The organism is Acinetobacter sp. MB5 (assembly GCF_003261585.1).
Lineage (GTDB): Bacteria > Pseudomonadota > Gammaproteobacteria > Pseudomonadales > Moraxellaceae > Acinetobacter.
On record NZ_POVU01000002.1, the window covers coordinates 288,358 to 345,669 of the forward strand.

General features: G+C 40.1%; 60 protein-coding genes and 3 tRNA genes (2 of these 63 cut by a window edge). 33 read left to right on the forward strand and 30 right to left on the reverse strand.

Annotated features, from left to right (window positions below; all coding sequences use genetic code 11):
- The 4 genes from C1A47_RS04020 to C1A47_RS04035 form a co-directional block, all read right to left on the reverse strand.
- A protein-coding gene (locus tag C1A47_RS04020; RefSeq protein WP_111892661.1) for a ribonuclease D crosses the window boundary here: on the reverse strand, positions 1-536 show its start. Its footprint begins 607 nt before the window's first position; 536 of the gene's 1,143 nt are visible here — the first part of the coding sequence; it begins with the start codon at positions 534-536; its stop codon lies beyond the left edge, outside the window.
- 263 nt (positions 537-799) lie between these two features.
- A complete protein-coding gene (recR, locus tag C1A47_RS04025) occupies positions 800-1,396 on the reverse strand; it encodes a recombination mediator RecR (protein WP_111892663.1) in 597 nt (198 codons plus the stop codon).
- A gap of 12 nt (positions 1,397-1,408) precedes the next feature.
- Positions 1,409-1,738, reverse strand: a complete 330-nt coding sequence (locus tag C1A47_RS04030; protein WP_111892665.1) for a YbaB/EbfC family nucleoid-associated protein — start codon at positions 1,736-1,738, stop codon at positions 1,409-1,411.
- A 15-nt stretch (positions 1,739-1,753) separates the two neighbouring features.
- Positions 1,754-2,941, reverse strand: coding sequence for an O-succinylhomoserine sulfhydrylase (locus C1A47_RS04035; protein ID WP_111892667.1), 1,188 nt, complete (start codon positions 2,939-2,941; stop codon positions 1,754-1,756).
- Between the two features lie 333 nt (positions 2,942-3,274).
- Here C1A47_RS04035 and C1A47_RS04040 point away from each other — a divergent pair, with 333 nt between their 5' ends.
- From C1A47_RS04040 to dctA, 4 genes are all read left to right on the forward strand, one after another.
- Positions 3,275-4,150, forward strand: coding sequence for an NAD(P)-dependent oxidoreductase (locus tag C1A47_RS04040; protein WP_111892669.1), 876 nt, complete (start codon positions 3,275-3,277; stop codon positions 4,148-4,150).
- A gap of 85 nt (positions 4,151-4,235) precedes the next feature.
- The gene (locus tag C1A47_RS04045) at positions 4,236-4,502 is read left to right on the forward strand and encodes a YARHG domain-containing protein (protein ID WP_111892671.1); all 267 of its coding nucleotides are present in this window, start codon (positions 4,236-4,238) and stop codon (positions 4,500-4,502) included.
- A gap of 24 nt (positions 4,503-4,526) precedes the next feature.
- Positions 4,527-4,943 (forward strand): HIT family protein, encoded by a 417-nt coding sequence (locus tag C1A47_RS04050; protein WP_111892673.1) that lies wholly within the window; start codon positions 4,527-4,529, stop codon positions 4,941-4,943.
- A 155-nt stretch (positions 4,944-5,098) separates the two neighbouring features.
- Entirely contained in the window at positions 5,099-6,352 is a 1,254-nt protein-coding gene (gene dctA / locus C1A47_RS04055) for a C4-dicarboxylate transporter DctA (RefSeq protein WP_111892675.1), read from the forward strand.
- Between the two features lie 67 nt (positions 6,353-6,419).
- Here dctA and C1A47_RS04060 read toward each other — a convergent pair whose 3' ends face one another.
- The gene (locus C1A47_RS04060) at positions 6,420-7,031 is read right to left on the reverse strand and encodes a glutathione binding-like protein (protein ID WP_111892677.1); all 612 of its coding nucleotides are present in this window, start codon (positions 7,029-7,031) and stop codon (positions 6,420-6,422) included.
- Between the two features lie 240 nt (positions 7,032-7,271).
- Here C1A47_RS04060 and trmB point away from each other — a divergent pair, with 240 nt between their 5' ends.
- Positions 7,272-7,988: a tRNA (guanosine(46)-N7)-methyltransferase TrmB gene (gene trmB, locus C1A47_RS04065; RefSeq protein WP_111892679.1), complete on the forward strand. Its 717-nt coding sequence runs from the start codon at positions 7,272-7,274 to the stop codon at positions 7,986-7,988.
- Positions 7,989-8,025: 37 nt separating this feature from the next.
- On the opposite strand, the gene C1A47_RS04070 is transcribed toward trmB, so the two are convergent.
- The 3 genes from C1A47_RS04070 to grxD all read right to left on the reverse strand — a co-directional run bounded on the left by C1A47_RS04070 (position 8,026) and on the right by grxD (position 9,920).
- A complete protein-coding gene (locus tag C1A47_RS04070; protein WP_111892681.1) occupies positions 8,026-8,382 on the reverse strand; it encodes a hypothetical protein in 357 nt (118 codons plus the stop codon).
- Between the two features lie 267 nt (positions 8,383-8,649).
- A complete protein-coding gene (locus C1A47_RS04075; RefSeq protein WP_111892683.1) occupies positions 8,650-9,429 on the reverse strand; it encodes a Rossmann-like and DUF2520 domain-containing protein in 780 nt (259 codons plus the stop codon).
- 149 nt (positions 9,430-9,578) lie between these two features.
- A complete protein-coding gene (gene grxD / locus C1A47_RS04080) occupies positions 9,579-9,920 on the reverse strand; it encodes a Grx4 family monothiol glutaredoxin (protein ID WP_005176812.1) in 342 nt (113 codons plus the stop codon).
- Between the two features lie 163 nt (positions 9,921-10,083).
- On the opposite strand from grxD, the gene C1A47_RS04085 reads away from it, so the two are divergent.
- Positions 10,084-11,298, forward strand: coding sequence for an aspartate aminotransferase family protein (locus tag C1A47_RS04085; RefSeq protein WP_111892685.1), 1,215 nt, complete (start codon positions 10,084-10,086; stop codon positions 11,296-11,298).
- Between the two features lie 67 nt (positions 11,299-11,365).
- On the opposite strand, the gene C1A47_RS04090 is transcribed toward C1A47_RS04085, so the two are convergent.
- From C1A47_RS04090 to surE, 3 genes are all read right to left on the reverse strand, one after another.
- The gene (locus C1A47_RS04090) at positions 11,366-12,295 is read right to left on the reverse strand and encodes a LysR family transcriptional regulator (RefSeq protein WP_111892687.1); all 930 of its coding nucleotides are present in this window, start codon (positions 12,293-12,295) and stop codon (positions 11,366-11,368) included.
- An 81-nt stretch (positions 12,296-12,376) separates the two neighbouring features.
- On the reverse strand, positions 12,377-13,210 hold the full coding sequence (locus C1A47_RS04095; protein WP_111892689.1) for a peptidoglycan DD-metalloendopeptidase family protein: 834 nt from the start codon (positions 13,208-13,210) through the stop codon (positions 12,377-12,379).
- A 132-nt stretch (positions 13,211-13,342) separates the two neighbouring features.
- Positions 13,343-14,110 (reverse strand): 5'/3'-nucleotidase SurE, encoded by a 768-nt coding sequence (gene surE, locus C1A47_RS04100; RefSeq protein ID WP_111892691.1) that lies wholly within the window; start codon positions 14,108-14,110, stop codon positions 13,343-13,345.
- An 89-nt stretch (positions 14,111-14,199) separates the two neighbouring features.
- Between surE and C1A47_RS04105 the strand changes: the two genes are divergently transcribed.
- The 10 genes from C1A47_RS04105 (at position 14,200) to C1A47_RS04150 (ending at position 22,798) form a co-directional block, all read left to right on the forward strand.
- Positions 14,200-14,562, forward strand: coding sequence for an MCR_0457 family protein (locus C1A47_RS04105; protein WP_111892693.1), 363 nt, complete (start codon positions 14,200-14,202; stop codon positions 14,560-14,562).
- A gap of 154 nt (positions 14,563-14,716) precedes the next feature.
- Entirely contained in the window at positions 14,717-15,124 is a 408-nt protein-coding gene (locus tag C1A47_RS04110; RefSeq protein ID WP_111892695.1) for an MCR_0457 family protein, read from the forward strand.
- Between the two features lie 110 nt (positions 15,125-15,234).
- Positions 15,235-16,383, forward strand: a complete 1,149-nt coding sequence (dacC, locus tag C1A47_RS04115) for a D-alanyl-D-alanine carboxypeptidase PBP5/6 (protein WP_111892697.1) — start codon at positions 15,235-15,237, stop codon at positions 16,381-16,383.
- Positions 16,384-16,477: 94 nt separating this feature from the next.
- A complete protein-coding gene (locus C1A47_RS04120; protein WP_111892699.1) occupies positions 16,478-17,005 on the forward strand; it encodes a gamma carbonic anhydrase family protein in 528 nt (175 codons plus the stop codon).
- 302 nt (positions 17,006-17,307) lie between these two features.
- Complete coding sequence (locus C1A47_RS04125) at positions 17,308-17,997, forward strand: outer membrane protein (RefSeq protein WP_111892701.1); 690 nt, start codon at positions 17,308-17,310, stop codon at positions 17,995-17,997.
- 269 nt (positions 17,998-18,266) lie between these two features.
- The gene (locus C1A47_RS04130) at positions 18,267-18,755 is read left to right on the forward strand and encodes an NUDIX hydrolase (RefSeq protein WP_111892703.1); all 489 of its coding nucleotides are present in this window, start codon (positions 18,267-18,269) and stop codon (positions 18,753-18,755) included.
- A 4-nt stretch (positions 18,756-18,759) separates the two neighbouring features.
- The gene (gene mnmA, locus C1A47_RS04135; RefSeq protein ID WP_111892705.1) at positions 18,760-19,893 is read left to right on the forward strand and encodes a tRNA 2-thiouridine(34) synthase MnmA; all 1,134 of its coding nucleotides are present in this window, start codon (positions 18,760-18,762) and stop codon (positions 19,891-19,893) included.
- Between the two features lie 12 nt (positions 19,894-19,905).
- On the forward strand, positions 19,906-20,643 hold the full coding sequence (hflD, locus tag C1A47_RS04140; RefSeq protein WP_111892707.1) for a high frequency lysogenization protein HflD: 738 nt from the start codon (positions 19,906-19,908) through the stop codon (positions 20,641-20,643).
- A gap of 47 nt (positions 20,644-20,690) precedes the next feature.
- The gene (purB, locus tag C1A47_RS04145) at positions 20,691-22,079 is read left to right on the forward strand and encodes an adenylosuccinate lyase (protein ID WP_111892709.1); all 1,389 of its coding nucleotides are present in this window, start codon (positions 20,691-20,693) and stop codon (positions 22,077-22,079) included.
- Between the two features lie 77 nt (positions 22,080-22,156).
- Positions 22,157-22,798, forward strand: a complete 642-nt coding sequence (locus tag C1A47_RS04150; RefSeq protein ID WP_111892711.1) for a DUF2238 domain-containing protein — start codon at positions 22,157-22,159, stop codon at positions 22,796-22,798.
- On the opposite strand, the gene C1A47_RS04155 is transcribed toward C1A47_RS04150, so the two are convergent.
- Positions 22,778-23,392 (reverse strand): cytochrome b/b6 domain-containing protein, encoded by a 615-nt coding sequence (locus C1A47_RS04155; protein ID WP_111892713.1) that lies wholly within the window; start codon positions 23,390-23,392, stop codon positions 22,778-22,780. The two genes, C1A47_RS04150 and C1A47_RS04155, sit on opposite strands and share 21 nt — an antisense overlap.
- A gap of 193 nt (positions 23,393-23,585) precedes the next feature.
- Between C1A47_RS04155 and C1A47_RS04160 the strand changes: the two genes are divergently transcribed.
- Positions 23,586-24,278 (forward strand): pirin family protein, encoded by a 693-nt coding sequence (locus C1A47_RS04160; RefSeq protein ID WP_111892715.1) that lies wholly within the window; start codon positions 23,586-23,588, stop codon positions 24,276-24,278.
- A 33-nt stretch (positions 24,279-24,311) separates the two neighbouring features.
- Here the strand turns inward: C1A47_RS04160 and htpX are convergent, their stop codons facing one another.
- Both htpX and C1A47_RS04170 read right to left on the reverse strand, forming a co-directional pair.
- Positions 24,312-25,217 (reverse strand): protease HtpX, encoded by a 906-nt coding sequence (htpX, locus tag C1A47_RS04165; protein WP_111892717.1) that lies wholly within the window; start codon positions 25,215-25,217, stop codon positions 24,312-24,314.
- A 141-nt stretch (positions 25,218-25,358) separates the two neighbouring features.
- The gene (locus tag C1A47_RS04170) at positions 25,359-26,177 is read right to left on the reverse strand and encodes a lytic transglycosylase domain-containing protein (RefSeq protein ID WP_111892719.1); all 819 of its coding nucleotides are present in this window, start codon (positions 26,175-26,177) and stop codon (positions 25,359-25,361) included.
- A 486-nt stretch (positions 26,178-26,663) separates the two neighbouring features.
- Between C1A47_RS04170 and ttcA the strand changes: the two genes are divergently transcribed.
- Together ttcA and C1A47_RS04180 are read left to right on the forward strand one after the other, a co-directional pair.
- Entirely contained in the window at positions 26,664-27,569 is a 906-nt protein-coding gene (ttcA, locus tag C1A47_RS04175; protein WP_111892721.1) for a tRNA 2-thiocytidine(32) synthetase TtcA, read from the forward strand.
- Positions 27,570-27,768: 199 nt separating this feature from the next.
- Positions 27,769-28,152, forward strand: coding sequence for an SCP2 sterol-binding domain-containing protein (locus C1A47_RS04180; protein WP_111892723.1), 384 nt, complete (start codon positions 27,769-27,771; stop codon positions 28,150-28,152).
- A 66-nt stretch (positions 28,153-28,218) separates the two neighbouring features.
- Here C1A47_RS04180 and C1A47_RS04185 read toward each other — a convergent pair whose 3' ends face one another.
- Together C1A47_RS04185 and greB are read right to left on the reverse strand one after the other, a co-directional pair.
- On the reverse strand, positions 28,219-29,334 hold the full coding sequence (locus C1A47_RS04185; protein ID WP_111892725.1) for a transglycosylase SLT domain-containing protein: 1,116 nt from the start codon (positions 29,332-29,334) through the stop codon (positions 28,219-28,221).
- Positions 29,335-29,704: 370 nt separating this feature from the next.
- The gene (greB, locus tag C1A47_RS04190; RefSeq protein WP_111892727.1) at positions 29,705-30,181 is read right to left on the reverse strand and encodes a transcription elongation factor GreB; all 477 of its coding nucleotides are present in this window, start codon (positions 30,179-30,181) and stop codon (positions 29,705-29,707) included.
- Positions 30,182-30,452: 271 nt separating this feature from the next.
- Here greB and C1A47_RS04195 point away from each other — a divergent pair.
- Positions 30,453-30,542, forward strand: a tRNA-Ser gene (locus C1A47_RS04195).
- A 360-nt stretch (positions 30,543-30,902) separates the two neighbouring features.
- Here C1A47_RS04195 and groL read toward each other — a convergent pair.
- The 4 genes from groL to C1A47_RS04215 form a co-directional block, all read right to left on the reverse strand.
- Positions 30,903-32,537 carry a chaperonin GroEL gene (gene groL, locus C1A47_RS04200; RefSeq protein WP_111892729.1) on the reverse strand — a complete coding sequence of 545 codons (1,635 nt, stop codon included), beginning with the start codon at positions 32,535-32,537 and terminating at the stop codon, positions 30,903-30,905.
- Between the two features lie 57 nt (positions 32,538-32,594).
- The gene (gene groES / locus C1A47_RS04205) at positions 32,595-32,885 is read right to left on the reverse strand and encodes a co-chaperone GroES (protein WP_111892731.1); all 291 of its coding nucleotides are present in this window, start codon (positions 32,883-32,885) and stop codon (positions 32,595-32,597) included.
- Between the two features lie 188 nt (positions 32,886-33,073).
- On the reverse strand, positions 33,074-33,841 hold the full coding sequence (locus C1A47_RS04210) for a metallophosphoesterase family protein (RefSeq protein WP_111892733.1): 768 nt from the start codon (positions 33,839-33,841) through the stop codon (positions 33,074-33,076).
- The gene (locus tag C1A47_RS04215) at positions 33,822-34,757 is read right to left on the reverse strand and encodes a diacylglycerol/lipid kinase family protein (RefSeq protein ID WP_111892735.1); all 936 of its coding nucleotides are present in this window, start codon (positions 34,755-34,757) and stop codon (positions 33,822-33,824) included. Before C1A47_RS04215 ends, C1A47_RS04210 begins: the two co-directional genes overlap by 20 nt.
- A 405-nt stretch (positions 34,758-35,162) precedes the next feature.
- Here C1A47_RS04215 and C1A47_RS04220 point away from each other — a divergent pair, with 405 nt between their 5' ends.
- A complete protein-coding gene (locus C1A47_RS04220; protein ID WP_111892737.1) occupies positions 35,163-37,013 on the forward strand; it encodes a phosphoenolpyruvate carboxykinase (GTP) in 1,851 nt (616 codons plus the stop codon).
- 533 nt (positions 37,014-37,546) lie between these two features.
- On the opposite strand, the gene C1A47_RS04230 is transcribed toward C1A47_RS04220, so the two are convergent.
- Entirely contained in the window at positions 37,547-38,842 is a 1,296-nt protein-coding gene (locus C1A47_RS04230) for an MFS transporter (RefSeq protein WP_111892739.1), read from the reverse strand.
- Positions 38,843-39,141: 299 nt separating this feature from the next.
- Here C1A47_RS04230 and C1A47_RS04235 point away from each other — a divergent pair, with 299 nt between their 5' ends.
- Positions 39,142-39,570, forward strand: a complete 429-nt coding sequence (locus tag C1A47_RS04235; RefSeq protein ID WP_111892741.1) for a hypothetical protein — start codon at positions 39,142-39,144, stop codon at positions 39,568-39,570.
- 21 nt (positions 39,571-39,591) lie between these two features.
- Here the strand turns inward: C1A47_RS04235 and C1A47_RS04240 are convergent, their stop codons facing one another.
- Together C1A47_RS04240 and folD are read right to left on the reverse strand one after the other, a co-directional pair.
- On the reverse strand, positions 39,592-40,263 hold the full coding sequence (locus C1A47_RS04240) for a class I SAM-dependent methyltransferase (protein ID WP_111892743.1): 672 nt from the start codon (positions 40,261-40,263) through the stop codon (positions 39,592-39,594).
- A gap of 259 nt (positions 40,264-40,522) precedes the next feature.
- Entirely contained in the window at positions 40,523-41,371 is an 849-nt protein-coding gene (gene folD, locus C1A47_RS04245) for a bifunctional methylenetetrahydrofolate dehydrogenase/methenyltetrahydrofolate cyclohydrolase FolD (protein ID WP_111892745.1), read from the reverse strand.
- Between the two features lie 153 nt (positions 41,372-41,524).
- On the opposite strand from folD, the gene C1A47_RS04250 reads away from it, so the two are divergent.
- A tRNA-Cys gene (locus C1A47_RS04250) sits at positions 41,525-41,598 on the forward strand.
- Between the two features lie 11 nt (positions 41,599-41,609).
- Positions 41,610-41,695, forward strand: a tRNA-Leu gene (locus C1A47_RS04255).
- Positions 41,696-41,799: 104 nt separating this feature from the next.
- Here the strand turns inward: C1A47_RS04255 and def are convergent.
- Positions 41,800-42,279 carry a peptide deformylase gene (gene def, locus C1A47_RS04260; RefSeq protein ID WP_111892747.1) on the reverse strand — a complete coding sequence of 160 codons (480 nt, stop codon included), beginning with the start codon at positions 42,277-42,279 and terminating at the stop codon, positions 41,800-41,802.
- A gap of 78 nt (positions 42,280-42,357) precedes the next feature.
- On the opposite strand from def, the gene C1A47_RS04265 reads away from it, so the two are divergent.
- Complete coding sequence (locus tag C1A47_RS04265) at positions 42,358-42,561, forward strand: amino acid transport protein (RefSeq protein ID WP_111892749.1); 204 nt, start codon at positions 42,358-42,360, stop codon at positions 42,559-42,561.
- Here the strand turns inward: C1A47_RS04265 and C1A47_RS04270 are convergent.
- Positions 42,558-43,382, reverse strand: coding sequence for a PhzF family phenazine biosynthesis protein (locus C1A47_RS04270; protein WP_111892751.1), 825 nt, complete (start codon positions 43,380-43,382; stop codon positions 42,558-42,560). The genes C1A47_RS04265 and C1A47_RS04270 overlap by 4 nt on opposite strands.
- Before the next feature lie 106 nt (positions 43,383-43,488).
- On the opposite strand from C1A47_RS04270, the gene C1A47_RS04275 reads away from it, so the two are divergent.
- Both C1A47_RS04275 and C1A47_RS04280 read left to right on the forward strand, forming a co-directional pair.
- Entirely contained in the window at positions 43,489-44,091 is a 603-nt protein-coding gene (locus tag C1A47_RS04275) for a flavin reductase family protein (protein ID WP_111892753.1), read from the forward strand.
- A gap of 311 nt (positions 44,092-44,402) precedes the next feature.
- A complete protein-coding gene (locus C1A47_RS04280) occupies positions 44,403-45,191 on the forward strand; it encodes a pseudouridine synthase (protein ID WP_111892755.1) in 789 nt (262 codons plus the stop codon).
- Positions 45,192-45,229: 38 nt separating this feature from the next.
- Here C1A47_RS04280 and C1A47_RS17765 read toward each other — a convergent pair whose 3' ends face one another.
- On the reverse strand, positions 45,230-45,982 hold the full coding sequence (locus C1A47_RS17765) for a hypothetical protein (protein WP_205669576.1): 753 nt from the start codon (positions 45,980-45,982) through the stop codon (positions 45,230-45,232).
- Positions 45,983-46,080: 98 nt separating this feature from the next.
- A complete protein-coding gene (locus C1A47_RS04290; protein WP_111892757.1) occupies positions 46,081-48,312 on the reverse strand; it encodes an NADP-dependent isocitrate dehydrogenase in 2,232 nt (743 codons plus the stop codon).
- A gap of 594 nt (positions 48,313-48,906) precedes the next feature.
- On the opposite strand from C1A47_RS04290, the gene paaI reads away from it, so the two are divergent.
- Positions 48,907-49,308, forward strand: a complete 402-nt coding sequence (gene paaI, locus C1A47_RS04295) for a hydroxyphenylacetyl-CoA thioesterase PaaI (RefSeq protein WP_111892759.1) — start codon at positions 48,907-48,909, stop codon at positions 49,306-49,308.
- Between the two features lie 133 nt (positions 49,309-49,441).
- Complete coding sequence (uraH, locus tag C1A47_RS04300) at positions 49,442-49,843, forward strand: hydroxyisourate hydrolase (RefSeq protein WP_111892761.1); 402 nt, start codon at positions 49,442-49,444, stop codon at positions 49,841-49,843.
- A gap of 61 nt (positions 49,844-49,904) precedes the next feature.
- Here the strand turns inward: uraH and C1A47_RS04305 are convergent, their stop codons facing one another.
- Positions 49,905-51,608, reverse strand: coding sequence for a M61 family metallopeptidase (locus C1A47_RS04305; protein ID WP_111892763.1), 1,704 nt, complete (start codon positions 51,606-51,608; stop codon positions 49,905-49,907).
- 173 nt (positions 51,609-51,781) lie between these two features.
- Here C1A47_RS04305 and C1A47_RS04310 point away from each other — a divergent pair, with 173 nt between their 5' ends.
- The 3 genes from C1A47_RS04310 (at position 51,782) to phrB (ending at position 55,233) form a co-directional block, all read left to right on the forward strand.
- The gene (locus C1A47_RS04310; protein WP_111892765.1) at positions 51,782-53,071 is read left to right on the forward strand and encodes a D-alanyl-D-alanine carboxypeptidase family protein; all 1,290 of its coding nucleotides are present in this window, start codon (positions 51,782-51,784) and stop codon (positions 53,069-53,071) included.
- A gap of 151 nt (positions 53,072-53,222) precedes the next feature.
- A complete protein-coding gene (locus C1A47_RS04315) occupies positions 53,223-53,705 on the forward strand; it encodes an FKBP-type peptidyl-prolyl cis-trans isomerase (RefSeq protein ID WP_111892767.1) in 483 nt (160 codons plus the stop codon).
- Positions 53,706-53,802: 97 nt separating this feature from the next.
- Complete coding sequence (gene phrB / locus C1A47_RS04320; RefSeq protein WP_111892769.1) at positions 53,803-55,233, forward strand: deoxyribodipyrimidine photo-lyase; 1,431 nt, start codon at positions 53,803-53,805, stop codon at positions 55,231-55,233.
- A gap of 6 nt (positions 55,234-55,239) precedes the next feature.
- Here phrB and C1A47_RS04325 read toward each other — a convergent pair whose 3' ends face one another.
- Together C1A47_RS04325 and yaaA are read right to left on the reverse strand one after the other, a co-directional pair.
- The gene (locus C1A47_RS04325; RefSeq protein ID WP_111892771.1) at positions 55,240-55,872 is read right to left on the reverse strand and encodes a metal-dependent hydrolase; all 633 of its coding nucleotides are present in this window, start codon (positions 55,870-55,872) and stop codon (positions 55,240-55,242) included.
- Positions 55,872-56,651 carry a peroxide stress protein YaaA gene (yaaA, locus tag C1A47_RS04330; protein ID WP_111892773.1) on the reverse strand — a complete coding sequence of 260 codons (780 nt, stop codon included), beginning with the start codon at positions 56,649-56,651 and terminating at the stop codon, positions 55,872-55,874. The genes C1A47_RS04325 and yaaA overlap by 1 nt, the downstream gene beginning before the upstream one ends.
- A 129-nt stretch (positions 56,652-56,780) precedes the next feature.
- On the opposite strand from yaaA, the gene C1A47_RS04335 reads away from it, so the two are divergent.
- A protein-coding gene (locus C1A47_RS04335; protein ID WP_111892775.1) for an alpha/beta hydrolase crosses the window boundary here: on the forward strand, positions 56,781-57,312 show its 5' portion. 98 nt of this gene lie beyond the right edge of the window; the window shows 532 of its 630 coding nt (coding positions 1-532); it begins with the start codon at positions 56,781-56,783; its stop codon lies off the right edge, out of view.

Genomic DNA, 57,312 nt, shown 5'->3' on the forward strand with positions numbered 1-57,312 from the left:
TCAAGTACAAACTCCAACAACCCTTTTTCTTTAAGCTGTTGCTTTAGCTTGTCAGCCAACTGATTTAAATAAATGACATCATTTGCCGCATAGCACAGTTGTTTGTCAGATAAAGGTCGAGCCAGCCAATCCGAACGGGTTTGGTCTTTTTCAATCTCAATATCCATGATTTGCTTGAGGGTATTTTGATAGCTAACTTGCAAACCATGCCCAAGAAAGGACATTGCAACTTGGGTATCAAAGACATTATTCAACTGGCGGACTTGCGCATAATGGTAAATTAAATCAATGTCCTCACCACATGCATGGAAGATATTTTGCTGTGCTTCGGACAGTTTTTTCCAAAATCGGTCTAAATCTAAACTTACACCATCCAGTAAATAGGTTTGCTCAGAGACATTGATTTGAAAAACGCCTAATTTTGGCCACAACGTATCAACCTTGATAAATTCGCTATCAAGTGCATAAATTGCACTTTCTTCCATGGCGGCCAAGACCATGTCGAGTTCTGGTTGATCCTGAATAAAATGATACATGTTTTTGCAAAATGCTCTATGCGCAACCGAAGGACGAGAAAATTATTAACACCAACTTTGGGTTATCTTACTGGATGAACCTAAACGCTGTCGATTGCTAGAATTGTCAACAATTTAAAACTTCATGGGTATTGTTATATTTTTAACTGCACAAAGAAAGGGATTTTCTCGAGTTTTTATGCTTTTTATTTGTTTAAAATATCTAAATCTGAACTTACAGATTAAAAACCACTCAAAATGATTTTTTTGAATGGTCATTCAGATTATTTCAACTGCATCCGATGATGAAGTGCTTGGCTTAAAGTATGGCTATCGACATATTCCAATTCGCCACCTTGTGGCACGCCTTGTGCAATTCGGGTCATTTTTACAGCTAATTTTTTGCTTGCTTCTAAAATATAATGGGCTGTTGCCTGACCTTCAATGGTTGCATTGGTCGCCAGAATGACTTCTTGGACTTGCCCCTGTTTTAAGCGCTCAATCAAAGCTGGAATGCCAATTTCCTCAGGCCCAATGCCATCAAGTGGAGATAAATGCCCACCCAAGACATAGTATTTTCCTTGAAAGCTCGCGCTTTGTTCAATCGCCATTACATCTGCAGGAGATTCCACCACACAAAGTACGCTGTCATCACGGCGTGGCGAAGTACAAATTTCACAAACTTCATCTTCACTTAATGAGTGACATACCCGACAACTTTGAATGTGGGTTGCCGCTTCATGCAACGCATGAGCAAGTTGAAAAGCACCTTCACGGTTCTTCATGACAAGATGCAACGCCATGCGCTGAGCCGACTTCGGCCCAACACTTGGCAAGGTGCGTAATGCCTGAACAAGCTGTTCAAAACGTGGACTAAACACCGAATGATGACCTTAGAACAAACCAGATAAGCCTGGTGGCAAGCCTGTACCCGCATTTGCAGCTTTCATTTTTTCTTCTGAAATTGCTTCTGCTTGACGTGCTGCATCGTTCATTGCTGCTGCGATCAAATCTTCAATCATATCCGCATCGTCTTGTAACAACTCTGGATTGATTTCGATACGTTTGACTACATGACGGCAAGTCATGGTCACTTTCACAAGACCACCACCCGCTTCAGCATGCACTTCAGTTTGCGCTAGCTCTTCTTTGGCTTTTTTAATATTGCTTTCCATATCTTTTTGCATGCGCTGGGCTTGCTGCATCAGCATATTAATATTCATCAATTGACTCCCAAATTAAATCAAATCAAGACCACGAGAAAGGTCGGCAATAATATCATGAATATCTTCCAAACCAACCGATACACGAATCAGACCTTCACGAATGCCTGCTGCTGCTTTCGCTGCATCTGACAATTTACCGTGTGTTGTGGTTGCTGGATGTGTAATGGTTGATTTTACATCACCCAAGTTACCAGTAATTGAAATGAATTGCGTGCTATCAATCACTTTCCACGCAGCCTCACGACCACCTTTCACTTCAAATGACACAATACCACCAAAACCTGATTGCTGTTTGGCAGCCAATTCATGTCCGACATGTTCAGGTAAACCCGCGTAGTAAACTTTTTCAACTTTGTCATGCTGATTGAGCCATTCCGCCAATTTTTGTGCACCTTCACAGTGTGCATTCATACGCAAACGTAAAGTTTCCAGACCTTTTAAGAACACCCAAGCGTTGAATGGGCTCATTGATGGGCCAAGTGTACGCACCACACCAAAAACTTCTTCAAGCAGTTGATGCTTACCCACAACCGCTCCACCTAAGGCACGTCCCTGACCATCGATATATTTGGTTGCTGAGTAAATCACAAGGTCAGCACCAAATTTAATTGGCTGTTGCAATGCTGGTGTACAGAAACTGTTATCGATGGCTAATAAAGCACCATGTGCGTGTGCCAAATCAGACAATGCCTGAATATCTGCAATTTCAGCCAACGGGTTTGATGGAGATTCAACAAAGAATAATTTAGTTTCTGGGCGAATGGCATCTTGCCATGCTTGCAAATTGGTCAAATCAACAAAATCGACAGCAACGCCAAATTTACCAATATATTTTTCAAACAAGCTGACCGTCGAACCAAAGACAGCACGCGAGCAAATGACATGATCACCTGCTTTTAAGTACGCCATCGCAATCGCCAAAATTGCACCCATACCTGAGCCTGTTGCGACTGCACGTTCTGCGCCATCTAAAGCTGCCAAACGTTTTTCAAACATGGCAACTGTGGGGTTGGTAAAACGTGAGTAGATATTACCTGGCTCTTTTCCTGAAAATTTTGCGGCAGCTTCAGCAGCGTTGGCATACACAAAAGATGAAGTCAGGAAAATCGGTTCACCATGCTCTCCTTCAAAACTGCGAGTGTGTCCGGTACGAATGGCTAAAGTATCAAGTTGGTATTGGGTATCGTCGTGCTGGCTCATGAGCTCTACTCTTATATAACGCTATGCATTGAATCAAAACTGCCAACATTTTGAGCGCCTTATAGCCAATCGGTCAAGGTAAAATATTTCATGTTAGGACGATCTGTATGCATTTTTTGAGCTATTACAAAATCTGTATGTGTAACGATCCGATCATCCCGCTTATCATTTGAATAGAATTCCAACACTTGTTCAAAAGTATAGCGTTTGTTTACATTGCCGATCTGATCAAAATTCGTTATACCAATACAGACCAATCTCTATTTTAAAGTCAGCCAATGTTGGCATAGTGATTGCTTTTAAAGCTCCCATTCATATCTTCAAGGATTTATCATGACCATCTCCTCTGTTGCATTTCTTGGTTTAGGTGCTATGGGCTACCGTATGGCGGCACATTTACCTAAACACTTTGAGCAGGTTTTCGTTTGGAATCGTACAGAAGAAAAAGCCAAACAACATGCCCAAGAATATGCAACACAAGCGGTTTCTTTAGAACAGGCTGTACAAGCTGATATTATTTTCTCCTGCTTACCAACGAGCCAAGATGTTGAAAACCTGATTGCAACTGTAACAATCAAATCAGGGGCAATCTGGGTCGACTGCACAAGCGGTGTTCCCGCTAGCGCACAAAAGCTTGCTGAACTTTTAAAAGCACAAGGTGTAGATTATTTAGATGCACCTGTCAGTGGACAAACCATTGGTGCTGAAAATGCAACATTAACCGTAATGGTCGGTGGCGATTCAGCAGCTTTTGAACGTGCCTTACCTGCCATGCAAGCTGTAGGAAAATTGATTAAGCATGTTGGAGAATCAGGTGCTGGCTTTGCGGTTAAGGCCGTCAACAATATGTTAATGGCGGTACATCTATGCGCTGCTTGTGAAGGTGCAACAACACTCAAAGCCCACGGTGTCAATCTTGCAGAAGCTTTTGAATGTATTAATGCCTCAAGTGGTCAAAGTACAGTCACTAGTAGCATTTTACCAAATCGAATTTTCAACCGCAGTTTCCCACTGACTTTTGCTTTGCCTTTACTGGCAAAAGATACAGGAATCGCGGCGGATCTAGTCCGTGAAGCAAAACTTGCTGCACCTGTAATTGGTCTTTCTCAAAATCTAATCCAAGCAGCGAATGCACTGGTCGATGCCGACAGTGACTTCTCGACCGTAGCAAAAATGTATGAATCTTGGAGTCAGATTACAATTGAGTAATCTTTAGACATTGCAATTTAGCGCAACTGAATCCATATTGAATAACGTGTCTTCACACACATCGTTACAAATAAAGGAATAGCTCATGAAGAAGTTCTCAGTTGCGCTCATTGCAGGTCTGACAGGATTGATCAGTATCAATGCGCTTGCTGCCTCTGAGCAAGAGTGTCAAAAGCTAAAAGATGACTATAATTTAATTTATGCATCTAAAGGCTACTGCTTTAGCGATCCTGAAGCCAAAGCACAATATGGTAATGACAACTGTCATACCACCAAGCCAAAATTTTCTGAAAAAGAGCAACAAAAACTTGACCAAATCAAAGCTCGTCAGAAAGAATTAGACTGCAAATAATTCAGTATCTTAAGGAAATTCATCATGGCCTATAATGACCAAAATATTTTTGCAAAAATTTTACGCGGCGAAATCCCAGCAATTAAAGTCTATGAAGATGAACGCGTACTTGCATTTATGGACATTATGCCTCAAGCCGATGGTCATACTTTAGTCATTCCAAAAGCACAAGCAGTGACTTTACTGGACTTAGCTGCTGAAGATGCAGCTTACACCATTCAAATTGTGCAGAAAGTTGCCCATGCTATTGAAAAGGCACTTGATGCTCAAGGGATTATCCTGATGCAACTTTCAGGTGAAGCTGCGGGTCAAACCGTACCACATGTCCATTTTCATCTTATTCCAAGTTCGGTACATAAACTGGGTCGCCATGCAGCCGAAATGGGGGATCAAGAGAAAATCAAAGGCTTTGCTGAAAAAATTAAAGCCTCACTGGTATAAAGAAAAGGAGCAATTGCTCCTTTTTATTTTGACCAGTTTCTCTATAAAAACCATTAAACCAAATTAAAACAAACACTTATTTCTAAAAATTAAATAAATAAAGCAACTTGGAATAAAAATTGCTTAATCAGACAGCACTTTTATGGATAAATCTCATGCTTAAATATTTAAAAAAGAGCTTATTTGCTCAAGTCATTCTTGCACTAATTTTAGGCATTGTTGTTGGACTCACCTGTCATGATTTTGCCCTCTCACTCAAACCACTTGGTGATGGCTTCATTTCACTGATTAAAATGCTGATTGCACCCATTGTCTTTTGTGTGGTTGTTCTTGGAATTTTTGGTGCAGAAGATATAAAAAAAATGGGACGCGTCGGTGCAAAAACGATTATCTATTTTGAAATAGTAACGACCATAGCTTTGCTGCTCGGTATTGTCATCGCTTATGTCTTTAAACCTGGTGTCGGTATGAATATCGACCTGAAACAACTCGATGGTAAAGATATTGCCATTTATACTGAGCGTGCTCACCAGCTTAATTCTGTGTCAGATTTCTTTTTACACCTCATTCCTAAAACAGTATTCGATGCATTTACCCAAGGTGATATTTTACAAATACTTATTATTGCGATCTTATTCGGCATTAGTATGCTCATGGTGCCAAAACACATTTCTGGACATGTAAAAGGCACAATTGAGGCATTCTCTGAAATCCTGTTCAAAATGATGGGCTTAATTATTAAACTTGCGCCGATTGGTGTTCTAGGATCAATTGCCTATACCACTGCAAAATTTGGTGCCAGCTCATTAATGCAATTAGGTGCATTGGTCATGCTATTTTATGCAACCTGCTTCGTGTTTGTCGTTATTGTGCTTGGAGGAATTTTAAAGTTAACAGGTTTGAATATCTTTAAATTTATCGCTTACTTTAAAGAAGAACTCAGTATCGTTTTGGGTACCGCTTCTTCAGATGCCGTTCTTCCACAAATTATGCAAAAACTCACTGCATTAGGCATTAAAAACTCAACTGTGGGTTTAGTCATTCCTACAGGTTACTCGTTCAATCTAGATGGTTTTTCAATTTACCTGACTTTAGGTGTGATCTTTATTGCCCAAGCTTGCAATATTGACCTCAGTATGCAGCATCTGTTGGCAATTCTGTTTGTGTCTTTACTGACCTCAAAAGGTGCACATGGTATTCCAGGTTCTGCATTGGTTATTTTAGCAGCAACCTTGTCTGTCATTCCAAGCTTGCCTGCAATTGGTTTAGTTCTGCTCTTGTCCGTTGACTGGTTTATTGGGATTGCACGTGCATGTACCAATTTGTTAGGAAATTGTGTTGCAACCGTGGTGATTGCCGCATGGGAAAAAGATCTTGATCGCGAACAAGCGCAACGTATTTTAAAATAATTAAAATTGTAATATTGGCCCAATAAAAAAGGATTCCGAAGAATCCTTTTTTATTTTTAGCTTAGGCTTAAGCAATCAATCCTTCATCACGCATTGCAATTTGTACAGATTGGCGTTCAGCCACTTTATTACGTAGCGCAATAATGTGTTTATATGGACTGAGTTCATGACCGATCGGCGCAGACCAATTCGTCATTGCAAACAAATACGCATCGGCTGGGCCAAAGTTATCACCAACCAAATATTCAGTATCTGAATTCGCAATCGTCTGATCAATATAAGCCAACATCCGATCTATATCTTTATAGGCATGTACTTTATCTTCTTCATCGAGTTTCTTACAGAAGAAAACGGCATAAGCATCATGTAATTCAGCATTTAAATAACCAAGCCATTCCAAAACTTTGGCACGTCCTAGACCTGATGGTGGGATCAAATCCTGATGTGGATCATGCTGCGCCAAGAAAGGAAGAATCGCAACATTTTCAGTCAAAATTAACCCTGGGTTAATTTCGAGTGCAGGCACGTAGCCTTTAGGGTTAATTTGATAATAATCACTCCCTTTCTCTGTGGTATGGGTTTTTAAGTTGACTTTCTCTAAGTCAAAATCAACATTAATTTCATTTAATATAATATGGGCTGCAAGTGAGCTTGCACCTGGTGAATAGTACAGCTTCATAATTTGTCTATAGTCCTTTTTATCTGTTCTTACTGTTACTCATTTGTTTTAAAACGCCTAGAACGAACTTGCAAGTCTAGAGCCATGAAAATTGCAAAAAAGTACATTGCTTGCAAAAAATGCTACAACTTTTTGATAGTGACCCAAGCATACTGATTAACTGCTTTCTCGATTTTTTATTTGACTTGCTTAAATCGCGATTTAAAATATCGCTTTTTTAGCAAACCGAATTCCAAGCTTATGAGCAACGATCAACTTGAACCACAAATTGTTGAGTTAGACAATTTGCACGAGCACCGTGAAATTGTGACATTTATGCGCCGTTCATCTCCGCTAAATACTTCACAACGTACCGCGCTGGAACAACATCGTGACTTTATTTTGGAATATCCAGTCGGTGATTTACGCCAGCACTTTGCTCACCCTGAACGCCCGCTAACTGTTGAAATCGGTTTTGGTATGGGACGCTCTTTGGTGCTGATGGCGCAAGCTAACCCTGACCGTAACTATGTGGGTATTGAAGTTCATATTCCTGGTATTGCACAGTGTGTCTATGAAGCAGGCAACGCAGGTCTAGATAACTTAAAAGTCTTAGATGCCGATGCAATTCAAGTTTTACGTGAAATGCCAGATGCCAGCATTAACTGCGTACAACTGTATTTTCCAGATCCATGGCAGAAAAAACGTCACTTCAAACGCCGTTTTGTGGTTGATGAACGTATGGCTTTGGTTGAACAAAAACTTGAGCTTGGTGGTACATTCCATGCGGCAACTGACTGGGAACCGTATGCAGAATGGATGCTAGATGTTTTGGACAATCGTGAAAATTTAGAAAACCTTGCTGGTAAAGGAAATAGTTACCCTCGTCCAGAGTGGCGCCCACTGACAAAATTCGAACGTCGTGGTTTAGAGTGTGGCCACAAAATTAATGACTTTATTTTCAAGAAAATCAATTAATAAATGATTCCATGTTCAACATAGTGCCTTCTTGGCATTATGTTGATTGAACTAAATTACAAAAACGCTCCATCAAAATCTCAATTAAACACATTCGCCAATGTTCAGTGGAAATGATGCCACTTGACATTCCGCCATGGGCAAATGCTTCACAATATAAGATCGCATTATCACTAATCTGATGCAAAGTCAGTCGATAAAAAACTGCTTCCAAATGCTTTTTAAATTCAGCTTGTGTTTTTGCCAAAGGATGCTTTAGAAACTCTTGCTTCATTGCCTCCCACAAATAGGGACTTCCTCGACTTCCCCATGTCACTGTTTCAGGAAAATTTTCTGTTGAAAATAAACGTTCAATATATTTGCGGTGTTTACGGCGCTGTAAAAACTTAAACATATTCTTTGCTCGATCTAATTTTAGAAATATCCCTATTTCCTGATACTGCTGAATAGAATAAAAAATTTGCTGTAAATTCTATTACTGCCTTTTATTTATAAAAATTCTTGCATCAGCAGAGCTTCACTGAATCATGTCTGAAACATGATCTTTGCTAAACTTCTCCATTCCATGTTTAATTTACATTTATAAGTTCAAAGCAACGCTCCAAGTTGCCAGCTCAAATATTGACATGAAAAACTCAATTCGAATATCGGTACTTTATGATCAAGATGTATGCCGATGCTGTATCGCATGGCTCATTTGCTGATAAATTTCCGCCAAATCACTGCGTTGCTGTTTTTGTAATAATTCTTGATGCATTTGTAAAATTTTTTGATCTTGACGCACTGCTGGCCCAGTTTGTACATCTTTGGGATTAAATTGTGTCGCATTGTCTGCTGTTTCCAAAATCAGTGGATATAGCAAACCAAAATCAACCGATGCACCATCCACCACCTGTTTCGCCATGTCATAACAATAATTGGTGAAATTACAGGCAAATACCGCAGCCAAATGTAAACTCAAACGCTGAGCAGACGAATAAACATATACTCGCTGGCTTAATTGTTGAGCCAAATTTTGTAGGCTACATAAGTCCTGAGATTGATGCGTTTCGATTAGCAATGGAACTTGTGACCAATCCACTGATTTTTCAAAACTAAATGTTTGTAATGGATACAATACACCGCAACGCTCATGAAATTTCTGTAAGACATTGAGATCTGTACTGCCAGAAGTATGTACAAGCAAGACATCAGCAAGCTGCTCAGGTAGTTGCTCTGCCACTTGTGCAATCGCCTGATCTTTGACCGCAATAATCAGCAGATCAATTTCAGCATCAATCTGCAATAAATCATTGACAGCATGTGCTGCAACTTGAGTCGCAAGCTGCTGGGCATGGCTTAAATTCGGGCTATAAATGTGCTGGATCTGATGCCCTAACTTATGCAAAGCAGTTACCAATTGTGTTGCAACCCGACCAGAACCGATAAAACTTATTTTCATACGTATTCTCAAAATAATACGGTGTAGACTTCTTTCATCATTCATCTCTATTGCTTTTATTTTTAAAGAAAAAAATAAGATTATGAATGAAATCAATTTTTTCACAATAAAAAAGCGCCATTTACGGCGCTTCTTACATCGGCAACAGATTAAGCTTCTGGTGCTGGGCTATATTGTTCAACTAAAGGTTGCAATTCGCCTTTTTGGAACATATCTAGCATGATGTCGCTACCACCGATTAATTCACCATTAATCCAAAGTTGTGGGAACGTTGGCCAGTTGGCAATTTTTGGTAAAGTCGCGCGAATATCCTGATTTTCCAAGATATTAACATAAGCAAATGGACGACCAATTTGACTGAGAGCTTCTACTGCACGTGCAGAAAAACCACATTGTGGAAATTGTGGTGTGCCTTTCATGTATAGAAGTACAGCATGTTTAGCAATTTGATCACGAATTAACGCTTCTGTATCGCGTGCTTGTTCAGTCATAGATAAATCCTCAACTATTCTAGGCGGTATTATACCTAAAACTTCGGAATAAGGTGGTTATGTCGAGAATTTTTCTGTTTTTCTCTTATTATGACTTTTCAACCGTTGCAGATTTTGCTTATATAAACCCTCTTTTTATCCTAAGAACCAATACGAGATTATCATGAGTAATATTACCCTTGCTCCGGTACAAACTGATCAACCTTCTCATCTCATGGCAACTTATGGTCGCCAACCGATCAGTTTCGTCCGAGGACAAGGTTCGTATTTATATACTGAAGATGGTACAGCTTACCTCGATGCACTGACTGGCATTGCTGTTTGCGGTTTAGGTCATGCACACCCAGTGATTGCACAAGCCATTGCAGAACAAGCCCAAACACTGATTCACACCAGCAATCTGTTTGAAATTCCTTGGCAAACGGCTGCTGCTCAGAAGTTGGCAGAAGTTTCAGGTATGGAAGAAATTTTCTTCTCAAACAGTGGTGCTGAGTCTAACGAAGGCGCAATCAAAATTGCCCGTAAATATGGACATCAGCAAGGCGTTAAAATGCCTAAAATCATTGTTGCTGAACACTCTTTCCACGGTCGTACACTGGCGACACTGTCTGCAACAGGCAATGCTAAGGTTCAAGATGGTTTTGCACCACTCGTTGAAGGTTTCTTACGTGTGCCTTTTGGCGATATCGAAGCCATCGAAGAGCTCGCACTGATTCATCCAGACATTGTGGCGGTACTGGTTGAGCCAATCCAAGGTGAAGGTGGTGTAAATACTGCACCTCAAGGCTTTAGTTACCTCGAAGAAATCCGTCAGCTTTGTAACCAGCATCAATGGTTAATGATGCTAGATGAAGTTCAAACGGGTAACGGCCGTACTGGTAAATTCTTTGCTTATCAACACACCAATATTATTCCTGATGTATTAACGACTGCGAAAGGTTTGGGTAATGGCTTCCCAATTGGCGCAGTAATGACTCAAGGTCGTGCAGTTGGTGTATTGCAAGCAGGTAACCACGGTTCAACTTATGGCGGTACAGCACTTGGTTCACGTGTTGTTTATACTGTGATCGATTTACTTCAAAAAGAAAATATCGTTGAAAATGCTGGAAAAATTGGTCAGTACATCGTTGATCAAATTCGTAGTCAATTAAGTGAGTTTAACGTCACCGTTCGTGGTTTCGGCATGATGATCGGGATCGAACTGCCTAATGCATGTGGTGAATTGGTGAATATTGCCCGCGAGCAAAAACAACTGATCATCAATGTCACAGCGGGTAATGTGGTTCGTTTATTACCTGCGCTTAACATGACCCAAGAACAAGCAGATGATTTAATTCAACGCCTTGTTCCATTACTTCAAGATTTTCTGAAAAACTAAGTTTTTTCAGGCATAAAAAAGCGATCTTTTGAGATCGCTTTTTTATTTTAGAATTCCACAAGGCTGTTTAAGATGCTTCCTTAAATAAACGTCCACCTGGAATCTGACTAAAATAGGTTTTCAATGCATCAATACAACGTTGTGTTTTGACTGAACGTTGCTCAATTGGCGCAGCAACCGCATACAAAGTATAGCTTGGCAATTTCCAGTCAGGCAGAACTTCAATCAGTTCACCACTGATCAATTCTTTTTGTACGTCCAAATACAAAACACGCGCCAATCCCAAGCCATTTTGACATAAAGCTTTGACCACAAAAATATTGTTGGTACTAATGCGGGATTTCATTTCCAATTCAACACACTGATCTGACAAATGATGATAAAAGGAAAAATGCTGCCAGTTTTGCATGGTATGTACAGGCAAAATACTATGTTGCTTTAAGTCTTCAGGCACATGAATTGATGCTGTTTGATTTAAATACTCTGCTGAAGCCACCAACACCTGTTCAACACGAGCTAATGGAATGGTATCCAGCGTTGTATCTTCTATCTTTGGTGCCATACGCAATGCAACATCAATATCGTTTTTTTGCAAATCGATAAATTGCGTATCCGCTTCAAATTTTACACTTAGGCCGCTATGTGCAAACAACCACTGAGAGAGCGCAGGAATAATATGATTCGCAGCGAGCTCTGGCGTGGTTGCTATGCGTAATTCGCCAATAAGATCATCGCGCAACTCATTCATACGAATTTTGCCACGTTCGGCAGCTGCGAGCATTTCTTTACAACTCTGATAAAAAACTTGTCCTTCCTCGGTCAAGCTAATTCTTCGAGTTGATCGATATAGCAGGGTCGCATCCATCTCCTGCTCTAAAGAGCGAATTTGCTGACTGACAGCACTCGTAGTAATTCCCAACTCACGGGCAGCACCACTAAAAGAGTTCTGTTTGACAACACAAGCAAAGACTCCCATTGCTCGAAGTTGATCTAACATTACCATCCCTCGGTATAAAAAAGCGTGATCCAATCATAATACGCCTGAATACCTAAAGAGAATTCAACTTTTGATTAAGCCTTAAGAACTTTTTGCAATAAGTTGCATCGGATCGATCGGTTTTCCATCTGAACGAATTTGAAATTCTAACATTACGCGATCTGCTCCTGTTGATCCCATTTCAGCAATCTTCTGTCCTGCTGAAACTGCCTGACCACTTTTAACCAGCATTTTACTATTGTGCGCATAAGCACTGATATAGCCATTGCTATGACGAATCAGGATCAGATTACCGAACTCTTTTAAGCCATTATCTGCATAAACAACTTGTCCTGCGGCAGTTGCAACGATTGGGTCACCTTGTTGGCCGCCAAAACGTACACCTTTAACATTACTCGCTGGATTATAATTTTGAATAATTGGACCATTCGATGGGCGCATCCAATGCAATCCGTTACTCACCGGAACAGTCACGGTTTGAGCTCGAGCTGCTACAGGAGGCGTTACACTCGTTTTCACCGAAGGTGGAGGAAGTTCACGGCGTTGAATACTTGGCGCAGGTTGTTGTGGTCCTCGAGTGTTACTCGCAACTACAGGTGCTGCCGAGTTTGTACTCGCTGTGCCTTTGAGTTTAAGTGACTGATGGACATAAATGACATAAGGAGGTGCAATACCATTTAAACGCGCAACAGCCAAATAATCCAATCCGTAACGCGCTGAGATCCCACTTAAAGTATCTCCAGAACGTACCGTATAGTAATTTGGTGCATGTACATAACGTGTCGCCTGAACTTGTGGCCTAGAGGCACACCCTGTAAATGCGACCATTGTGAGTGCTGCGACAGATAAAAATAATGGCTTCAACCATGTTGTCTGTTCTTGTTTTTTAACAAGATGTTGTTGCACTGCCTGCATCAACTTTCCTCTCTATATCAAATAAAACATCCTACTGATCGGCTAAGATTAACAAAATTTTGTTACGACACACTGAATTCACCCGATTTGTCACAAAGTCGCAACACAGCCGCACAAAGAAAACTCTTCACTTTAGGTAAGTTGTTCGTGTAAGTGCTGCAAAATCTGATAATTCGTGGCATCCATTTGAATTGGAGTAATACTCACATAACCATGATTGACCGCATAAAAATCAGATTGTAAGTGGTGTGTTGTCTTGGCTGGTTCGACCACAGCCTCACCCGATAAACCAATCCAGTAAACTTGGCGTCCGCGCGGATCGACATGACTACTAATCGGTTTAGACTGCATACGTCTTCCCTGATAAGTCACTAACGCTCCTTTTAGTTCAGTTACATCGGGGATATTAATGTTTAAAATATGACGTTCTGGTAATTGTGGCAGTCCTTGTGCAATAAAGTCATGCACCCACTGGGCCGCTACCCGATAATCGTCTACCGACTGATAATTGCGAACTTGCGTACCTGACAATGAAACTGCAATTGCTGGATGCGTAGTTAAACGTCCTTCAAAAGCAGCACCGACTGTTCCTGAATACAAAACATCATCACCCAAATTCGCACCGCTATTAATTCCACTGACCACCAAATCAAATTCAAAATCGAATAAGCCATTGACTGACAAGTAAACACAGTCCGCAGGTGTTCCATTGACTGCCCATACATCTGGCATAATTTCTATTGGGCGTAATGGTCGATCTAAAGTTAAAGCACTTGAAAATCCACTCCGTTCAGATTCTGGTGCAACCACAACAACTCGACCTAAAGGTTTCAAAGCCTTTGCTAAGGCCTGTATTCCTGGTGCAAACACACCATCATCATTTGCAATTAAAATATTCACAAAAAACTCTTTAAAAAAAACTACTTGCCGATTTTGACCTAGAAGTATATATATTGGCGCAATCGAATCCACTAAAATTTGTGTGCAATATGATCTCTTTCACAAAACGCTTTGTCTGTGCAACTTTTGCATTAGGCATCTCTCTCGCTGCATCAGCAAATTCTGATTTAACTGCTGAAGAACAAGACAGCATCACGAAAGAAGATATAGCCTCATTAGAAGTGCTCTCCGAACTATGCAATCAGGTCGTGGGTAAAAACCCTCAATTACAACAAAATATACAACGCCTGATTAATCAAAACCAACACACACTCTCACAGCCAAAACTGGTTCAGGGATTGGCACAAGACCAAGAATACCAGTCCTTAGTCGCAGAAAATAAGAGTAATAGCAAAGAAATGAGTCAAACAGAATTAAAAGCGGCTTGTGAGGACGTTCTGAATTCCCCATAAACTCAACAAAAAAAATCAAATACAGGACATCTAAATCCATGTTTTTATTTTAAAAAAAATTAATAAAAATACAGCTTTAATACAGTTTATATGCTGCTATTTTTATTAAAAACAGGTAATCTTCGCTGATTATTTTAGTACTGATATTTTACTCATGATCAAGTCAATTGCACATAAATTAATGATTGGTTTACTCTGTGGCGCAAGCTTCGGAATCTCACTCGCTTATGCGGAAACGCCAACTGCTGATGCAGAAAATATTGAAGTGACTCCCGATCATAATGAAACCACACCTGAAGAATTAGCTGCTATTTACGTATTATCCCAATTATGTACAGGTTATGGTTACGATAAAGAACCAGGCTATAAAGAAGGTTATGCTTCTCTCGTAAAAGAAAACATGCCAGATGAAAAAGATCCTGTTCAAGCCCTAGAGCAACGTGCAAAACAAAAAGACTTCCAGAAATATATTATTGAAGCGCAAAGCGATGCCAAAAAGGCAGGCGACCAACAAAATAAAGATATTTGTGGTGAAATTTCGACATTAAATAAAGATTCTTAATTTCGTTACAATACTCATCGAAATAAGCCAAGTTGGTCTATAGAAGTCCCCTTGGCTTTATCCTACAATGCTAGACTTTGTTTGCCGCTACAATCACTGGAATATACAGAATGAGCCGAAAAAGTGCCTTTGCTGCCTTATTACTTTTACCATCTTTCTCATACGCAGCAACTGTCTTATCTTCGCCACCTGATTTGAATAATAAATCGTATGTCCTGATGGACTACGAAACAGGTCAAATTCTTGCTGCCAAAAATGAAAATGAGAAATTAGCACCAGCATCAATGACCAAAATGATGACCAGTTACATCATTGAGCAAAAGCTTCTCAAAGGACAGCTCACCGAAGGTGAAAAGGTTCGTATGAATGAGTCTGCATGGTGTCATGGTAGTAGCTCTGAATCATGTATGTATGTTCCACTAAATGGCACTGCGACTGTTCTTCAAATGTTGCGCGGTATTATCATCCAGTCGGGTAATGATGCATCTAAAGCAATGGCAGAACATATTGCAGGAAATGAAGGCACTTTTGCCTACATGATGAACCAAGAAGCAAAAAGCATGGGTATGACCAATACTCACTTTATGAATGCGACTGGTCTTCCAGCAGATGGGCATTATTCAACTGCAAAAGACATGGCAATTTTGGCACAACATATTATTCATGACAGCGCCAAATATTACCCAATTTATTCAGAAAAAGAATTCACTTTTAACGGCATCAAACAAGGTAACCGCAACCCACTTTTATATACAGATCCAAGTGTAGACGGTTTAAAAACTGGCCATACTAATGAAGCAGGCTACTGTTTAACAACATCAAGTAAGCGTGGCCCTATGCGTTTGATCAGTGTGATCTTTGGTACCCCAAGTGTCAACGATCGTGCTTCACAAACACGCGAGTTGCTAGCTTGGGGCTTTGCAAACTATGAAACAGTGAAAGTACAACCTGCTAATCAAACCCTGAAAAATGTTCGTGTGTGGTTCGGTAAAGAAAATGAAGTCCCTGCGGGCTTAGCAGAAAGCTTTAATGTAACAATGCCAAAAGGTCAGGCAAGTGACATCAAAACCAGCTTACAAATTTCTAATGAAGTCAATGCCCCTCTGAAACAAGGTCAAGTGATTGGTAAACTGGTTGCGACTCTAGACGGTAAAGTGATTGCTGAAAAACCCGTTGTTGCACTTAAAGAAGTTGATGAAGCAGGCTTTTTCTCTCGTTTAATCGATCATATCAAACAATTTTTTAGCAAATTATTTTAATTAAATCTTTTGCTTCAACAAAAGCATCTATGACATCGTTATAGATGCTTTTTTTATTTTATACTCGACTATTCTCAGAGCATAAACTTTATCTATGAACAATATTCGTCCTTATTTAGAACACCATCCTCAAATTGATGACAGTTGCTTTATAGATCCGATGTCTGTTGTAATTGGAGATGTAGAACTTGCAGAAAATGTTTCCGTTTGGCCATTTGCCGTGATTCGTGGCGATGTGAACCATATTAGAATTGGCAAAAACAGTAATGTTCAAGATCATTGTATGCTACACGTGAGTCATAAAAATTCGACCAAACCGAATGGTTCACCTCTTGTAATTGGCGAAGATGTCACGATTGGGCATCATGTTACTTTACATGGCTGCACCATTGGCAACCGTGTGCTTGTCGGAATTAATACCGTTATTTTAGATGATGTCATCATTGAAGATGATGTAATGATCGGTGCAGGAAGTTTGATTCCCCCGCGTAAGCGTTTAGAAAGTGGTTATTTATATGTTGGCAGCCCTGTACAAAAGGTTCGTCCCTTAACCGACAAAGAGAAAGAGTTTTTACCTTATTCAGCAAGACATTATGTCAAGGTTGCTGCGAATTATAAGTAATACAAAGAATTTTACTCAAAATAGCTATCGGATGAAGGCATCACATAAGATGATCACCTTTCATTCATAGCCATTTCAACTTACTCAAAATTTCATTCTGTGTGAGTCAGCTTCATGACACACGCTTTTATCTAATCTATCCATCAAATTTATTTTTCGTCCTAAATTATTTTATAATTCAATTCACTTATGCGGATGATCAATTCATTCCAAACATACAGATTGATTTACCACAATATATAATGTATAAAAAATAATCACATTGGAATTAACAACAACACAACAAGAAGCAGGTGATCAAAATGAAAATATTGAAACACACCATGACTACATTATGTCTATCTATCATCGGTCTAGGGTCATCAGCGACCGTATTGGCAAATAATAATTTCAGTGGATACTATGCTGGTCTTGAAAGCGCATACATTCAAGGTAAAGATAAAGCCACAATCACTTCAGGGGGAACACCTTTTGTCTCCCAAAACTTAAAACCTGATGGTATGGGTATTGGTATATTGGGCGGCTACAACTGGGCATTAGGTTCAAAAGCGATACTTGGTGTAGAAGCTGGATATAATTATTATCCTAAAGCAGATGACTATAAAGATTTACTGGATTGCTCCAACGCAGAATGCCAATTTAAAAGTGACGTTAGACAATCTGTTTCTGCTGTGGGGCGTCTCGGCTATTTAGTCACGAACAATACCTTAGTGTATGGATTGTTTGGCTACTCTGGCGCTCAAATTAAACGATCCTTAAATGTTATTCTTGAGGGAACAGATTCCGAAACCAATAAAAAATGGCAGGATGGTTGGGTTGCTGGTGCTGGGGTTGAATATTTGGCCTCTAAAAATGTTTCTGTCAAATTAGAATATCGTTATAGTGACCTTGGTCATTCATCATACAATCTTTCTGGCTTTGAAGGCATTAGAGAAAAATTTGATTATACCCAAGATCAAGTCCTCTTCGGGGTAAACTACAAATTCTGGTAATTCCTGATTCTCAACCATGACTAAAAATGCAAATCACACATCACATAATTTTATAAATTTCAGTTCACAATTCTCAGCACTTAGAAAAATCATCTAAGTGCTTTTTTTAATTTAATTCTTACTCATTCTATCTCACGAGACTTTAAGCTATTTGTTGCTCAGCATAGACAATCCAATATCGCGTATAGACCAAGAGAATCTCGCTCTGATCATAGCCATCCTGTGCTAAATTTTGTAGAATACAGCTTTTGAATCATGGTGCTTTTTTTATGACTGCTTGGACAGCGCATGTCACGGTTGCCACTGTTGTTGAAAAAAATGGAAAATTTCTGTTTGTTGAAGAACATTCGGAAGGATTTGACCACCCTGTATTTAACCAACCTGCAGGACATGTCGAAGCTGGTGAAACCTTAGTAGAAGCAGCTATTCGAGAAACACGTGAAGAAACTGGGCATGATGTTGAAATTGATCATCTGTTAGGCATTTATACTTATACCCCGCCTATGTTCCCAGATCGCACCTATTTCCGTTTCTGCTTTATAGCTCATGTTGTTGAAGAGCATGCCAACTCAAAGCTTGATACAGACATTATCCGTGCAACTTGGTTGACATTTGACGAGTTACAAAGCTCTGGACGTGCCCGTAGCCCACTGGTGGTTCAAGCAATTCAAGACAGTCTCACTGGTCAAAAGTATCCTTTATCCATGATTCATGAACACCTTTTCTCTCCCAATCTAACTTCAAATTTGGATGCCTAGTTTTATGCAACAACGTGTCATCGTCGGTATGTCTGGTGGTGTAGATTCTTCTGTTTCTGCTGCTTTACTTCTTCAACAAGGTTATCAAGTCGAAGGCCTTTTCATGAAGAACTGGGAAGAAGATGACGGCACAGAATACTGTACTGCGCTTGAAGACCTTGCCGATGCCCAAGCTGTTGCCGACAAACTGGGAATTAAGCTCCATACTGCAAACTTTGCGATGGAATACTGGGATCGTGTATTCGAACATTTCCTTGCCGAATACGCAGCTGGCCGCACCCCAAACCCCGATATTCTCTGCAACAAAGAAATTAAATTCCGCGCATTTCTAGATCATGCTTTGACTTTAGGTGCAGATTTTATTGCAACAGGTCACTACACGCGTCGTGGTGAAACACAGTACAACAGCCAAGGCGAAGCTTATGCATCACTGCTTCGCGGTGTCGATCAAAATAAAGACCAAAGCTACTTCCTACATGCTGTGCATGGCCGAGACATCAATAAAACTTTATTTCCTGTAGGTGAAATTGAAAAACCACAAGTCCGTAAAATTGCTGCGGAACTAGATTTAGCGACTGCGAAGAAAAAAGACTCAACAGGGATCTGTTTTATTGGAGAACGTCGTTTTAATGACTTCCTTAAACAGTACTTACCTGCTCAACCAGGAAAAATTGTACTGGAAAATGGTCAAGAAGTTGGTGAACATCACGGCTTAATGTACTATACACTAGGTCAACGCGGTGGCATTGGTTTGGGTGGTATGAAAGATGCCCATGAAGGTGCATGGTTTGTTCTACACAAAGATGTTGAAGGTAACCGTCTCGTTGTTGGTCAAGGTCATGAACACCCACTCATGCAAAGTAAAGTTTTGTGGAGTGAAAAAATTGACTGGGTTGCAGGTGAACAAGAGATTCCTGCAACTGGCTTACGCTGTACAGCAAAAACTCGTTATCGCCAGCCTGATCAGGCATGTACCATTTTTTATGATGCAAACAATCAGGAAGCGGTTCGTGTTGAGTTTGATGAGCCACAGCGTGCCGTAACACCAGGGCAAAGTGTTGTATTTTATATCAATGATAACTGTTTAGGTGGTGGCGTGATTCATCATACCAATGCCCCTAAACCTGCTTTTCTTTAGGAACTTTTAGGCATGGTTGATCTTCCCTTTCAACAGCCTCAACATTTTACAGTTCGTCAAAATCGTGTTTTGGCGTTAGCTGGGGTTTTTCAAGCCGCCCAGCTAACCCATATGACCGCTATGATGGGGCTGAATCGTATTGGCGAAAGTGGTAATTTCTATTTTGAACAATTGATTAAAGCCAGTTTAAATATCAGACCAGCCGAAAGCAATTCTTCTGAAACCTTGGATTTTTTTAGTCAATTAACGGACTTATCTCTCGGTTTAAAAATTCTAGAACAAAGCATCACCCAGCCATTTACGCCAATGCCTAAAAGCAAGACTCCGAAACTCGCAACAGCAAAGCTTCCGATGACCTATGCGGTATCTTTGTTGCAGCTTGAAAAGAAAGTTTATCGTAATCCTGCTTTTGTCGAAAAAATTCAAAAATCACAACAACAAATTTTGAAACAGCTTTCCTTTTTTGATCAAAATTATTTACATCCCAGTATTTTAGCCAATCTTGCCCAGACCTATGTCGAAACTGCGGGACAAATCAATCCACGTATTTTAGTTCGTGGCAATGCTGAAGCTTTCAAAGATTCCCAACACACCAACCGAATCCGTGCTTCGTTATTCACAGGACTGCAAATGGCACACCTGTGGCGACAGCTTGGTGGTAGCTCATTGCAGCTAATATTCGGTAAACGCAAGCATTTGCAAGAGATCCAAGCACTTGCACAAATGCAATATGAGCTTGGTCAACTTTAACCCTGTTTTTTGTTTTAGGTGTTTTGCACCACATTGAAGGAAACTTTATGAATGCTTTAACTGCACTCTCACCGTTAGACGGACGTTACGCGAGCAAGTGTGATGCTTTGCGTCCTTACCTATCTGAGTTTGGCTTAATTCATGCGCGTGTAACTGTTGAAGTTCGTTGGTTGCAAGCACTTGCAAAACACCCTGAAATCATTGAAGTTGCAGATTTTAGTGCCGCAACTAATCAAGCTTTAGATGCGATTGTTGCTGATTTCTCTGAAGAAGATGCAAACCGCATTAAAGAAATCGAACGCACGACTAACCATGATGTAAAAGCGGTTGAATATTTCTTGAAAGAAAAAATCGCGCACATCGACGAACTTAAAAATGCGGGTGAATTCATTCACTTTGCTTGTACATCTGAAGACATCAACAACTTGTCTCATGCCTTAATGTTGAAAAATGGCCGTGATGTATTGGTGACTGCAATGCAGCAAATCATCGACTCAATTGTTGCTTTGGCTGAAACACACGCAGAACAACCAATGTTGTCTCGTACACATGGTCAAACTGCAAGCCCAACAACTTTGGGTAAAGAAATGGCAAATGTGGCTTACCGTTTGGCACGTCAAATCAAACAATTCAAACAAGTTGAATTGTTGGGTAAAATCAATGGTGCAGTCGGTAACTACAACGCTCACTTGTCAGCATACCCAGAAATTAACTGGCCTGCTCACTCAGAAGCATTTGTTGAATCTTTAGGTTTAACATTCAACCCGTACACCACGCAAATCGAACCACATGACTACATGGCTGAATTGTTCGATGCACTTCGTCGCTTCAACACTATTTTGATCGACTTCAACCGTGACGTATGGGGTTACATCTCACTTGGCTTCTTCAAACAAAAATTGAAAGAAGGCGAAGTAGGTTCTTCAACCATGCCTCACAAAGTGAATCCAATTGACTTTGAAAACTCTGAAGGTAACTTGGGTATTGCCAATGCAGTATTGGCGCACTTAGGCGAAAAACTTCCAGTATCTCGCTGGCAGCGTGACCTGACTGACTCAACTGTTCTTCGTAACATGGGTGTTGGTTTTGCACAAAGCTTAATCGCATTTGAAGCTTGCTCTAAAGGTATTGGCAAACTTGAATTGAATGCTGCACGTATTCTTGAAGATCTTGACCATGCTCAAGAAGTTCTTGCTGAACCAATTCAAACTGTAATGCGTCGTTACAACATTGAAAAACCATACGAAAAACTAAAAGCATTAACTCGTGGTCAAGCAATGACACGTGAAATGATGGTTGACTTCGTGAATGGTACTGAACTTGCTCAAGTTCCAAGTGAAGAGCGTGCACGTCTAGCTGAATTAACACCTGCAACTTATACAGGTAATGCTGCTGACCAAGCAAAACAAATCAAAGCATTAATCAATAAACTTTAAGTTTAAAAATGATTGCTTAAAAAAGCGAAGCCTCGGCTTCGCTTTTTTCCCTTTAATAATCGATAAAAATTAAGAATATGCTCGAACAACAATATACCCTCAAACATCTGATTGTCTTTGTAATCCTGACTATCGTATTGATCTTAGCAAGCATTCAGCCCTTAGAATATACTGCTTATCTATTACATCAAGCAGGTACTATCATCATGCTGCTTGTTTTAGGTTATTGTTTTAAAAAATTTGCGCTGAACTTTCTGAGCTTTAGTTTCTATATCGGCTTCCTCATCATTCATATTCTGGGTGCGCATTATCTGTATTCTTATGTGCCTTACAACGACTGGATTAAAAGCCTATTCGGTTTTGACTTGAATGCATCCATGCACTGGTCACGCAATATGTATGATCGTCTGGTTCATTTCAGTTATGGTTTTTTACTATTTCCCTTTTTTCAACGCATCTTCCAAGTTTATTTTCCACAAGCCTCAAGAAAACAGCTCAACTTTTTAGTCATTCAATGGGTCATGGCATCAAGCATGCTATATGAACTGATCGAATGGTATATTGCTCTCACCTTATCTCCTGAAGCAGCAGAAAGCTACAATGGACAACAAGGTGATGTCTGGGATGCTCACAAGGATATGCTTCTTGCAAGCATTGGTTGTTTCGTCTTTGCTGTCATTGACCTAATTCAAAACAAATTAAGTCAACATAAACCATAGACCGAAGCCAACCATAATACTGATGATAATTGCAAGGCTGAACAAAACCTTGGCTTGTATCCCCTCGCTGACCCAAAACATGCGTAGAAAAATCATCTGGCGAATCGCCAGACTGTTTAAAATAATCGCGACGATATGGGCAATCACTACACCCAAAAAGATATTGGCAAATAAGTCATGGATTTGCCGAATACTATCTTCACCTGTATTTTCTGTGATGTAACCTAAAACAACAGTGATCGGCAATACCAAAATGATCAAAAAAATACTCAAATGCAATAAAGCTGAACTCCAATACTGAAGTGATTTCTGCGATCCTAACGCCTGCTGTCTTCCCAACTTAAGGAAGTTAAAACTCATTTGCTGACGCTTGATCCAACCAAAAGGTCGACTGACTTCAATTTTAGTTGCAAGAAACTGCCATAAAATTCGAAAACCCAATGAAATCGCGAGTAGATAGCCAAATAACATGTGAAGCTGATGTAAATCGAAGTTATCACCAGTAAAGTAAGCCCCTGTAAAACTCACCAAAATGATTAAATGAAGTAAGCGAATTACACTATCAATATAGCTGACCGATATTATTTTACCCATAGATGATTCCAAACCTTATACTCGCGCTATATTGCCCAGAGCAACTTAAGCCTTTATTAGAATTTTACCGATCCTATATGACCAATTGTTGCATTTATAGGATATTTAGTTGTATTTAACACAATTTATCATATTTTATAAAACGCTTAAAATATCTCTTAGACAACATGAAATGTCATGTGGAGATCAAATTATGCAAAGTTATTTACATCGTAGCGAAGAACGTGGACATGTCAAAGAAGGCTGGTTAGACACCTATCACAGCTTCTCTTTTGGTAGCTGGTACAACCCAAAGTATATGGGCATCAGTGTATTGCGCGTTATTAATGACGATACGATTGCTGCTCATAAAGGCTTTGGTACACATCCACACGATAACATGGAAATTTTGACCTGTGTGCTCAAAGGAACCATTAGTCATAAAGACACAATGGGAAATCAAACCCAGATTTCTGCGGGCGAATGGCAACTGATGAGTGCAGGCACAGGCATCCAGCACAGTGAAATCAATCAAGGTGATGAAGCTGTACATATGCTACAGATCTGGATTCATCCGAATATTCGTAATGCAGAACCCAATTATCAACAGATACAATGTGATCCGAAGCAACAGCCAAACCAGTGGCACTTAATTGTCGGAACACAAGATGCACCAATGACCATTCGACAAGATGCTGAAGTCAAATCAGCATATTTGACCCAAGGCCAGCATCTTGAAGTTGCAGCGACTCGACAGCTCAATTATGTTCATGTCATTTCAGGTCAAATCATGATTGGTGATCAGTTGGTGAATGCTGGAGATGCTCTGTTATTTGCTGAAGATGCACAAATTAAGGCATTACAAGATAGCCAAATGATCTGGTTTGATTTACCTGACCAAGCCTAAGACATAAAAAAGCCTCCAATTGGAGGCTTTTTCTTATGAACAGTTAAGCTGCTGTAAGGCTGCTACACGCTGTTCAATGCTTGGATGTGTTTGGAATAAAGCCGCAAAACTGAAACCTTGTTCCTTACCTTCCGTAATTGCGAGTGCTTTCATTTCTTTTGGCATTTGATCTGGCATTTCACTTTCAGCTTGCAAACGCAACAATGCTGAAATCATGGCTTGCTTACCTGCCAAACGTGCACCTGCTTCATCTGCTCGATACTCACGATAACGTGAAAACCACATCACGATGGCTGATGCCAAAATACCAAATACAATATCTAAGACCATGGTAATGACAAAATAACCCATACCAGGCGCTTCATCATTTTGACGGCCAAATACGTTACGGTCAATGAAGTCACCAACCACACGCGCAAAGAACATCACAAAGGTATTCACAACGCCCTGTATCAAAGATAAGGTCACCATATCACCATTAGCAACGTGACCAATCTCATGAGCAAGTACCGCACGCAATTCATCTTTGTTCATACGCTCAAGTAAGCCTGTAGAGACAGCAACCAGTGCATCATTTTTGTTCCAGCCTGTCGCAAAGGCATTCGACTGGTAAGATGGGAACACCCCCACCTCTGGCATACGAATTCCTGAACGCTGTGCAAGGTCTGCAACAGTTTGCAATAACCAAACTTCTGCTTGGTTACGAGGAGCATTTGGATCGATTAATTCAGTACCTGTAGTTTTCTTAGCCATCCACTTCGACATGAAAAGTGAAATCAAAGAACCAACCATACCAAATACAAAACAGATTACGAGTAGGTTGCCTAAGTTGAGCCCACCTGCACCGTGGTAACTTCCGACACCTAATACTGACAAAATAAGACCAGCGACAACCAGTACCGCGAGGTTGGTAAGCAAAAACAAACCAATCCGCATCATCGAGAAAATCCTCTTATAATAAAAAAAAGCATGATTTATCTATGCGATAAATCATGGAATTAATATGAGACCTAGTTTTAAAAATTTCAAGAATAAATCAGTGAAAATAGATTAAAGTCTGTTTCCAAAACAGCCCTAAACCTAATTTCTGACTGCAATATCCGTAAATGTACCATCTGACAACTGAATAATTTTTCGAGTGTTCATTTTACGGGTTGGAAAAATCTGACTACTATTATTTGTAGTGTTCTTTATAGATGCTGAAGCTATTGCAGAATCAGTATCGTTATTATCTTTTATTGTATCCAGACGAATACCACCTGCATAAAGATTATTGTATCGACTCATTACCCGATGTACATAATCCTGAGTTTCACGAAATGGTGGAATCCCGCCATATTTATCAACATTACCTTCACCCGCATTGTAAGCTGCCAATGCAAGATTAGTATTGCCACTATAGCGCTTTAATAAAACACTTAAATATCGTGCGCCACCAAAAATATTTTGCTGCGGATCATAAGGATTACTGACATTAAAACGTTTAGCCGTAGCAGGCATCAATTGCATGAGTCCCTGTGCACCAACAGGTGAACGTGCATTTGAGTTGAATCCCGACTCTGTATGCATGACAGCCTTAATTAGCCCCTCTGAAACACCATGCACCTGAGCAGCTTGATGAATCAACTGATTAAATGCATCTTTATTTTTACTGTAGCTTGGCAACACCGAGGCCTCAGACCCACCCCAGTTATGATAACTATGAATATTACTGTCAGCATAAAAAGTCACATTGATTTTTTTCAAATGTTTGCCTCTTTGCTGGCGGTTGGTCAGTAGCGGTGTACCATCCTGATCCTCATAAGTATAAATTCGGCCAGCATATGCCAAAGAAGGCACCCACAGGACACTTCCAGAGCAATACAAAGAGATAAGTACGATTTTATGTAATATTTTCATTGTTGTGTTTACCAGTAAGTGTTCTGTGCAAACAAGTGTATTTGATTGTAACAGGAAAAGTATGAATGCCGAGCTTTTTAACAAGCTTGACTTAAAAAATCAAGTCAAATTGTTTCGAGAATAATCAAAAAAAAATTAATTTTTTTTTGAACTATTGTCTCTTGACATACATAAACCATTGAATAACATTAATTTTTAATAGAGATCAAAAAATGATCAATTTGTTTCTAAGCCTTAATCAACGGACACTTCCCCCTGTCAAGGGTGTATTTATCCACAATTTTATCCACAGCTTTTGTGGAAAACTAACAATAGGTAGAAAATTCACCAATTCCAGAATCAGATGACGTATTTTTACACTTTTTAATGATTTTGGTCGTTGATCACAATCTGAAAAAATATGTGAATAAATTTGTATGCACAGATGCGAAGTACCCTCGAATCAGCTAAAATTGCGCGATATTTTTTCCAAGAGTTTGTCGGTCTATGTACTCTCCAGTTGAATCCAGTCAAGGATTTAATTTCAAGCCAGAACTTCCAACCAGTTCCGCTTATTATCGCCTATTGAAAAAACTTCGTCGTCAGGTTGGTCATGCTATTCGTGACTTTAAAATGATTGAGGAAGGCGATAAGGTGATGGTTTGCATTTCTGGCGGAAAGGACAGCTACACCCTGCTGGACATTCTGTTGCAATTCAAACGTATTGCACCGATCAATTTTGATGTTGTAGCCGTTAACCTTGACCAAAAACAACCTGGTTTTCCTGAAGATGTTTTGCCACGTTATTTAGAAGAAAATAACATTCCATACTATATTTTGGAAAAAGACACGTATAGCATCACTAAAAAATTAACGCCTGAAGGTAAAACCTATTGCGCAGTCTGTTCACGTTTACGCCGTGGCTCACTGTATGGCTTTGCACAGGAAATTGGCGCAACTAAAGTGGCTTTAGGCCACCATCGTGATGATATCATTGCAACATTCTTCTTGAACTTATTTCATGGTGGCAGCTTAAAAGCAATGCCACCAAAACTGCTTTCTTCTGACAAGAAGAACATTTTGATTCGTCCTTTGGCTTATGTTGAAGAGAAAGACATCATCAAATATGCTGAAATGCGTAAGTTCCCAATCATTCCATGTAACTTGTGTGGTTCTCAGGAAAACTTACAACGTGCAATGTTGAACGAAATGCTACGTGAATGGGATAAACAGTATCCAAAACGATTACACAGCATTTTTGGTGCACTTCAAAATGTGTCTCCTTCACAATTGGCTGACCGCGACCTATTTGACTTTGAAGCACTCGACTCAGAGCGTGAGTTTGATTTAAAAGATCCAGAAGAAATGAAAAAGCGTCTAGATGTGGTCAATTTGAGTTTTGCAGCTGAATAAAATCCTTTGAAGTACACTCAGGCACAACTATGCAAATAGCTGTGCCTTTTTTATACTTTATTATAATTTCTGTGTGTTTTACCCCATGAGTTTATAAAAAAAGCATTATTTTCGACAGGATCATGTTATAACAAGGCAGAACGGACGATGTGCAAAAAATGCATACACATCTAGGAATAAACAAATTAGAGGAATCATTATGCCTGCTTTTCTATCGGAAGATTGGTTTTCTACAGTGGAACAACTGACTGCTCAGGCAGGAGACTTGAATTTACCGCCAGCCCTAAAAAATCTCGCGATCAATTTTGTCGTTAACCATAACAGTGGAAATACTGAACTTTCTCTTGATGGTGGGAAAATTCAAAAAGGTCTTGCAGACAATGCAAAAACAACGTTGAATTTGGATGAAGATACTTTACGTAAAGTATTCCTCGAATTTGATATGACAGCCGCAATGCAAGGCTTTATGACAGGTAAAATAAAAGTTCAGGGTGACATGTCTCAGCTTATGGCACTACAGACTGCGCGCCCAAGCCAAGAACAAAAAACACTGTATAAAGAAATTCTACAGCACACTGCATAATTTATAGATTCGTGGCTGTAAAAAAAGGAAGTTATCTGAATAACTTCCTTTTTTATTCTAAGATTATTAAATGTCGATCATCTGTTGACTTTGAATATGTTCTAAATAAGCGCGAATACGGGTGACATATTGTAAAGCTTGGCGATAGCGAGAATTACTTGCTTGATGCTGCTGTAAATAAGCATACATATTTAACCAATTATTTGGATCTTCACCCTGCTTGGTTAATTGTTTCTGAATTTGCCTTACTGCACCAGGCCCCATGTTATATGCAACTAAGGCATACCAGTGACGATCTGGGTTCGGAATATATTCATACTTGCTCAACAGTAATTCATAGTATTTTGCACCACCTTGGATACTTTGCTCTGGGTCTGTACGATTTTCAATTCCCATTGCTTTAGCAGTACCACTTGTGAGCATCATTAAGCCACGAACACCTGTCGGTGATACTGAATCAGGTTTCAAATAAGATTCCTGATAACCCATTGCAGCCAACATATGCCAGTTCAAATTATACTGCTCTGCTGCTCGCTCAAAGCTCGCACGATAAATTGGCATGCGCTGTTGAAGATCGTGTTCAATGGTATCCCAAGACTCTTCTTCAACCACATTGTGATTATAAAAAGAAGCCAAATGCTGGATTGCACCATTTGTTTTAGACTGGCAGATAAATCCACTCGCCGTTTGGGTTAAACGATCTTCAGCATCCTTAAAAACTAAATTCAGATCAGCATCCAACCCATTTTTTTGCAGGACATTGAAGTCACCACAACTCGCAGAAAAAGACATTAAATCCTTTTTCTCAATACTCGACATATCTGCATTGGTTAACGCAAGATTTGCCTTACCTTTAGCAACCCACTTCAAAGCAGTGGCATTACTATCAACGATTTGAAAATTTAATTGCACATTTAAACTTTGTGCATAATTGCGCATGAGATCGTAACCGAAACCATGCAAATACTGCCCATCATTAAAAACAGTTGTTGGGCTTTTAACTGCCACAACAGTAAGTGTATTGCTGTTAACGACTTGAGCGTATTGATTGCTTGCTTTACTGGCATTAATTGCATGTAAAGGTAGCATAGCAAGCCCAAACGCAAGGGCTTTTGTTGGCAAGGAGATTTTGAGATTGTTTAGGCGTAAACGCCTCCTATCTGCCAATGTTTGATTGTACATGGTGACTCCGCGACAGAGAATTAACTACCCAATGAAATCAAGCAAGCTCAGACTTCAATTAGTTGATCAACGTATGTTTAGGGGGCAGTCATGGCGTCATAAAAATGACATAAGTAGACAAATGAAACTAAGTCATAATAAAAATCGATGACTCAGATGAAAAAATAAGCAAAAACCAATAAGAGTTGCGCATAATATAGGCATAAAAATTAAAAGTCAAACTTTTATAAATCTCACCAGCTAAAACAATGGTTCTCTCCACTCACAAAAACTGCTTATTGTTATACTGAATACTGGTAGAGAAACCATGAATAAAATGCAGAAATATGTAATCTATTAAATATAAATTATAATTTTATATAAACATAAGCTATTGTTTAAAATAGGATATTCCTATCACATACCAGTTTTTTTTGCCACTTGGAGTTTGCACGTGCACTTCGTCATCTACAGACTTTCCCAAACAGGCTTTAGCAATTGGAGCATGTAAAGAAATATAATCTTTGTTGCCGTAAATTTCTTCATCACCTACGATGCGAAATTTAACCATTTCCTGTTCATCATTTTCCAATTCCACCCATGCACCAAAATAAATCTTACCTTGCTGCTGTGGGTGATATTCAACTTTTTGTGCGACCTCAAACAGCTTACTCAAATAGCGAATACGGCGATCAATTTCACGTAATTTTCGTTTATTGTAGTGGTAATCTGCGTTCTCAGACCGATCACCTAAACTTGCTGCCCAAGACACGATTTTGGTAATTTCTGGTCGTTCATGACGGACTAAATGATTCAGCTCATCCTGTAAACGCTGATAGCCTTCTGCTGTTAATAATTTACGATCCATAAGATATTCCAAAGGTCTAAGTTTCTTATCAAACAGCGATTTTACATATCAAAGTAATATAAATTTATACTGTCTAATGTTCTATTGTAATAACATCAACTAGAAAATTTAAGATTAACTCAACATGATTTTCAAAGTGATCTCAAAGACCCAAAACCAACTCAATAATTCACTTAAAACCCAAATAATTGAATTATTTTTAATCACTTAATTGTTTTTATTCAAAAATTGGTTGTCAAAATTAGATTTCCCCTATAAAATGGCGCACATTGGAAGCGTGGCAGAGCGGTTTAATGCACCGGTCTTGAAAACCGACGAGGGTGTGAGTCCTCCGTGAGTTCGAATCTCACCGCTTCCGCCAAATATTAAAAAGCCCATGCAACATCAATTGCATGGGCTTTTTTTATACAAAAAAATTATCGAATATAAACTCCATATTTATAAATAAATATTTTAGATCCTTAGATTTCAGACAAAAAAAAGCCATACTCTGTCAGTAAGGAGTATGGCCAAAATAGGAAACTACAGCAGAATTCCTATGCTTATTAGCATACTGCTCTAAACTTAAAAAAAACTTAATTCAACCGACTGTTATCCCCTACTTCTATTCTATTTCACCTAATTTCAATATGACTCATACGTAAAACTAATCGTTAAAATAGATAAGGCGCATAAAAAAATCCCCGCAGATGCGAGGATTTTTTTATAAGCAGTTGATGAATTACATCATGCCGCCCATACCACCCATACCGCCCATATCTGGCATAGCTGGTTTGTCTTCTGGGATCTCAGTGATCATACATTCAGTTGTAAGCATTAGACCCGCTACAGAAGCAGCATGCTCAAGTGCAGAACGTGTAACTTTTGCTGGATCAAGAATACCCATTTCCAACATGTCACCATATTCTGAAGTCGCAGCGTTGTAACCGAAGTTACCTTCACCACTTTTCACTGCATTGACAACAACTGAAGGCTCATCACCCGCATTCGCTACGATTTGACGAAGTGGTGCTTCAATCGCACGACGAAGGATGTTCACACCTACGTTTTGATCGTCATTCGCACCAACAACACCATCAAGCGCTTTAGCAGCACGTACAAGTGCTACACCACCACCAGCAACAACACCTTCTTCTACAGCAGCACGTGTAGCGTGAAGCGCGTCGTCAACACGGTCTTTCTTCTCTTTCATTTCAACTTCAGTTGCTGCACCAATTTTGATAACAGCTACACCGCCTGCCAATTTAGCAACGCGCTCTTGAAGTTTTTCTTTGTCATAATCAGAAGTTGATTCTTCGATTTGTGCACGGATTTGTTGAACACGTTCAGCAATTTGATTTGCATCGCCAGCACCATCAACAATCACAGTGTTTTCTTTAGAAACTGTGATTTTGTGTGCAGTACCTAAATCTTGAAGAGAAGCTTGCTCTAAAGACATGCCTACTTCTTCAGAAATTACAGTTGCACCAGTCAAGATTGCGATATCTTGAAGCATTGCTTTACGGCGATCACCAAAACCAGGCGCTTTCACTGCACATACTTTAATGATGCCACGCATGTTGTTCACAACTAGAGTAGCAAGCGCTTCGCCTTCAACATCTTCAGCAATAATAAGAAGTGGTTTACCAGTTTTCGCAACAGCTTCCAATACTGTGATTAACTCACGAATGTTGCTGATTTTCTTGTCAACAAGAAGAATAAATGGGTTTTCCAATTCAGCAGTTAACGTATCTTGTTTGTTCGCGAAGTATGGAGAGATATAACCACGGTCAAACTGCATACCCTCAACAACGTCAAGTGCATCTTCAAAGCCTGAACCTTCTTCAACTGTGATCACGCCTTCTTTACCAACGCGTTCCATTGCTTGAGCAATCAATTTACCTACAGTTTCATCAGAGTTCGCAGAGATCGAACCAACTTGCTCAATCGCTTTAGTATCAGATGCAGGTTTTGCAGTTGCTTTAATTTCAGCAACCAATGCTTTAACTGCAAGATCAATACCGCGTTTCAAATCCATTGGGTTCATACCCGCTGTCACTGACTTGATGCCTTCATTTAAGATGGCTTGTGCAAGTACAGTTGCAGTCGTTGTACCATCACCCGCGATGTCATTGGTTTTTGAAGATACTTCACGAACCAATTGTGCACCCATGTTCTCAAATTTATCTTTAAGAGAAATTTCTTTTGCAACAGTTACACCATCTTTAGTGATATGTGGTGCACCAAAAGAACGATCAATAACAACGTTACGACCTTTAGGACCTAAAGTCACTTTAACTGCGTCTGCAAGGACATTTACACCCGCAATCATTTTTGAGCGAGCTGAATCACCGAATTTTACGTCTTTAGCTGACATTATTTACTCCGAATCTTTTGTGTTTTACTTGATCTGATCTAAATGTAAAGTTGAAAATTAGCCTTCAAAAACAGCTAAAATGTCAGACTCTTTCATAATAAGTAACTCTTCGCCGTTTACTTTTACAGTTGTACCTGCATAAGTACCGAATAATACTTTATCGCCTACTTTTACATCTAATGCACGAACGCCATTATCAGTAATTTGACCGTTACCTACAGCAATTACTTCGCCTTGAGCTGGTTTTTCTGCAGCTGAACCTGGTAGCAAGATACCGCCTGCAGTTTTTGTTTCTTCTTCAACACGACGAATAACTACACGATCATGTAATGGACGAATGTTGCTCATATAAAACTCCATCAGACTAAGTCTTTTGTTTCAATTAAAAATGACGCTTTTCGTAATTCCTTTGCGTCATCATCAATAACTGTTTGTGATGTCATTTTTTTGGGGATAGAAAACTAAGCTTCAAGGGGAAATTTTAATTTTTTTTTGTTTTTTGCAGTTTTTTTAGACTAAAACGCAAGAATTGAAGATTATGGATTCCCTTTAAGCACAAATTGAGATTTTTTTACATCAAATACATAACTTTGAAACTCGCCTTGCAAGGTCACTACATTAAAACTATTCGGTTCTTTTTTACGTAATCGATGTGAAGTTGCCGTACCTGCGTGAACTTCATAAACAGGGTGATTTACGTTCAACTGATAAATTTGATTCAAATCATATATTGCAGTTTGATGCAAATGTCCATGCAAGACAGCACATGCTCCCTGCTTCCCCCAAATTTCCAATGCCATACGCCCAAGTACAGGACAATCCTTAACTACATGACTATCTCGAAGGGATGTATAAAATGGCTGATGCGCTACAACAATTTTATATTTATTCGATGGTGCTGCTTGCAACTTAAGAGCAACTTGTTGAATTTGTTCTAAAGAAATATGCCCCTTGGTATGAAAGCGTCGTCGAATGCTATTTACTCCTATCAAATAAAAGTGCTCTGTTTCCAAGATACTTTCTAACGCCCCAAAAAATAATTGATAGCGCATAAACGGATTAAATACCCGATTGAGCACATGATATAAAGGAATGTCATGATTTCCAGGCACAACCAAATAAGGAGGCCCCAAGCTTTCCAGAAAAGATTTACAGCTTAAAAACTGAAAAAAACGAGCACGCTGGGTCAAATCACCACTAATTGCAATCGCTTCGACAGGATGATCACGACAAAACTTTTGAATAGCGGCAAGACATTCGGGCTTCTCCGTACCAAAGTGTAAATCAGATAGATGCAGTAACATTAGCAGGCACCATAACAGCAAGCGCATCTCGTTCAACTGAGAAGTGTAATGGCGACTGTTCCTCAACCAACTCCCCATCTATCGCAATATGCAGTTTTTTTCTTTTTTTTGCATGCACTGTCACATGGTCAGCAGCAAAACTATAAACATCAGAGGCTTTTTCAATATCGCCTTTTAATAATTGAAATAACAACTTCATTAAAGTCATTTTGTCACTCTTTGCAACAATCACACCTGCGATTTTCCCCAATCGTACTGTATGTGCGATCTTTAAATTCATCTCTTGCAGTTGCAAGTGATTATTACCAAAAAAGACCAATGGCGTTTTGACTGGATATTTTTCACCATCAACCATCACCTCAAGCTTTAGCTCTCGATGACGACGCAACAATACATCCAGTGCAGATGTATAAGCATGTAAAGGAAAACGTCCAAATAGTCGGTTATAGCGCTCTCGTTTTTCTATAAATAAGGGGTACAAACCTAAGCTGGCATTATTTAAATAAATACGCTGATTCAATTTTGCCACATGCACCTTTTTAACTTCTCCCGTTGCAATTACATGGCATGCATCCATTAAATCCAGAGGAATATTTAATACTCTAGCTACATAATTAAAAGTACCAAAAGGCAAAATACCTAAAGTAATTCCAGTATTTAACAAATAAGATGCCACTGCATTTACAGTACCATCACCACCTGCAACCACCACAACACCAGCATTATTTGCCATAGAGTGTCGAATAACGATCTGCCTCATTAAAGTATCAATAGAATTTTGTTGGTTAAACTCAAATAATTGAATTTCAAAACCATATTTTATAAAAAATGTCATTATTTCATCGTACACTTTTGATCTTTGTGCTGAATGAAAGCCTGATTTTTGATTGTAGATAATTGATAGTGGTTTCAGCATGGTTAAATTACAATCACACAAATCCTACCTCTTCATTGTGTGGATTTTATTTGAGAGAAATAGTATGTTTGTGTAAATAAACTACATAAACTTTTTCAAGTTCTCATAATTTCCATCCTTTTTGAATATTAATTAAATAATTAATTTATAAAAATATTTTAAAAATAAATGATTTTATTTTCATAATTTATTTTATGAATATCAGTGAAACCAAATAATAATTATATGATTTTAAATATTTTTTTATAAAAACACCCCTACCAACCCCCAAAGATCAGTTTTTAAGCATCTTAAAATTTGGTAACTTTTGTGATTTAATACGCAAACTTTTTAACACACTCGTGATCAAGGGTTGATCATAAAATTAATGTGTGTTTTGTTTTTTTGTACCTCAAAGGCATCAACATGACCCAAGTGAATGCACCAGAATTCGTTCGTCACCCTAAGCTTATTGCATGGGTAGAAGAAATTGCTAAATTAACTAAACCAGCAAAAATCGAATGGTGTGACGGTAGCGAAGAAGAGTATCAACGTCTTATCGACTTGATGATTGCTAACGGCACCATGCAAAAGCTAAATGAAGAAAAACATCCTGGTTCTTATTTGGCGAATTCTGATCCTTCTGACGTTGCTCGTGTTGAAGATCGTACGTTTATCTGTTCAGCGCAAAAAGAAGATGCTGGCGCAACTAACAACTGGGAAAACCCAGCAGTTATGCGCGAAAAATTAAATGGTTTGTTCGACGGTGCAATGCAAGGACGCACCATGTATGTGGTTCCTTTTTCAATGGGTCCACTAGGAAGCCACATCGCCCACATCGGTATCGAACTGACTGACTCACCTTACGTTGCTGTTAGCATGCGCAAAATGGCTCGTATGGGTAAAGCTGTTTATGATGTTCTAGGTACAGATGGCGAATTTGTTCCTTGTGTTCACACTGTTGGTGCACCACTTGCTGAAGGTCAAAAAGACGTTGTTTGGCCTTGTAACAAAGAAAAATATATCGTTCATTACCCAGAAACTCGCGAAATCTGGTCTTTCGGTTCTGGTTATGGCGGCAACGCATTGTTGGGTAAAAAATGCCTAGCATTACGTATTGCTTCTGTTATGGGTCGCGAACAAGGCTGGTTAGCTGAGCACATGTTAATTTTGGGTATCACGAACCCAGAAGGCGAAAAACACTACGTTGCAGCAGCATTCCCTTCTGCTTGTGGTAAAACAAACTTTGCAATGTTGATTCCACCAGCAGGTTACGAAGGCTGGAAAATTGAAACTGTAGGTGATGACATCGCTTGGATCAAACCAGGTGAAGATGGTCGCTTGTACGCTATCAACCCTGAAGCTGGTTTCTTCGGTGTTGCTCCTGGTACAAATACCAAGACTAACCCGAACTGTATGGCAACTTTAAATAAAGACGTTATTTATACCAACGTTGCTGTAACTGAAGACGGTCAAGTATGGTGGGAAGGTCTTTCTAAAGAGGTTCCAGAAAACCTTACTAACTGGAAAGGTCAGCCACACGTTGCTGGTGAAAAAGCAGCACATCCAAATGCTCGTTTCACTGTTGCTGCAGGTCAATGTCCTTCAATTGATGCTGACTGGGAAAATCCAGCAGGTGTACCAATCTCTGCATTCATCTTTGGTGGTCGCCGTGCTGACACCGTGCCTTTAATTTCTGAAGCATTCGACTGGGTTGATGGCGTTTATAAAGCAGCAACTATGGGTTCAGAAACAACTGCTGCTGCAGTTGGTCAACAAGGTGTTGTTCGCCGTGACCCATTTGCAATGCTTCCATTTGCTGGTTACAACATGGCTGACTACTTCAGCCACTGGTTGGAACTTGGTGAACAAGTTGCTGCTAAAGCTCAGGCTTCAGGCAACAAATTACCAAAAATCTTCAATGTTAACTGGTTCCGTCGTGACGAAAACGGCAACTTCGTATGGCCTGGCTTCGGTCAAAACATGCGTGTGCTTGAGTGGATCATCAACCGTTGTGAAAATCGCGCAAATGCCGTGGAAACTCCAATTGGTTTCGTTCCAACTTACGATGACTTGAACTGGACTGGTACTGATTTCTCTAAAGCTGACTTTGAAAAAGTAACTTCTCAAAGCAAGGCTCAATGGATTAAAGAAATCGAAAGCCACACTGAGTTATTCAACAAACTTGGTGAGCGCCTACCAAAAGCATTAAAATCTCGTCAAGCTGAACTTTTAGATGCGGTTAAAGCTACTGAATCTGAACATGTAAATGCTTAATTGAGTACATAAAAAAAGACCACTTAATGTGGTCTTTTTTTATTTCTAGTTTTCTACACTTTACTTTAACCATAACAAAACTCTGAAACATATACCCCCTTTTACAGTAACCCTTTTAGTCATTTCTACAACAACATATACCGAGACAACAGCAACCCCAAACCCCAATACTTTGCTGAGTGGTAAAAGCGCACTCTGCATCATTACCAACACCCCCTCTAGCGATGACTTACCTTATGCACTTGTCAAAGATATAAAGCACTATGGCTGTGTTACAGACCTATACCCACGCTTACATAAAAACATCATGCCAATGCTGTAATCCATTATCGAACAAGCCAGCGTTTTAGCTTCTAGCCTTGGTGTTTGTACAACCTGTATTTCAGGGATAATGATTCACTAAAATTCTCCCTCTACCAACGGTTGCCACTTAGCAAGTGGACAGTAAATCTAACTCCATATCTTATTTTCTACTCAAATAAAAAAGCCAGCCTGATTTGTTTCGACTGGCTTTTTAAAATTACACTTATGAATTAATGGTCATGGTGCAAATATTCAGGCTCTTTTGGCAATTTCATACTACAAAAGAAACAAATGATTAACATCACAATCACATAAATAAAGAACGTATATTCATGCCCTGAGTGTTTAAATTGCAATGCAACTGCTGGTGCAGAACCACCAAATATCGCGTTTGCCACCGCATAAGAGAAACCCACGCCTAGTGCACGTACATGAGGTGGAAACATCTCGGCCTTAATCAATCCACTAATGGATGTATAAAAGCTGAGTATCATCATTAGAAATATCAGCATCAACGTCAGAATAACAGGTGACGTACTAAATGCTGGCATAGCAATCACCATTACAGGGTAAATAAAAATCGCTAACAGTGAACTAAACAATAACATTGAGTTACGACGTCCAATGCGATCAGAAATCGCACCAAAGACAGGTTGCGCCACCATATAAACAAACAATGCAACCGTCATCATATAACCGACTGTTTTTGCAGCCAATCCTAAGCTACTAAAGTAGGTTTTAGAATAAACCGTTAAAACATAAAATGTTAAAGAACCTGCAGATGTATAACCCACGACCAGCAAAAATGACTGCCAGTGATCTCTGAACATTGCTTTAAGTGTTCCAGATTCTTCACGATGACTATCTTCTGCAGAAAGTGTTTCTTCTAAACGACTACGAGCCACTAGCGATAGAAGTGCAGTAATACCACCAACCACAAACGGAATACGCCAACCGCCAGCTTGTAATTGCTGCTCACTCATAAAGAATAACAAAATGACACCCAGTACACTTGCTAAAAGCTGTCCACCAGACAATGTGACATATTGAAAGGAAGCATAAAAACCACGATGACCTTTTAATGCAATTTCACTCATATACGTAGCGACAGCGCCATACTCCCCTCCCACAGATAAGCCTTGCAACAAACGTACTACAAGCAACAAAAATGGTGCAAAAATCCCGACCTGCTCATAAGTTGGCAACATCGCAAATAAGAATGAACTCAAAGCCATTAAAAAAATCGAAGTTACCATGGAACGTTTTCGACCATGCTTATCTGCAATTCGTCCGAACAGCCAACTACCGATTGGGCGCATAAAGAAACTGGCAGCGAATACACCCCAAACATAAATCTGTTTTGTTCCAGATGCCATGCTTGGAGAGGTTAATGCTTGCTGAAAATACACAGCAAAAAACGCATAGATATAAAAGTCAAACCATTCAACCAAATTCCCTGAGGCTGCTCCAACAATACCAAAAATTCGTTTACGCTTTTCCTCTGGCGTATACGCATGTTCATTCATTATAAACACTCCCTCTTTGTTTAAATTTTAATCAGTTTGTATTACTCGGTTTTACGATTCCAAAATCAAAATCCCTTTTGATTGATTTGTTAATGATTTATTCTAAAACCTGTTATCTATCCTTTTTCTTCTCATTTAATATATTCAAAATACAAACACTTTATGTGAAAGATCCAATTTTATTTTGTATAAATATGTATAAAAGCAAATATCTACCCTCCATCAATATTTGCTTTTATCTAATGAGTATTCACCTGAGCTATGGCATACTGTAGAGAAATGACAAAAGGTTTCATCTCATGAAAATGACATTGACATTATTGGGTCTTAGCGCCTTTGCTCTTGGGCTATCAGCCTGCCAAAATATCCCCCAACGCTACAATGGTAACTCAGGTTATCAAGTGGAAAGTAGAACTGAAAATAGCGCAATTATTAGTTATACGCTAGCGATTCATGCAAATCAGGTGGCTAACCAAAATAAATTACAAAATACCTGCAAGGAAGTTTTAGGTGAACACCAAAACTATAACATTGAAATTCTAAGCACCGATGAAATCGCCAATCCAGCAACGTTACCAACAGCCAATGGCGTCCAAATTGGCAAAACACATACCACCTTTGGCCTAGGCACTACTAGCAACAGCAATGACAATGACTACGCGATGCGTAATGCCATGCAAACTCGCCCAAAAACACTCACCGTTGTGCGTTTTCGCTGCTCAAGCTAATCTAATACCTACAAGACGCTGTCAATTCAGCGTCTTGTAAAAACTGACATTACGAAACTCTTTTGCTTCATCTAAATCAGGCCAAGTTGTCGCACTTCGCTCATCAATTTTTTGGTATTGTGGATGACTAAAATTTTTTACCCGACTATCTGCCACCCATACTTCTGGTGCGAATTTTAAGAACTCATCTAAGAAATAACGATTGCACTGGTCATACAGCACATCTGCAGCCAATAATACATCGACCGATTCAGCACGATAAAGATCATCCAAATATTCAAGTTCAACTTGATTCAATGCTGCATTTTCACGACAAGCCGCTAGACTAACAGCGTCAATATCACAGCAGATCACGCGTTTAGCTCCTGCCAATTTTGCAGCAATTGCGACAACTCCAGAGCCAGCACCAAAATCCAATACAACCTTGTCTTTGACATGCTCAGGTTCTGTAAGTAACCACTGTGCCATGGCCAGACCCGAAGCCCAACAGAAGATCCAATACGGTGTGTCATTCCAGATACGTTGAATGATTTCATCATCCAAACGTTCAGTCGGAAATACAGGTGGTATTAACCACAATGAAATCGGCGTGTTGGGTAACTGCTGTGATTGTAAGTCACAATGAGGGATGACTTGATGTAAGGCTTGAAGTAAATGTTCAGGGGCTTTGGGAAATTGAAAGGTGCAGCTCATCAGATTTCTTTTTTAATTGATTTTATAACAAGCATAACAGAGACATTCCATTATGATTTGAATTCTTAGATTAACCTTCGGTTCGACCTACTTTTCTTTTGGGAAAAGTAGGCAAAACCATTGTCATCCGCAAAACTCGACAGATACTATCTAAAATCGAAAGTATCGCAGAAACATTAAATTTTTAATGTAATCATGCCTCAAACAATTGCAGATGACGGTTACGCGCATTAAATAACCGCCTAACTTCATAACTACATTAACCTAAAGCTTTCTCAGCAGCTTCAACTGTTTGACGAATCAAAGTTGTAATCGTCATTGGGCCAACACCACCTGGAACAGGCGTGTAAGCAGAAGCAATGTCTTCAATACCTTGTAATTGGATATCACCAACACCACCGCCATCACGTGGATGGAAGCCAGCATCTACGACAACCGCGCCTTGCTTGATCCAGTCTTTTTGAATCAATTCAGCTTTACCTACAGCACCCACCACGATGTCTGCTTGTTTAACCAAGTCAGCCAAGTTTTGAGTACGTGAATGACAAATCGTGACTGTTGCATTGGCTTGAAGTAACATCATCGCCATTGGTTTACCCAAAATTGCAGAACGACCAACAACAACTGCGTGTTTACCCGCGATTTCAATGTTGTTCTCTTGCAAGATAGTCATAATACCCGCTGGTGTTGCTGAACCATAAGCAGCTTCACCCATCGCCATACGACCAAAACCAAGACAAGTGACACCATCAACGTCTTTTGCAAGGCTAATTGCATCGAAACATGCACGTTCATCAATTTGCGCAGGCACTGGGTGCTGCAACAAAATACCGTGAACATCAGGATTTGCATTTAATTTTTCAATTTCAGCCAACAACTGTTCAGTTGTGGTTTCTTGTGGCAATTCAATTTTCAATGAATCCATGCCCACACGACGGCATGCATTGCCTTTCATACGCACATAAGTTGCCGATGCACCATCATCCCCAACTAAAATTGTTGCCAAAATCGGAGTACGACCCGATTTTTGTTTCAACACTTCAACACGAGCAAGTAAATCTGCTTCAATTTGCTTTGCTAACGCTTTTCCATCTAATACCAATGCCACAATACGTCTCCACAGGCTGATATCAATCAATTTCGCAAATAATACATGATTATTTGCCCAATTTTATTTTAGATGTTGATTTTATGTGCATATCCACTGAATTACCTATTGTTTTTTTTTCAAAGGTTGCTAATATGTGCATCACCAAGACAAGGCGGGGTGGCAGAGTGGTCATGCAGCGGACTGCAACTCCGTGGACGCCGGTTCGATTCCGACCTCCGCCTCCAATCTTGGTAAAGCCCGGGTGGTGAAATAGGTAGACACAGGGGATTTAAAATCCCCCGCCCACAAAGCGTGCCGGTTCGAGTCCGGCCCCGGGCACCATTTTAAGACTGTTAAAATGGTGCCAATAAAGAATCCAGCGAAAGCTGGTTTTTTTATGCCTAAAATTTGAATACCTATATTTAGATGTGTATTAAAAAAGCGACTTAAAGTCGCTCTACAAATAAAATTCCATTCAGATGATCTATTTCATGTTGCACAATTCGAGCAGGAAAACCTTCGTAATATTGTTCAACCCTTTCACCTTGTAAAGTGTCATAACGAACTTTGACTGCATAAGCACGTTCTACCTGTCCTCGTTGCTCAGGTACACTCAAACAACCCTCTTCACCCAAACATGTTTCAGCCGAATACTCAACAATCTCAGGATTAATCATAGTTACAGCAGGCATTTCTGGTGCATCTGGATAACGTAGATTTGGACGAGAAGCCACAATAATCACTCGTTTCGAGATATACACCTGTGGCGCAGCAATTCCAACACCATTACGCTCCAGCATAGTCACTTGCATTGCGAGAGCTAGCTGCTCAAGCCATGCCGAATTAAACTCATTTTGTGTTACAGATGCCGCTTTGAGTGTGAGTATTTCCTCACCACGTTGGGCAACAGGTAAAACTACAGACACCTTTTCTTCCTCAAAATTTATTTTAATTTAGCATCATTCAGCTTAACATAAGTAAAAATCAATACAGCACATCCATATATGAATGCAACGCAACTTTTTCTTGGGGTGATTTTTAGCTCAATTGGCTTAGGTTATTTTATTTATGGCAAAAAGCAGCAGCGTACTGTCCCTCTAGTCTGTGGCATCGGCTTAATGGTGTATTCTTATTTTTTTGATAGCAACCTCGCCATTGTTGGTATCGGTTGCATTCTCAGCATCATTCCCTATTTTTTGAGAGCTTAAAGAAAGAGATCGCCAATCATATAAAGTTTGGCATAACCTGAGATCTCAATCCGCTCATCATCCAAAATTCGACAGAACAATTCCCCACCACGTGGTGATGCCTGATAAGCCAGCAATTCTGTCTTACCCAGCTTTTCTGCCCAAAGCGGGACAATTGCAGTATGAATTGATCCAGTAACAGGGTCTTCATTAATGCCAATATCTGGTGCAAAATAACGAGAAATACAGTCATACGGATATTCTTCACCACCGCTTGCCGTGACTGCAACATCTAAACTTGGTGCTTCCATCACCGCGCGCATTTCCCCAAAGGCTTTCAGCTTTAAAAAATCCACATGCACATCCATCACATCCTGTGCGGAACCGAGTTCAATTACATAAGCCTGAGCATTGCTATATACCGCCTGAATCGGTTTATTCAATGCTTCATTGAAGATTTCTGGATATTCTTCTAACTGCTCAAGCCGACGAATAGGGAAATTCATCACAATTTTTCCATCTTCCGCCCGAGAAATATAAAAGGTTCCCAGTTGCTTCACTTCAAATTCAATTTTTGTCGCTTGTGTAAAATACTGAAATAAAACAAAAGCACCTGCCAGAGTGGCATGTCCACAAAATGCAACTTCAGCGGTTGGTGTAAACCAACGAATTAAATAATGAGTATCATCCAGTCGTTTGATAAATGCAGTTTCAGAGAGATTATTTTCGAGGGCAATATTTTGCATCAGTTCATCTGCGAGCCATTCATCGAGAACGATCACTGCCGCAGGATTACCTTGAAACAGGTATTGGCTAAAAGCATCTACTTGATAAATTTTCATTATTTTACATTCTCTAGTTAAAATTGAACTGTTAATCACTTACAGAATATTTTATTTTGATAAATTCCATCTCAGTTTTAACCTAATCCCACAGATTTGTCACTTTATGAATCACAACATCAATTCTCATTTTAAAAATGTTCCTTTAGAAAAGGCGTATCGCCTGCTAACACACGGTGCAACGGTTTTAGTTTCCTCACAGCATCAACAGCAAGCTGATGTTATGGCAGCAGCATGGGCTTGCGCACTGGAGTTTAAACCTGCCAAAGTCACCGTAGTTCTCGATAAAAGTACCATGACACGCAAAATCATTGAGCAATCTGGTTATTTTGTTTTACAGGTTCCGACCTACAAACAAATTGACATGGTCTATCAGCTTGGTACAACCAGCTTGCATGACACGCCCAACAAACTAGAATTAAGTGGTGTAGAGTTATTTTACTTGGATGACTCTACACAACCCCTCGTTGATGGCTGCTCTGCATGGTTAATTTGCAAACTTATTCCTGAACCACACAATCAACAAGCGCATGATTTATTTATTGGAGAAGTCATAAGTGCGTGGGCAGATGACCATATTTTCCGTGATGGACACTGGCACTTTGAAGATGCCAATCCAGAATGGCGTAGCCTGCACCATGTCGCAGGTGGTAATTTCTATCTGATTGGGGAACCTGTCAACGTGGCTGATCGGCTCAATTCACCTTAAAATGAGAAAACCTCGCAAAATGCGAGGTGACTTCAAGTACAAACCAATAAAACATTGGGTGATCAATCTGAATTGCATTCGTATAAATGCAGAATGAAGCTCTAAGCGCCTAACTTTAAATCACTCTAGGTCAGACAATTTAGCCAATTTAAAAAATAATTGCCGTGAAGCAATACTTTCAGACCTTCTTATCGCATAATAGGCGCATCAAATTAATTCCTTTTTGAGATTTATAAAAGAAACTGCATGATTTCTTACCCTAATAAATCTCAATGTTTCCTGTTGTTATCTGAAAGAAGAAGTCATTTTTTATGAAAATTGTCATTCTCAATAAACCTTATGACGTCCTCTCCCAGTTTCGTAAAGACGAAGCTCACATGACCATGTCTGACTTTGTCGATGATCCAACTTTACGTTTAGCGGGTCGTCTCGATATGGACTCTGAAGGATTGGTATTTTTAACCGATCACGGTGGTCTAAATCAGTTTATTACCAACCCTGCAAATAAAAAATACAAAACCTATTTAGTTCAAGTCGATGGTGATGTAACCGAAGAAGCGTTAGAGCAGCTTCGTAAAGGTATTGAACTCAATGATGGTATGACACTTCCTGCAAAAGCAGCGAAAGTCTCTGAACCTGACTGGTTATGGGAACGTACTCCACCTGTACGTTACCGAGCTAACATTCCAACCTCTTGGGTTGAAATTTCAATTTGTGAAGGTCGTAACCGTCAAGTACGCCGCATGACCTCTGCTGTTGGCTTCCCAACTTTACGTTTGATTCGCACCAAAATTGGTTCAATCGACTTGGTTCAATTGGGTTTACTTCCCGGTGAAACCAAAGAGATTGAACCTCTACTTTACCCAGACTTTAAAGATGTTCCAGCGGAAGAGCCTTACCGTTCACGCTCTTATGTGAAAAAACCTGGTGGCACAGGTGGTAAGCCAATGGTTCGCAAGAACAAAGATGGTTCTCCAAAGAAATCAGGTACAAAGCGTATTTGGCAAATGGATGAGAGTGAAAAACCACGTCGTAAGACCAATGGAACAACCCGTCCAAATACCAAAGCGCCACGCGGTCGTAACCGTAATGGACGTTAAGATTTGATGTAAAAATAAAGCTCACGAAAGTGGGCTTTTTAATTCACAATGGTATAAAAACTTTTCACATAAAATAATTCTTTTTCATTCTCAACTTTTCTATGAATTTCAATCAAATATTTTTCTTCTCTCATTTTTCTTCCATACAAATTCTCATAGCTCAAATAAAATTCTAAATTATAGACGTTCTTACTTCTTAAAATATTCATAATTCTGGCTTCAAATCCTAATTGAAATTTTTTGGATTCTTCCACCCCAATTTTCACAAGATTATAAGATCGATTATTTTGGTCTGCTCTAATAATAGTGATATTTAAAGCAGGACCACTTCCTGTATTTCTTACATAAAACTCCAACCTACTCCCATTACTTAACTTTTCTTTAAAGTCTCCTCTTTCTACTTCTAGTGTTTCTACCGTTGTTAATAACTTAAATTGATCTAAATCAATGATAGGAGTTATCGCTCTATGCATAACTTCATACTGTTCTTCCTGTATCTTGGAAAGTATCGCCTGTTGCTTCACACTCTCTTTCATTTCTTCAATTTGTAATTCCAATGCTTTCTCTTGTTGTTCTAAAGCTTTAGTATTTTGATCTAACTGCTTACCTTGCTGGACATAACCTAAAATCAACCAAAAGAATGCGATTGGTGCAAATATTCCTGCAAGAAAATCGCCCAATTCATTTAATGATGTAGGTAAAGTATAGCCGTTGCTTCGGCTAAATAGATAAATTCCCAATAGCCAAATAAAGGAAACTAAAACTCCGAAGATCAAACTTTTCTTATTCATATTCTTAGCCAGTTCAAATATCTTGAAATACAAAAAAAGCCGATGCATTGGCATCGGCTTTTTCACATTATCGACTGATCAGCCGATTTTGCTAAACCTTAAACAGTTTCAAGCGCAGCATTTAAAGTTGCACTTGGACGCATAACAGCATTTACTTTCGCTGGATCAATCGCGTAGTAACCACCGATGTCCGCAGCCTGACCTTGAACTGCTGCAAGCTCTGCAACGATTTTATCTTCGTTTTCATCAAGCGCTTTAGCAAGAGGAGCAAACTTCGCTTTTAACTCAGCATCTTCATCCTGAGCAGCCAAAGCTTCAGCCCAGTATTTAGCTAAGTAGTAGTGGCTACCACGGTTGTCAATTTCACCAGTACGGCGTGATGGAGACTTGCCGTTGTCAAGCAATAAGCCTGTTGCTTGGTCTAGCGTTTTCGCAAGAAGTTTCGCCTTAGCGTTGTCTTCTTTAATGCCAAGCTCTTCCAAAGAAACCGCAAGTGCCAAGAACTCACCTAGAGAATCCCAACGTAAGTGGTTTTCTTCTACAAGCTGTTGTACATGTTTAGGCGCAGAACCACCAGCACCAGTTTCGTACATACCACCACCCGCCATTAACGGCACGATAGAAAGCATTTTCGCAGAAGTACCAAGTTCCATAATTGGGAACAAGTCAGTGAGGTAGTCACGTAAGATGTTACCCGTTACAGAAATTGTGTCTAAACCACGAGCAACGCGCTCAAGCGTATAACGCATTGCACGTACTTGAGACATGATTTGAATATCAAGACCAGTCGTGTCATGATCTTTCAAGTATTTTTCTACTTTCTTGATCAATTCATTTTCATGTGGACGGTATGGGTCAAGCCAGAAGATCGCAGGCATACCTGAGTTACGTGCACGTGTTACTGCAAGTTTCACCCAGTCACGGATTGGAGCATCTTTCACCTGACACATACGCCAGATATCGCCTTCCTCAACTTCTTGAGACATCAACACTTCACCTGTTTCAAGGTCAGTGATGTTTGCAGTACCCGCTTCTGAAATTTCAAAAGTTTTGTCGTGTGAACCGTATTCTTCAGCTTTTTGTGCCATTAAACCAACGTTTGGCACAGTACCCATAGTACGTGGATCGAAGTTACCATTCCACTTACAGAAATTAATCATTTCTTGGTAAATACGTGCGAATGTTGACTCAGGCATCACTGCTTTACAGTCATAAGGTTTTCCATCAGCACCCCACATTTTACCGCCACCACGAATCATTGCAGGCATAGAAGCATCTACAATAATATCGTTTGGAGAATGGAAGTTGGTAATACCTTTAGCTGAATCAACCATCGCAAGTGCAGGACGGTGTTCTTGACATGCATGTAAGTCACGGATGATTTCGTCACGTTGAGATTCTGGCAAAGTTTCGATTTTTTGATACAAGCCAGCCATACCGTTATTTACGTTAATGCCTAGCTCATCGAATAACTTGCCGTGTTTCTCAAATGCATCTTTGTAATAGATCTTAACGCAGTGACCAAATACGATTGGGTGTGAAACCTTCATCATGGTTGCTTTTACGTGCAATGAGAACAAGATGCCAGCTTCACGACAATCTTCTAGTTGTTTCTCATAGAAATCGCAAAGTGCTTTTTTACTCATAAACATTGAGTCAATGATTTCACCATCTAAAAGCGCAACTTTTGGCTTAAGAACAATGGCTTCACCGCTCTTTGTGATCAATTCCATTTTCACGTTACGTGCACGGTCAAGTGTCATTGATTTTTCGCCATGGTAGAAGTCGCCTTCTTCCATGTGCGAAACATGAGTTTGTGACCACTGTTTCCACTCGCTCATTGAATGCGGGTGTTTTTTAGCGTAATTCTTTACTGCTGCAGGTGCACGACGGTCAGAGTTACCTTCACGTAAAACTGGGTTTACAGCTGAACCTAGGCATTTGCCATAACGTGCTTTGATCTCTTTTTCTTCTTCAGTTGCAGGATTTTCAGGATAATCAGGAATTGGAAAACCTTTAGACTGAAGTTCCTTGATGCACGACGTTAACTGTGCAACAGAAGCACTGATATTTGGTAGTTTAATGATGTTTGTATCTGGATCTTGCGTAAGACGACCTAACTCAGCAAGGTTGTTAGGCACTTTCTGCTCATCGCTTAGGTAGTCTGCAAATTCTGCAAGCACGCGAGCTGCAACAGAGATATCAGTTTTAGTGATCCCGATGCCAGCAGGCTTAGTAAAGGTTTCAATGATCGGCAGTAACGAATAAGTCGCCAACAATGGCGCCTCGTCAGTCAGTGTGTAAATGATGTTTGACTTTCCACCAGCCATATATAGCCCCTTGTGTTAAATTGATTTTTTCTAGAATTGGACTTTTTTAGTCCAATTCTACGCACTGAATAGCTTAAATAAAAACCTTGAGAGTATCGGCCTTCATTGCATTTCAGTCAACGATATATCTCGTGATAGCGACATTTCGTAGAAAAATACCACATTTTCTTCTTCTTCAACAGTGTCATCTCTTTGCAACATTGCTCAAAAAATCAACTTGATAAGCCCGATAACTATCAGATTTTTCACATATCTCCTTTTATTATTGAACAATTTTTAGCATCTTTTACTGATAAAATGATTCGCACTAGTGCACAATTTCTAGCCTTAAAATGACAAAATACGGCTCAACATTTCTAAAATTAATATAGGTAAAACCCCCAAAATACCCTATCTGATTAATCATAATATGACAAAAAAAGCGTATTCCCCTCTTCTAAACACATTTATTAGACTTCAAACCTTGAAGATCTACTCAACTCAAACCGCGATACTTTTATGAAACCTACTTGAATACAGCACACAACAATGCTTATTATGATTCATATTTTTTTAAAATTTAATAATTTTGTATCAAAAAAGGAAGTTATCGTAATGCAAATCAAAAAGGGACACGACTTATTTAATCACGATCAAGTCATGCAAGAGCTTGGTGCACGTTTGGTCGATTACAAAAGCTGTTATGCGAAAGTAGAACTACTCGTTGAAAAGCGACATACACAAGGTCATGGTACTTGTCATGGTGGAATAATTTTTACTCTGGCCGATGGTGCTTTTGCCGTTGCCTGCAATACAGGAGAGTATCCTGCTGTTGGACAGCACTGCAACATTAGCTATATAAAACCTGGGCAAATTGGTGATGTACTCACTGCGACAGCCGAATTACGCTCGCAAGCTGGGCGCTCAGAATTCTACGACATTCAGATTGTAAACCAAAAACAAGAAACCATTGCTGAATTTAGAGGTGTCTCACGTATGCTCATTCCTGCAAAGTAATGATCAGGTATCGTACGTTTCCATCCTAAAGCAAAATACTATTCTTGCTTCAGGATGCAGTGGTTACATATTGGAATGTTGATTTTTTCTTAATCGTTTAGACTAATTCCTTTTAAGCTTTAGGATCAATCAGATGGTTAAGTTTTTAATCCCTCTCGTTGGGCTTGGTTTCTCCTCTTTATGCCTTGCAGAAAACCCTATACGAGTTCAGGTTCTAAATACCAATAATGGTCAACCTGCAGCACATTTACATGTCACCTTAGAAGCACAACAGAATAATCAGTGGGTTCAGATCGGTGAAGGTGACACGAATGATCAAGGTCAACTTGACACGCTCTATCCAAAAGATAAAGCCAATCTAGACAAAGGTTATTATCGGGCCACGTTTAAAACAGGTGACTGGTTTAGAAGCAAAAATCAACGCTCGTTTTATGCAGAAGTCCCTGTGGTTTTTGTGATTGATGGCTCAATGGATCACTATAATATTCCGCTTCAGATCAGTCCGTATGGATATTCGACCTATCGTGGAAGTTAGGCTATCAAATAAAAAAACCGATGATCAAACATCGGTTTTTTTAAAGAAAAGAAAAGCGAAATTAAGCTTTTAACCAATTCTCAGCTTTGGTCTGATCTGCAACTTTTAATTCAACTGTGGTTAAACCAGTTTCAGCGGCTTGAACCGTAAACTGAAGCAATTCATCACGACGGAAAGCATGCACAACAAATTCACCTTGTTGTTTTGCATATTTAGCCAACAACTTTTCAGAAGCCTTTAAGCCATCAATCGCCACGATAACATCATTGGCAGATAGCCCTGCTTTTGCACCTGCTCCTTCACGTCGAGCTTGTTGAATCAGCATTCCTTCGGGTTTTTCAGCAAGCTTCAAACCGAATGGCTGAGTCTTGTCATTTTTAAGCTGATATTCAATACCGAATTCAGGGAAGAGTTGATCAAGTGGCAATTCATCAGTGGTATAAATCAGATGATTAATTTGCTCTAACCAAGAATGACCTGTTAATTCTTCACACAACTCAAAAATGGTGCGCTCAGTCACCTGAATACCTTTTTGTGCATTTTCATAGAGTTTACGTACAAGAACATCGAGACTTGAGCCACGTAAACGCAAACCTAAATCCAGACATAAAGCCACTAAACAGCCTTTATTGTAGTAGCTCGTTCCTGCGTTATTGCTGTTTTCATCTGGACGGTAGAATTTAATCCATGTGTCAAAACTTGACTCGGCAACCGACTGAACCTCACGGCCTGGATTTTGCAAATAGCGGTCAATCTGCGCCTTGAGTAATTTCAAATACGATGCTTGTGAAATCACACCGCTACGCAGCAAAATCAGATCATCGTAATATGACGTGAAACCTTCAAAAATCCACAGCAAAGACGTATAGCTTTCTTTGTGCAAATCATAATTAACAAAGTTTTCAGGACGAATATATTTCACCAACCATGAGTGGAAATATTCATGGCTGCAAAGCCCCAAGAAACGCTGATAATCCTCTGAAGGTTCTTCAGGCTCATTGGCTTTTGGCAAGTCATCACGCGGCGTGATTAAACTGGTGCTGTTTGGATGCTCTAGACCACCATAACTATTGCCTGTTGCCATGGTCATAAACACATAGTTTTTAAATGGCGCTGATCCAAAAATCTGAATTTCAGTTTGGCAAATTTTCTGGATATCGGCTTGTAGACGCTCAACATTGGTCGCATGTTTACCTGAAATCACAAACTCATGTTGAATACCTTCAGCGTCAAAGCTAAAACGAGTTTGATCAGCCAGTTCAAATGGACTATCAATGAGCTGCATATAATTGTCAGCTTTTAAGGTATAGCGCCCTTTCACCAAGCTTTTTGAGACCAAACCTGTCGCCACAGTAAAATGCTTAAACTCATCGGGCAAGAACACTTCCAATTCACATTCAGCTTCTTCCTGATCTTTAAGACCTAAGCACACGCACGCTGGGTTGACATAGAAACGAGTCTGATCGACATAACTACCACGTACCGATAAATCATAGGCATAGACATCGTACTCAACTGTAATCAACTCATGATCAGTGTTAAATAGACGCCATTTATTCTTTTCAAATTTACTGATTTTCAGTTGGCGTCCTGCCTCGTCATAGGCTTTAACCGACTCAATGTGTTTTGCAAATTCACGAATCAGGTAACTGCCCGGAATCCATGTCGGCAACCACAATTCTTGTGTTGGATTGGCGACAAAACGTAAGGTCACATGAATGAGATGCTGTTGGTAATCGTCAAACTCTATTTGATAGTGCAACATAAGTCGGAATTCTAATCTTAATCAGTTTATGCAGGGCTTTAGCTTAGCATTTTTTTACTCTAATATGCGCTACTGCTGTTATTCCGTACAGAAGATGACTGAAATCAAGTTAGCTTTAATATTTGTCATGGAAGATAGCGACTCTTTCTTTTGATCTCCTCAGGATTTGTCCGTTGAAACGTTTTATTTCTTGGTTTGCAGGGCTTGGCATGTTATGCACAAGTTTCGCCCATGCAACCATTTTGAATATTGACCCAGAATCTGTACCTGCTGCGGCGTGGACAATTTATGATCCACAATCTGGGCAAACTATTGCTGAATACAATAGCCATGCACAACGTGCCCCTGCCTCTTTAACCAAAATGATGGTGGCGTACATTACGCTTCAAGAAATCAAGGCGGGCAAACTGAAGAAGACAGATGTCATTACAGCCAATGACGTAGTACACGTGGTTCAGCCTGATGAATCACAAATGTTCCTACGTCCTGGGCAGAAAATTACCATTGATCAATTGCTCACAGGTCTGGTGGTTATGTCTGCCAATGACGCAGCGGTTACCTTAGCTCAGCGTATTGGTGGAGACTTGCCGCACTTCGTTGCACGTATGAACCAAGAAGCTAAAGCGCTAGGCATGACCGATACCCATTTCACCAATCCCGCTGGGATTACCATGGATGGGCATTATTCTTCTGCTGCGGATATGGCAAAACTGGGCAATGCGTTAATCCAACAATTCCCTGATTATTTGGGTTATTCAAAACAAACCAGCTATTCATGGAATGGTCATCCACACCATGCAACCAATATTTTGCTGAAACAAGATCCAACCGTTGATGGCTTAAAAACAGGTTTTACTCGTGCTGCTGGCTTTAACTTGGCATTAACAGCGAAACGTCCAACCATGAATCCAAACTTGCCACAACGTCGTTTGATTGTCGTGGTGTTGGGAACAACTAGCCCGATTATGCGTGCGGAAGTTGCGCACCGTTTAATGAATTTGGCGTATAACTACACACGCGATGAAGTCATTGTTAAGGCACAACAGCCAATTGCACTTTTACCTGTCATGGATGGGAAAATCAAAAGCTATCAAGTCGTGCCTCAAACCACTCAGTTCATGACCACTTCGCTGTATAACCAGCCTGTGGCGATTGACATGCGTAGTTTCAACAATGACTCTGGACACTTGGTGTATAACGGACAAAGCCTTGAGCCAGTCAACAGTACACAAACACACATTCAAGTGAATCTGAATCAAAAGCAATTGACTGCACCTTTAAATCAAAGCATGCAATTGGCAACACTGAAAGTGTATCAAAACGGTCAATGGATCGAAGACATTCCTGTCCAGTCACAAGTTCAACTTGAATATGCCAATATTTTGCAACGTTTCTGGCACTGGCTCTGCTCTCTGCTACCTTTCCTAGGTGCCAAAGCGATTCCTGCAAAAATTCTGTTATAAGATTGAAAGAAAAAAAGGGGTTGATTTTTTTGCATCAACCCCAATCTTCTTTAAAATAATGAACCTCATCTAAAAATCCTGAATTTGCATTCCCCAAATTCAGTTTTTCATTTTATGATGTGACTTTAAAACTCTGTATGGATTTACAAACATGACTGCTATTGCAAATAACCACGTGGTTTCATTCCACTACACACTAACAAATGCTGAGGGTGAAACACTTGACCAATCTCAAGGCGAACCACTTGCATATTTGCACGGCGCAGGCAACATCATTCCTGGTTTAGAAAAAGCTCTTGAAGGCAAAACTGTTGGCGATAAATTGACTGTTAACGTTCCTGCTGCTGAAGGTTATGGCGAATACAACCCAGACCTCGTTCAAGAAGTTCCTGCTCAAATGTTCCAAGGCGTTGAGAAAATCGAAGCTGGCATGCAGTTCCAAGCTCAAACTGATGACGGCGTGCAAATCGTAACTGTTAAGTCTGTTGAAGGCGACACAGTGATCGTTGATGCAAACTTCCCACTTGCTGGTCAAGATTTGACTTTCCAAGTTGAAATCGTTGAAGTTCGTGATGCGACTCAAGAAGAACTTGATCACGGTCACGTTCATGGCGTAGGTGGTCACCACCACTAAGATTTTGCCTCTTGCAAATCTGAAAAAGCAAAGCCTCGTGCTTTGCTTTTTTTATGCTATTTTTAGGCGATCGAGTTCTTAAAACTGATTTGAATTTATGCCTACCCTGATCTGGTTTCGTCAAGACTTACGCATTTCTGATCACGCTGCACTATGGCACGCCAGCCAAAACGGGGCTTGCCTTGCCCTTGTCATATTATCTCCACAGCAATGGCAACAACATGATGATGCTCCGATTAAACTGGACTTTTATCTGCGTCAGTTAAGCGAGTTACAGCAACAATTACAACACTACAATATTCCACTAATGGTTCAGGTTGTACCACTTTGGCAAGAGATCGCACCTGTTTTGCTTGCACTGTGTCAGCGCTTTCAGATTCAGCAGGTGCATGCCAATGTTGAACTGGGTCTTCATGAATTACAGCGTGATAAACACTGCCAAGATGTCTTGGCTCAAGCCAAGATTCAACTAGAGCTGTACCAAGACCGTACACTATTTCCTATCGGTAGCATTCGCAATCAGTCAGGGCAACCCTATCAGGTGTTTACTCCTTTTAAGAAAAACTGTTATGAACGCCTGAATCTGCAACTGCCTGCCTGCTATCCTGAGATTGCTATTCAAACTCCTATGCAGTTTGAATTCACACCACAAGAACAGCAAATTCCCGAACTACATGAACTGGGCTATGACGCTATTCCAACCGAACAACAACAGCTTTGGCCGATTGGTGAGTCGCATGCACAGCAACAACTGGATGATTTTTTAGAAGATGCCTTAGCCGACTACAAACAGCAACGTGACTTTCCTGCCCAAGCAGGCACAAGCCAATTGTCTGCCTATTTAAATATCGGCATTCTGTCGATTCGCCAGTGTGTACAAGCGCTGTTTCGCCTACAGCAAGGACAGTTTTTATTGACCGATGAAGGTCAACAGACTTGGCTGGATGAACTGCTGTGGCGTGAGTTTTATCAGCATATTTTGTTTGACTATCCCCAAGTGTCTAAACACTTACCTTTTCAGCCGAAAACCCAGCAACTTGCATGGCGAGATGATCCCGAAGGTTTAGCGGCATGGCAACAAGGTCAAACAGGCATTCCAATTGTCGATGCAGGGATGCGTCAACTGCTTGCAACGGGCTGGATGCACAATCGGGTACGCATGATTTGCGCGATGTTTCTCACCAAAAATTTACTGATCGACTGGCGTAAAGGTGAACAGTGGTTTATGCAACATCTCATTGATGGTGATTTGGCAGCAAATAACGGTGGCTGGCAATGGAGTGCATCAACTGGAACAGATGCCGCGCCCTATTTTCGGATATTCAACCCGATTAGCCAGTCTGAAAAATTTGACCCGAATGGCGACTATATACGGCGTTGGGTGCCTGAACTGAAATCTTTAGATAATAAAACTATTCACGAGCCTTATGCCAAAGGCTACAAAGCTGGCTTAGACTATCCGAAAGCAATTGTTGATCTGAAAAGCAGTCGGGTTCGTGCGATTGAAGCCTTTAAAGCTTTGGATTAAAGCAATTTAAGCCAATGCCTGCTTTAAATTGGTTTTGGCTTGCTGCTCATAATGCTGCTGAAAATATCGGGTTTGATACAAAGGCTGTGCCAGATAAAACTGGCGCAGCACTGTATGACGCTTTTCCTGATAAATCAGCTCATCCACCCACGCATATTCCTGTCGGATTTGCTGCTGATATTCAGTAAAGCGTTGTGGTGAACTACCCAAAATCGCCAGATCAATATCCAGTAAATAGGCTAAATCAGACTCAGAAGCGATGGCATGTTGCTGGGTTGCCAAAATCCAATTCGCGATCTTGTCGAGCTGGGCTTCAGGCAATGCGCCTGCCAGTTGTTGTCGCATCAACATCGCACTCTCTTGTTCATTGCTTGCTGAACGCGGTTGATAGACTACATCGTGAAAGAAAATCGCCAGTTGCATGGCTAGAGCATCTTCAATCTGGTTTTGCACGATTTCAAATAACGCTAGGCATTCCACAATATGTTGTAACTGATGATAGGCTCGTTGAGGTTCCTGATAAGCATGCAGCAGTTTTTCCAAGCATCGCTCATGTTGCTCGACTGACCAGTGCTCAGGCAAAAACTGGGGTAAAAGTTTTTGCCACGCCTGACGAAACTGCTGCTGAAAGCTCGGCATTATGCAACCTGCTCCTCACGTTTAAATACCAGTTCTTTGGCATTGGAATTTTCAGCATCAAAATAATAGCCTTCGCTATTAAATGCTTTAAGGTCTTCAACCTGTTGAATCTGCTGCTCAATTACAAAACGTGCCATTAAACCACGGGCTTTTTTTGCATAGAAACTAATGACTTTGTATTTGCCATTTTTTTGATCCAAAAACACAGGTTTAATAATTTGAGCATCCAAAGCAGATTCTTTCACGGCTTTATAATATTCGTCCGATGCAAGGTTCAATAAAATCTGACTATTGGCGTGTTGCAAGTCTTGCTGAATCAGATCGGTAATGCGTTTCCCCCAAAATTCATATAAGTTGCTACCACGAGGGTTTTGCAGCTTAGTCCCCATTTCCAGACGATACGGCATCATCAAATCCAGTGGACGAAGCAGCCCATATAAACCCGAAAGCATCCGCAAATGCTGCTGAGCAAAATCCAGTTGCGAGTCATTGAGTGCATAGGCATCTAAACCTGTGTAGACATCACCTTTAAATGCAAAAATGGCTTGGCGGGCATTGGCCAGATCAAACTCGGTTTGCCAGTCCTGAAAACGTGCCACATTGAGCTGTGCAATTTTTTCACTGACACTCATTAAGCTTGCCAATTGTGACGCTGACAACTCACGACAAACCTCAATCAACTGTTCAGACTGATCCAAAAGACGCGGCTGAGTAAAGTTGCTGCTTGGCAATGCAGTTTCATAATCCAGTGTTTTGGCAGGTGAAATTAAAGCCAGCATAGACATCCTCATTTTTGCTATATTTTGCCCACTATATCAGTCCCCTATTTCTAACGCCAATCTGTGTTTCTGATCGCGTTTATCGGTACAATCATGCTTCCTACTTTAAAATTAAGCTCTTCGAGTCCTATGCCTGAAACGATTTTTTTACAAGGCCCTGCTGGGAAAATTGAGGTTTTTGTTGACCGCCCACAGGCAGAGATCCGCAGTTTTGCCATTGTTTGTCATCCACACCCACTGCAAGGTGGCACGGCGCATCATAAAGTGCCGATGTTGCTGTCGAATATTTTGACTGAGCGTGGCTGTATTGTTTACCGTCCAAGTTTCCGTGGTGCAGGACAAACTGAAGGCTTGCATGAAGAAGGATTTGGCGAAACCCATGATATTTTGGCAATCTTGCAACAGCTTCGTGAAATGCATCCGAACCTTGATTTTTATGCAGGTGGCTTTAGCTTTGGTGCGCATGTTTTAGCCAAATGTTATGCAACACTTGAGGTTGCAGAACGTCCAAAACAGTTGGTGCTTTGTGGTCTGCCAACTGCAATGGTACGTGGGCTGCGTGACTATCAAACCCCAGAAATTCAAGGCGATTTGCTGTTTGTACATGGTGAAGAAGATGACATTACCCTGCTGAGTGATATGGTGAAATGGGCAAAACCGC

Bases quoted from the DNA above. Each gene is read 5' to 3' on its own strand.
- grxD (WP_005176812.1), bottom strand. From the start codon at position 9,920: ATGACTGAACAAGCACGCGATACAGAAGCGTTAATTCGTGATCAAATT.
- C1A47_RS04125 (WP_111892701.1), top strand. From the start codon at position 17,308: ATGAAAATATTGAAACACACCATGACTACATTATGTCTATCTATCATC.
- C1A47_RS04235 (WP_111892741.1), top strand. From the start codon at position 39,142: ATGAAAATGACATTGACATTATTGGGTCTTAGCGCCTTTGCTCTTGGG.
- C1A47_RS04220 (WP_111892737.1), top strand. From the start codon at position 35,163: ATGACCCAAGTGAATGCACCAGAATTCGTTCGTCACCCTAAGCTTATT.
- C1A47_RS04315 (WP_111892767.1), top strand. From the start codon at position 53,223: ATGACTGCTATTGCAAATAACCACGTGGTTTCATTCCACTACACACTA.
- C1A47_RS04325 (WP_111892771.1), bottom strand. From the start codon at position 55,872: ATGCCGAGCTTTCAGCAGCAGTTTCGTCAGGCGTGGCAAAAACTTTTA.
- C1A47_RS04210 (WP_111892733.1), bottom strand. From the start codon at position 33,841: ATGTTACTGCATCTATCTGATTTACACTTTGGTACGGAGAAGCCCGAA.
- C1A47_RS04290 (WP_111892757.1), bottom strand. From the start codon at position 48,312: ATGGCTGGTGGAAAGTCAAACATCATTTACACACTGACTGACGAGGCG.
- trmB (WP_111892679.1), top strand. From the start codon at position 7,272: ATGAGCAACGATCAACTTGAACCACAAATTGTTGAGTTAGACAATTTG.
- mnmA (WP_111892705.1), top strand. From the start codon at position 18,760: ATGCAACAACGTGTCATCGTCGGTATGTCTGGTGGTGTAGATTCTTCT.
- C1A47_RS04155 (WP_111892713.1), bottom strand. From the start codon at position 23,392: ATGGGTAAAATAATATCGGTCAGCTATATTGATAGTGTAATTCGCTTA.
- C1A47_RS04170 (WP_111892719.1), bottom strand. From the start codon at position 26,177: ATGAAAATATTACATAAAATCGTACTTATCTCTTTGTATTGCTCTGGA.
- phrB (WP_111892769.1), top strand. From the start codon at position 53,803: ATGCCTACCCTGATCTGGTTTCGTCAAGACTTACGCATTTCTGATCAC.
- C1A47_RS04270 (WP_111892751.1), bottom strand. From the start codon at position 43,382: ATGAAAATTTATCAAGTAGATGCTTTTAGCCAATACCTGTTTCAAGGT.
- groL (WP_111892729.1), bottom strand. From the start codon at position 32,537: ATGTCAGCTAAAGACGTAAAATTCGGTGATTCAGCTCGCTCAAAAATG.
- ttcA (WP_111892721.1), top strand. From the start codon at position 26,664: ATGTACTCTCCAGTTGAATCCAGTCAAGGATTTAATTTCAAGCCAGAA.
- C1A47_RS04030 (WP_111892665.1), bottom strand. From the start codon at position 1,738: ATGAATATTAATATGCTGATGCAGCAAGCCCAGCGCATGCAAAAAGAT.
- htpX (WP_111892717.1), bottom strand. From the start codon at position 25,217: ATGATGCGGATTGGTTTGTTTTTGCTTACCAACCTCGCGGTACTGGTT.
- C1A47_RS04045 (WP_111892671.1), top strand. From the start codon at position 4,236: ATGAAGAAGTTCTCAGTTGCGCTCATTGCAGGTCTGACAGGATTGATC.
- yaaA (WP_111892773.1), bottom strand. From the start codon at position 56,651: ATGCTGGCTTTAATTTCACCTGCCAAAACACTGGATTATGAAACTGCA.
- C1A47_RS04120 (WP_111892699.1), top strand. From the start codon at position 16,478: ATGAACAATATTCGTCCTTATTTAGAACACCATCCTCAAATTGATGAC.
- C1A47_RS04085 (WP_111892685.1), top strand. From the start codon at position 10,084: ATGAGTAATATTACCCTTGCTCCGGTACAAACTGATCAACCTTCTCAT.
- C1A47_RS04160 (WP_111892715.1), top strand. From the start codon at position 23,586: ATGCAAAGTTATTTACATCGTAGCGAAGAACGTGGACATGTCAAAGAA.
- dctA (WP_111892675.1), top strand. From the start codon at position 5,099: ATGCTTAAATATTTAAAAAAGAGCTTATTTGCTCAAGTCATTCTTGCA.
- groES (WP_111892731.1), bottom strand. From the start codon at position 32,885: ATGAGCAACATTCGTCCATTACATGATCGTGTAGTTATTCGTCGTGTT.
- C1A47_RS04275 (WP_111892753.1), top strand. From the start codon at position 43,489: ATGAATCACAACATCAATTCTCATTTTAAAAATGTTCCTTTAGAAAAG.
- C1A47_RS04095 (WP_111892689.1), bottom strand. From the start codon at position 13,210: ATGCAGGCAGTGCAACAACATCTTGTTAAAAAACAAGAACAGACAACA.
- C1A47_RS04280 (WP_111892755.1), top strand. From the start codon at position 44,403: ATGAAAATTGTCATTCTCAATAAACCTTATGACGTCCTCTCCCAGTTT.
- C1A47_RS04060 (WP_111892677.1), bottom strand. From the start codon at position 7,031: ATGAAGCTGTACTATTCACCAGGTGCAAGCTCACTTGCAGCCCATATT.
- C1A47_RS04040 (WP_111892669.1), top strand. From the start codon at position 3,275: ATGACCATCTCCTCTGTTGCATTTCTTGGTTTAGGTGCTATGGGCTAC.
- C1A47_RS04240 (WP_111892743.1), bottom strand. From the start codon at position 40,263: ATGAGCTGCACCTTTCAATTTCCCAAAGCCCCTGAACATTTACTTCAA.
- purB (WP_111892709.1), top strand. From the start codon at position 20,691: ATGAATGCTTTAACTGCACTCTCACCGTTAGACGGACGTTACGCGAGC.
- C1A47_RS04035 (WP_111892667.1), bottom strand. From the start codon at position 2,941: ATGAGCCAGCACGACGATACCCAATACCAACTTGATACTTTAGCCATT.
- C1A47_RS17765 (WP_205669576.1), bottom strand. From the start codon at position 45,982: ATGAATAAGAAAAGTTTGATCTTCGGAGTTTTAGTTTCCTTTATTTGG.
- C1A47_RS04215 (WP_111892735.1), bottom strand. From the start codon at position 34,757: ATGCTGAAACCACTATCAATTATCTACAATCAAAAATCAGGCTTTCAT.
- C1A47_RS04110 (WP_111892695.1), top strand. From the start codon at position 14,717: ATGATCAAGTCAATTGCACATAAATTAATGATTGGTTTACTCTGTGGC.
- C1A47_RS04090 (WP_111892687.1), bottom strand. From the start codon at position 12,295: ATGTTAGATCAACTTCGAGCAATGGGAGTCTTTGCTTGTGTTGTCAAA.
- dacC (WP_111892697.1), top strand. From the start codon at position 15,235: ATGAGCCGAAAAAGTGCCTTTGCTGCCTTATTACTTTTACCATCTTTC.
- hflD (WP_111892707.1), top strand. From the start codon at position 19,906: ATGGTTGATCTTCCCTTTCAACAGCCTCAACATTTTACAGTTCGTCAA.
- uraH (WP_111892761.1), top strand. From the start codon at position 49,442: ATGGTTAAGTTTTTAATCCCTCTCGTTGGGCTTGGTTTCTCCTCTTTA.
- C1A47_RS04050 (WP_111892673.1), top strand. From the start codon at position 4,527: ATGGCCTATAATGACCAAAATATTTTTGCAAAAATTTTACGCGGCGAA.
- C1A47_RS04230 (WP_111892739.1), bottom strand. From the start codon at position 38,842: ATGAATGAACATGCGTATACGCCAGAGGAAAAGCGTAAACGAATTTTT.
- paaI (WP_111892759.1), top strand. From the start codon at position 48,907: ATGCAAATCAAAAAGGGACACGACTTATTTAATCACGATCAAGTCATG.
- C1A47_RS04180 (WP_111892723.1), top strand. From the start codon at position 27,769: ATGCCTGCTTTTCTATCGGAAGATTGGTTTTCTACAGTGGAACAACTG.
- C1A47_RS04305 (WP_111892763.1), bottom strand. From the start codon at position 51,608: ATGTTGCACTATCAAATAGAGTTTGACGATTACCAACAGCATCTCATT.
- C1A47_RS04075 (WP_111892683.1), bottom strand. From the start codon at position 9,429: ATGAAAATAAGTTTTATCGGTTCTGGTCGGGTTGCAACACAATTGGTA.
- C1A47_RS04105 (WP_111892693.1), top strand. From the start codon at position 14,200: ATGATCTCTTTCACAAAACGCTTTGTCTGTGCAACTTTTGCATTAGGC.
- C1A47_RS04130 (WP_111892703.1), top strand. From the start codon at position 18,267: ATGACTGCTTGGACAGCGCATGTCACGGTTGCCACTGTTGTTGAAAAA.
- C1A47_RS04070 (WP_111892681.1), bottom strand. From the start codon at position 8,382: ATGTTTAAGTTTTTACAGCGCCGTAAACACCGCAAATATATTGAACGT.
- C1A47_RS04185 (WP_111892725.1), bottom strand. From the start codon at position 29,334: ATGTACAATCAAACATTGGCAGATAGGAGGCGTTTACGCCTAAACAAT.
- C1A47_RS04265 (WP_111892749.1), top strand. From the start codon at position 42,358: ATGAATGCAACGCAACTTTTTCTTGGGGTGATTTTTAGCTCAATTGGC.
- C1A47_RS04150 (WP_111892711.1), top strand. From the start codon at position 22,157: ATGCTCGAACAACAATATACCCTCAAACATCTGATTGTCTTTGTAATC.
- greB (WP_111892727.1), bottom strand. From the start codon at position 30,181: ATGGATCGTAAATTATTAACAGCAGAAGGCTATCAGCGTTTACAGGAT.